We start from the raw sequence: 57,671 nt of genomic DNA, 5'->3' as shown, positions 1-57,671 counted from the left end.
ATGAACTAAAATGAATGAGTACTATGCAGACCGAATTAATAATTGTCAGTGAATACTGTCACAAATGTCATATTGAGCCTTCATTCATCGAAATGTTGGAAGAGGGCGGTTTGATTAACGTGCATACCGAAGGCGGTGAACATTATCTGCTTTTGTCGGAACTCCCGAACGTGGAACGTTATAGCAGAATGTACTATGACTTATCCATCAACATGGAAGGTATCGATGCCATTCATCATTTGCTGGAAAGGATGGAAGATATGAGGCACGAAATGCGTTCGCTTCGCAAACAACTTTTGCTGTACCGGGAACGGGAAATAGAAGATATGGACTGGTAAAAAAATAGAGCCTCTGTTTGATTCGAATAGAGGCTCTATTTATAGTAAACGGAGGCTCTGATTCATTCAATCAGAGCCTCCGTTTTTTCAGGATGTTTATGCCGTTATTTTATAATACAATATACGTGCAAATCTCTTCCAGATAGCGTGCGTCGATAGTGTCGAAGCTATCCAATGTATCACTGTCGATATCCAGCACCCCGACAACTTTCCCCTGCTTGAGGATTGGTACTACTATTTCCGATTTCGAGTCCGAACTACAGGCTATGTGTCCGGGAAACTGCTCTACATCAGGAACAATCAGTGTACGGGCTTCTTTCCAAGCGGTTCCGCAAACTCCTCTGCCAAAGCGGATGCGAGTGCAGGCAATGGGGCCTTGAAACGGACCCAGTACGAGTTCTTCCTCTTTCACAAGGTAAAAGCCTACCCAGAAGAAACCGAAAGTCTGCTTTAAGGCTGCTGCCATGTTGGCAAGATTGGCAATGAGATCTGCTTCCGTACTTACCAAAGCATGCAGTTGCGGAAGTAACTCCCGATACTTTTCTTCCTTGCTTCCTGTGTGGATGATTAAATTTTCTGCCATCTCTTTACTATTTGATTTGGTTCAGGATGCTCGGATCTTTTATCTTATCGTCTTCTGCAAAGAAGATAATCTTAGTCAGTATCTCGGCAGTCTTCGGATCTTCATCTACGAAAGGCAGGAACAGGCGTCCGCGATTTTGCGAATGTACCGGAAGAACGGCTATCTGTGCACCACCTTCCTGATGGATCACACCGCTGCCCAGATGAATATTGTACTTACCCAGCTTACCTTCGATATGAGCAAAACTTCCTTTTATTGTCACGTTCTTGAAATGAAACAACGGCATCGTCAGTTCCACCAGTACGCTGCGCATCTCGATGGTAGAGTGGCTGGTTTCCGGGTCAACGCTTCCGGCATGGGCTACGCTTACTGCCAGGTCTACGTCTCTCATTACTTCGGAGAAGATGACAGGAGGAATCTCCGAGATTTTCATCAACTTGTAGTCTTTGCGGCTATGGAAGCAGACATATTCCAATGTCGGAGCTTCGATATCGGCAGGAGAGAACCAGTCTGCCATGGCATAGATGGTGGCGATGATATTCTCTTTGTAATATATCTTTTGAAGGCCGTCTTCATAATCGGCTACCCAACGGCGCCCTTTCAGTACGGCAACCGTTTTCTGCGGTTGAATCTGATTGCCGGCATAGCGGCGGGATTGAGTGGCTTCTATTTCTTCCGGAGTCGGAACGTAAAGTTCGCGGAATACTTGTTTGAAAGGTTGGCGGATTGATTTATCGAACAGGAATTTTTGATAAGCATGCCAGTCTCCGCTTGTATACAGGTCTGTGGGGTGCGCGATGCGTAACTCGTCTTTCGGTTTTAACGGGAGGCAAACGGCATTCACTGTAATCAGCAATCCATCGGTGTAGAAGCCCGTCTGTCCGTTGCAGATGAAGACGAGATGTTTCAGTAATGGCCAGATAACAGGATTCTGCATCAGCTTGCGCAATTCGTTTTCTTCAAAATGGGTGCAGTCTTCCATCGCCTGTTCCAGCATGATGCGCGAACGGGTGTACTGGTCTTTCAGCTTTTTGTGTACTGCTTTCAGTTCTTCTATATACGGATGCTTTTTCAGCTTGGCAGGCATGCTGTTGAGCTCTTTGCCGTCTTTGATTTGCTTAATCTCCGATTTACCTTCCTCGTTGATTTGTACATACACTTCTACGCCGTCTATCTCTTTGGGGGACAGGTAGGGAAGAAGTTCTTTAATCAGTTCGGTTTCCATGCTCCAGGTCAGGCGGGTAACGTCTCCGTAACCGGAGTTGCGTGCCAGGTTTTGCAGAGCGATGTTTACCGCTTTCTTTTCGCTTTCCTGTCTTTGAGCACCGAATTCCTTGCTCTCTTTCAGGAACTTTTGCAGGTATTGATAACGATCCAGCAGTTCTTTATCCGGCTTCCGTCCCAATGGGATGAGGCCGTAGCTCATCAATAAGTCTTTGTTGCGCTTGGCTATTATTTCTTTCTTTATATCTGCCGCCTTCACTGCACCGTTGGTAGCATCGGCAAACTTACGGGCACGGGTATGGCTGTTGCTGCATGAAATATATTTGGCGGCATTGTAGACCACTTCGAAGCGTTGCTTGCCAATTGTCTTAAATGCATCTTTGAACCAGTCGATGTCAAAAGCACCTTCCCGCAGGTCATCTACGTCGATGGGGGTGTAGCGGGCGATAATCGCTTTCTTCTTGTCGTCACACGTTTCATTGGTGTGGGCGTGGAAATAATAGGCTGCACTTGTCAGTCCTTTCCAGCCTATTGCCTTTTCAGTCAGTTCAATCCATTGTGGGGCGAACATGGCGGCTTCTACCAGTCGCTCGTCGCTGATTTCGGCTTGTTTCGCCAGTTTCTTCAGATTCTCGCTAGTGTCCGTAGGCAGGGGATGGCAAGCATGGAGCAGACTGCTCAATACACCCCGTTTGGTGCTGCCCCAGTTGTAACTGTCACGTATGAAAGTATCTTTGCCGAATGCTTGCAGAATACGGATAAATGTTTCGGCTCCATAGACGTAGCTTAGTTCTTCTGCAAGGGAGGTGACTTGTGTCTCGGAGTCTCCACGTTTTAATTCAATTTCAAGAATCCGGTCTACCACCTTTTGGGCGAGGGAACGGAAGAGGGAGAAGTCGATGTTTTTGATATCGGCGTATCTTTCTTTTTCCTTGTTGAAACGAACGTTGTCGTTCAATACCATGGTGATTGCTTTGATCTGGCTGGGAGAGCTGATGCGTCCCATCATTTCATGGTATACTTCCTCTGTCGGGATGATTCCCAGCATCCAGGCACGGGCGAAGTCTGTGGCATGAAGATAAGAGTCTGTTTCCTCTAGTTCGGGGGTGTGCTCCATGTAGTTGGTGAGCTTATAAAGCTGATAGCGCACTGTGAAGTAACGGATAAATAGATCATCATTCATGGGCTTTTGAGGCATTTCGAGCCAGAAGTTCACGAATTTGTTGTTATGTATCGGATAAACGACCTGTTTTTCTCCGTATTCCAGTTTGTCCCGAAGCCATGCATGCTTACTGGTGTACTGGCGGAAGATGTTTTTGGTATTTAGCAAGGGCAATAGTTGGAGCAGCATATTGACGGCCAGTCGTTGATAGACGGCTTCATCTTTGTATTCGTATGCCAGTGCTTCGATGATGTCACTCATCTGTTCATAGTACGGCATCTTGCGGAGGTCTTTCTGCAATCCGCGGTAAGTGATGCCGGCATACATCCGGTTGACAAGCGGCTCAAAAGTATTATTTGATTTCTGGTCTGCCTTGATGTCTTCTTCATCTTCTTCGTCGGAGTCGTCTTCGTCTTTAGCGGTACCTGTCGATGCAAGCATGAAACTCATCATCAGCAATTTGTCGTAGCTTCCTATTTCTTCTTCGTAGAAGGCTTTCCACAATTCCGGGAATCCTAGTCCGCTCAATCCTCCGTAGTTGCTCCAGTTTATCAGGACACTGTTACCTACCAGACGTGCTTCTCCGTAACCATTTTTGAATTCTTCATTCTTGTAGGTTTCGATGTATTTGCTTAGTTTTTTGAAAACGAGTTTGGCCCTTCCAAAGCAGATGAATTCGAATGCTTTTTTAACGTTGAATCCTTTGTCCTGGGTAATTTCCGGCAGACTGACTTCAAGAGACGGATCGTACAGACCGAAACCGTTATCTTTGGTATAATGTTGTGTGACGCTCTCTTCTGTTCCATCGCCAATCAGAGATTCTATCAATACTTTTTCTTTCGGGTTCGGCTTCTGAATCTCTTTAACTGTCGGGATCAATTCCTGATAGATATCTTGCAGGAATTCTACATTGTGTATGGTCTTCATCATGTCCAATCCTGCCAGGCGGCGTTCGGCAACCTTGTCTGTTAGCAAGCGGCGGATGCTGTCGGCTAGCTGTTCTTTGGGCTGTTTCATCAGCAGATTGATAGCATGGATACGCATTTCGCTGTATTTGAAGCGCAGTAACTCTTCTACTTTCTGGTTTTGTTCGGGCGATAAGGTCATCTCGGACAATGCTTTATATGCTTCTTCACGCACATCTTGCGAACGGTCTCCCAGTGATTGCAGTACATATTCTTCCTGTAGCGGACTGGTCGGTGGAGCTAATACAACACCGATATAGCCTGCCCGCATATAAGTATCCAGAGAGGGCAGATAGCTGCAAAGATCGTCTTTCAATGCAGAATTATTAGTCATCCAGGTGATATATGCCATTTTGAGAACGATTTCCGAACGGGTGAGTTCTGTGCTTTCCCAAGGGAATACATAAGGAGAATAAATCTCTTTGGCAGAGATGGACTGATAGATTTGCTTCAGATATTCATAATGGCGGACCGCCTCTTCTTTGCTATCAAAATAGTCGTGGAGTGACGGGGCGTCTTTGTGCCCTCCGTACCGGCTAAGATAGAGACCGGACAGATACAACGGTAAGATAGCCGCCACCACCGATGGTTCCTTATACCATCTTTCAAAGGCATTTTTACTGATGCGGTGGTTCATGCCGGAGTATTGCGTACAGCGTAAGAAATAAAGTAATGTCTGTACCTGGTATTTAGCACCTTTCTTGATAATTTCCGGTACGAGCGTCTGAATCTCTTCCGTATTATAGAATCCGATGCTCCATAAAGCCAGATAGAGTTCGACTGTATCTTTGCTTTGAAGAGCACTGTGTGCTTGTTTCCGGTCGTTCAGAAAACGATGGATCAGTTCTACATATTTATTGGTGATACGTTCGCTGCTGTCTTGTTCTCCGATACCCGTACTGACTGCAATACCGCGTTTCACGGAAGCAAATCGTTGCAGGCCGTTGTCGCAGATGACCGAGAAAAGATGGAGATAACTTTCGGGACAACCTTCGTCCATCGTTTCCACGATAGCTTGGCGGAGACCCTCCTGTAACTTGGCTGCCAGAAGTAACTTCCCTTCCAGTTCCAGCAAGGGGCGGTATCCACTTACTGCGATAGCCTGGAGATGTCCCTGGTTGAGGCGGTTGGCGTTATTCTCACTGGTCAGCACATTGTTGAGGTATTCAATGACAGTCTGGTTGCCTTCTGCTATTTGGGCGGCCATCCAGTTTTGGCAGTTCATCGAATCCTTGTATGCTTCTATTTCTTCCGGAGTGTTTCCTCCGTTCAGTATGGCTTGAACCGTAAATCCGGTGGCGCGCAGTTTCAGAAACTGGGTCAGTGCATCTATAACGTGGCCGATATGCAGAAGAGGATTTGCCGACCGTTGTGACCGGCGCGAGTATCCGTGAGTGTACGGGCACCGTGCTTTGAGCTTCAGATAGGTGTGGAACAGGTGGGCGTACTCGTCTCCCAATAGATAGCGGAGTAGCTTGTTCAATTTACCATCGAAAAGATTGGCAACGCTTTTAATCTTCTCTTCTTGGATAATATAGATGATGCAAGGCTCTAATTTATCGCTGTATGCACCATACCGGGTATCCATGTTGAAGTATTGCATAAATACATCCAACAGTGCCATTGTCTCTTTGTCTAAACTGGTTCTCTTTTTCGTTAACCTTTCCAGGTACGGAGCAATCCGTTTATTTAATGCGTCATTGTAAATCAGTCTCATGATTCTTTTCGTTTTAAATGTGTTTTATAGGATAATGATTACCATAATCTTCCCGACAGCATAGCGAGCCGGATGAAGGTTAAGGTAGATTCTTCTTTAAGTTGGATGGGAGAGGATAGGTCTCCGGTTTCCGTATCATCCATGAAGATACGGAAAATTCCGTCCTCATAGGATTGCAAAGCATTGGTGATGGCTTCGACTTCTGCGGCAGGTTTGCCATTATAGTTTACTGCAAACCCTACTTTGCCGGAAGCTGTTTTATTTTCCACTTCTTCCTGTGTGAGGTATTTCAGCACTTCGCTCTGTTGCAAGCGTTCATTGTATTCGCAGACTTGCCAACTGACGATGGCTTCGATCAACCCCTGTACATTGACAGGCGGAACAGGAAAATCGATAGGAATCTTTTCGATACTGCACTTTCGCTTTCCTAACTGTTTGATTTGGATATATACTCTCATATTCTCTTTATTGGGTGATCTGGATACTTGATGTAATGGCATTCAGATCGGTTTCAGCTTCTTCGTCATAGACAAGCATGACAATAGCAAAAGATCGTTTCTTGCTCTCTTGAAAGTAATGCAACGCTATTTGTTTTACATCCTCTCCCGGTTCATCAGGAGCCCCGATGTGCAGGGGATTCGTGATCTTTGTCATGGGGAGTCCGTTGATGTTGACATTGCTTAGTTGGTAATCTTCTGACGGTTCCCCTTGTGCATTTCTTGGGAGAGTGAGTGATAACTCTTTCATGTGTTCAAACTCCTTCTGCGTGTCGTAGGTGAGGGCGGTAATCGTTAATTGATTCCCTCCGTTGACCAGCATGAGTAATGGAGGTTCCGCACCGTCAATAATTCCTTTTGCTCCTGCTATTTTTATCCAGTTGGTAGGATACTGGCAACTGAATTTGGTGGCTGCATCATAATAAGATAGCCACGTATCGTCATTGCCGACAGGCGTATATGCCGGAACTTTCCTGCTGGAAAGATTGTCCGTAGCATTCACAGCGGAATGATTACTGTTCTCGTTTTCCTCTTCCAGTTCACCATTCAGATAGGCTTCCACAATGCCGCTTTCCCATTCATTGCGTATCTCCGGGTAAAGAGGAGGAACGTTTTTGCACAGGATCATGAAGCTGAACAGGAATATACAGAATATACCAAGCTCCCCGATGATGGAGACAGTCCGCTGTGCATCGGGTTTCTCGAACTTGTAGCCGACCACGTATATAATTCCCAGAACAAACCCGCTTAACAACCCGCCAATATGGGCGGCATTATCAATGCCAGCTTTCATCCCGTAAACCAGATTATACCCCACAAAAATGAGGATGCTGGTTAACAATGCCTTTCGTTGTTCTTTGGCGATGCGATGAAAGAGGAGGAATGCAAGGAATATACCGTAAAGTCCGAAGATAGATCCGGAAGCTCCGGCGCTGATTGTCTCACCGTGCATATACAGGCTGAATGCAGCCGAACATAATCCGGTTAGCAGGTATGAAACGAACATACGGCGTCCTCCTATCAGTTCTTCTAACAGAAGTCCTACATACATGAAAGCATACATATTCATCAGGAGATGGAAAGCTCCGATATGTATGAAGTTGCAAGTCACTGTGCGCCACCAGTCACCGGTCAGAGTCAGCGGTCCGAAGTCGGCTCCCCATTTCAGTAGTGACAGAGTGGAAGGAGACATAATACCCACTCCGGAAGCAATCATTACAATGAATACAAGAATATTGATGTCTATCAGGATGGGAGTTGCTATAAATCCTTTGCGGGGAATGAAGAAAGACAGGAAAGAGTTCCTCTTCTTTTCTTCCTCTATGTAGGCTTTTTCTTCTTCTGTGAGCGGGCGGTTGAACTCTTCTTCGAAATCTTTGGCCCTTTGGGCTAGTTCTTCCGGAGTGAGTGAGGCTTTTATTTCTTCCATTGTTTCCCGTAACTTCTGGATATTTTTTCTGTTCTTTCCATAATCAACAAATTGTACGGAAGAAGACTGACTGCGAACGGATACTTCCCCGTCACTTCCCTTTTCTATGGTAAAGGTTATTGCCTCTCCATGGGAGCGTATACTGAACGGGACTTCAAACCGGATTCCTTCCGGAGTTACTTCCTCGATATTCCACTCAAGTTTTTGAGAGGCTTCGAGAGCCAATATAAGGATTTCCGTGTTTGATAAACCTGGCAAATACAGTTTGTCATTATATGAAGGTTTGAGTGCCATATTTCTATCTCTATCTACATTCATCAATTAAAAAATTACTTATCTCACTGACAAATGTATAGAATAATAATGGAAAATAATAGAATATGACAAATAAAAAAAGCATCCATTTCGTAAGAAAGGATGCTTTTATCAGATTTAGTCGATTATTTGTTACTTTTTGTAGAACGCCAAATCTTCTTTGTCGAAGTTTTCGATGAAATTTGTATGCTTTTCTACTTCCGCTTCTGCATAGTTCAAATATACGTGTGCAGATTTGGAGAACAGTTCAGAAGACTTGCTGGTATCTTGAATCAGTAAGTGACACATGATAATATCAGCAGCCATTTCCACCAGTTTGCGAGCGGTGAAGTCAAGCAATTCCTGATCCTGTACTTCTTTCACAGCGTTGGTACTTGCTTCAAATTTGTCAGCCATCTTCTTCAGGCGAGACATCAGCGGTTCCATTTCCGGTGAACAAGGAATGGCCTCAAACTCGCGGATAGTAGCGATGTAAGAACCATTAGTCACGTAACGGATAGCGGCTACAGTCTGTAACTGGGTAGTTCCTTCGTAGATGCTGGTGATACGTGCGTCGCGATAGATGCGTTGGCAAGCATATTCCATCATGAATCCTGAACCACCGTGAATCTGGATACAGTCATAAGCATTCTGGTTAGCATATTCAGAGTTCATACCCTTAGCCAGCGGAGTAAAGCTGTCTGCTAGTTTGGCGTATTTTTTCTGTTCCTGACGTTCTTCCGGAGTCAGTTTACGTTCGCGGGAAATATCATCCAATGCTTTGTAAATGTCTACGTAGCGAGCTGTTTGATACAGCAAAGCACGTCCGGCATCCAACTTACCTTTCATGATAGCCAGCATATCGTATACTGCCGGGAATTCGATGATTGCTTTACCGAATTGCTTACGGTCTTTAGCATAAGCCAATCCCTCATTGTAAGCAGCTTGGCTCAATCCTACGGACTGCGCAGCAATACCCAGACGGGCACCGTTCATTAAAGCCATAACGTATTTAATCAAACCGAGTTTGCGGTCACCGCAAAGTTCAGCTTTAGCATTCTTGTACACCAGTTCGCAAGTAGGAGAACCGTGGATACCGAGTTTGTTTTCGATACGACGTACGTTCACACCACCCTCATTCTTGTCATAGATGAACATAGAAAGACCACGACCGTCTCTTGTACCTTCTTCCGAACGAGCCAATACCAAGTGAAGATTAGCATCACCGTTTGTAATAAAACGTTTTACACCGTTCAGCAACCAGCAACCGTCTTTTTCGCTATAAGTTGCTTTCAGCATAACTGCCTGTAAGTCGGAACCTGCATCCGGTTCGGTCAAGTCCATAGACATCGTTTCACCTTGGCATACGCGAGGAATGAAACGGCTGTGTTGGTCAGCGTTACCGAATTCGTACAGTGTTTCAATACAGTCCTGCAAAGACCAGATATTTCCGAAACCGGCGTCGGCAGCAGCCACGATTTCTGCACACATGGTGTACGGAGTGATCGGGAAGTTCAAACCGCCGAATCTGCGTGGCATGGTCATACCGTTCAGGCCGGCTTTCACCATAGCGTCCAGGTTCTGTTTGGTTCCGGAAGCATATTCTACGCGACCGTTAGCACAGTGAGGACCTTCTTCGTCTACACCTTCTGCGTTAGCAGCAATGATTTCTCCTGTGATTTCTCCTGTAATCTCCAATACTTTGTCGTAAGAGTCTACAGCATCTTCGAAGTCCAGCGGAGCGTAGTCGAATTCATCTTTATCTCTGTAATTGCGTTCTTTGAGTTCGCAAATACGTTTCATCATCGGATTGTTCAAGTGAAACTTGAGTTCCGGTATGTCTGTATAATAATTAGCCATCTTTCCTTACTTGCTATTTTGTTTATAATACTTAATCATCTTCGGCACAACTTCTTCGATACTTCCGTTGATTACGTAATCGGCAATCGTATTGATCGGAGCATCCGGATCGTTGTTAATGGAGATGATGATACCACTTTCCTGCATACCGGCGATATGCTGAATCTGTCCGGAGATACCGCAAGCGATGTAGAGTTTTGGACGAACCGTAACACCAGTCTGACCGATCTGACGATCATGGTCTGCGAAACCAGCGTCAACAGCAGCACGGCTGGCACCTACTTCTGCGTGAAGTTCTTTAGCGAGGTCGAACAATAGGTTGAAGTTTTCTTTCGAACCTACACCGTAACCACCGGCTATGATGATCGGAGAACCTTTCAGGTTGTTCTTTGCCTTTTCTACATGGCGTTCGATGACTTTCACTACATAGTCCGTGTCGGCTACATACTTTTTCACGTCGTGACGGATTACTTCTCCCTGATAAGTCGGAGAGAGGATTTCTTTCTTCATCACACCTTCGCGAACGGTTGCCATCTGCGGGCGGTGTTCCGGGTTCACAATCGTAGCAACGATGTTACCACCGAATGCCGGACGGATTTGATATAACAGGTTCTTATAAGTCTTACCTTCTTTTTTGTCTTCGTGGTCACCGATTTCAAGTGAAGTACAGTCGGCAGTCAATCCGCTGGTCAGAGCAGAAGAAACGCGCGGACCGAGGTCACGACCGATAACGGTAGCACCCATCAAACAGATTTGCGGTTGCTCTTCTTTGAAGAGGTTCACCAGGATAGCTGTGTGAGGAAGTGATGTATAAGGGTAAAGGCCTTCACCGTCGAAAACGTGAAGTTTATCTACTCCGTAAGGAAGGATTTGTTTTTCAATATCTTTGAGGCCGCTTCCGGCAACTACAGCTTCGAGCTGACAGTTCAACTGGTTGGCTAACGAACGACCTTTGGTCAGAAGTTCGAGGCTAACGTCTGCAACGTTACCTTCTTCTATTTCGCAATATACAAATAAGTTATTCATGATTATCCGATGGTGTGGTTAGCTAATAGTTCAACAATCAGGTCTTCCACGTCACGGTCGCTACCGCTGATGGTTTTGCTCTCTTTAGCCTGGAACACGATGTTCTGGATGGCTTTCACTTTTGTCGGCGAACCGGACAGACCGCATTGTGCAAGGTCACCGTTTACGTCGGCTACACTCCATTCTACCAGATTCAAATAATCACGCTTGTCATACAAATCGGTATAATCAAGGTTACCTTGTTGTTTTTCGGTAACTGTTTTGGCGTGTTTGTATTTCTGAACCAGTTTCGCATTGCGCGGACGGCAAGGAGCGGCAGAACCGTTTACGGTAATCACGATAGGCAGCGGACCCTCTACAGTTTCTACACCACCGTCGATATGACGTTTCACCTTGATTTTACCATCGCCCACTTCCAGAATTTCTTCTGCGTATGTGATTTGCGTCAATCCTAGCTTCTCTGCTACCTGCGGACCTACTTGTGCCGTGTCACCGTCGATAGCCTGACGACCACCAATGATAATGTCGCAATCACCGATTTTGCGGATGGCAGTAGCCAATGCGTAAGACGTAGCCAGTGTATCTGCACCAGCGAAAGCACGGTCGGTCAGCAAGTAACCGTTATCTGCGCCACGGAAAAGTCCTTCACGAATAATGTCGGCTGCCCGTCCCGGTCCCATGGTCAGGATGGTTACGGTAGAGCCTGGATGAGCATCTTTCAGTCGAAGAGCTTGCTCGAGAGCATTCAGGTCTTCGGGGTTGAAGATAGCGGGAAGTGCCGCGCGGTTAATCGTCCCGTCGGCTTTCATGGCATCTTTCCCAACATTACGTGTGTCAGGAACTTGTTTTGCCAATACAACAATTTTCAAACTCATGCTATAAATTTTAGTATTAGTATTTCTACAAGTTAGCAGCCAGTAGTCAAGTAGTAATATCTTGCTATCCAAACTATCCGGTTAACTATCAGCGTGCAAATTTACTCAAACGCTTGGTTCTGACAAGAAATCCGAGTAAAAAATGCACAGGTTTAAGATTTTTGAGCAAAAGAGGAGGGTTTTTATAGATTTAATTCAGGGTTGACAAAGCGTTTATGGGCAGTCTGCCGGATTGTCCGGCAGACTGTTGATGAATTCCGGATTATTTGATAAGTTCGTAATAATGTGCATTCGTGAAATTATCATTCTTGAAAATAGCCTTTTGCATAATTCCTACTTTCGTGAATCCCACTTTCTCTAATACCCGCATGGATGGGGAGTTATGCTCAAATACGACTGCGAATACACGTACCTTATCAGTGTGTTCGAAATAATAGTTGATGGCTTCTTTCAGGGCGTCAGTAACGATTCCCTGGTTCCAGAAAGGTTCTCCAATCCAGTAGCCTACTTCTGTACTAAAACGTTCTACATCCGTAGCGGGTACAAAACCGATACTTCCGACTGCTTCTCCGTTTACCTCAATGCAGAAATCTTGAATGTTTTCTTTCGCTTGTACCATAGAGAGAAAAACGTTAGCATCTTCCTGACTATAAGGATAGGGGAGACCGTCACGACAGTTATCCCAAATATTCTTGTTATTGAGATATTGGGCTAATGATGCTACATCTTCGGTTTGCCAGGTACGGAGAGTATAGTTTTTCTTCTGCACAATAATTCCTGTTTTTTGTACCATATCATCTATTATTGTATCCCAATTTCAGCTAACCCCATCGGTTCACCGTCATGTATCATCCGTGTTGCTTTCAACTGAATGTAGCGAGCCTTGACCGGAGTAAAGTAAACCGATTGCAAAATCGGATTGCTCTTTATATTGGAAAATTCATCTTTGGCTACTACCTGGTTGACCGCATTACTGTCCGTACCTACAGATATTTCGTAGGCCGCGATCAACCCTTTATTATATTCACTTTGGTCGGGGAGATAGTGGAATGAGGTAATCGTGCGTTCTTCTCCCAAGTCAATCAATAGTGTATTTCCATTGATGAAACAGGTGGTCTGGTCGTTTTTATCCATGCCTTTCTGTGCTTCCTCTACATCTACTCCAACAAGAGTGAACGGGTAACTTTTCAGTTCTGCAGCTTTCGCTGTGTATGTATCCGAAGTCTCTCCTGCATAATATGCTTCAATGTTATTAATACAGAGACAAGCCCGTGAATCCGTGAAGCGGACACGAATCTTATCCGTAGTGATTGTTTCGAAACGAAGGAGCCGTTTATATCCGATAGTGGTAGTCTCCTCATTGAGCTTTACTGGGAGCCATTCGCCTGCCTGGTTATATTCTACAACGAATGATTTGACACGTTGTCCGAGAGGAATATATTCCTGCAACATCATACGGTTGATCTTTTCTGCCTGAGGTAAATCGAATTCGATAGTGGCTGAAGTGACATCATCATTGGTAGCCCAATAAGTATCATAATCACCGTCGGTCACAGCTTTGGCGGAGAATGTTCTTCCACGTTCGTCCGATGCTTTGGGAGAGAGTCCCGCCAGCAGATTGTGTGCCAGTTGTTTTTGTACATTCTGGTGGAAGTTTACGGCATTGGCAGAGTCAGTAGGGTGAATCAATCCGTCACGGTCTACCGGGAAGTTTAATAATAGCGTTGCGTTATGTCCTACGCTGCGGTAATATAAATCAGTCAGTTCGTCTACTGTTTTCACACGGTCGTCTTCTTCCGGATGATAAAACCATCCCGGACGGATGGAAACATCACACTCGGCAGCTACCCATTGGTTACCATCGGCATGACCATATTGCAGTTCACGATACTTGGGATAGCCCGGATAAACTTCTCCTGCACGAAGAAAAGACCAGTTAGTAGCTCCGGCAAATCCGTGTTCGTTGCCTACCCAACGACAGCCCGGACCTCCATCCGAGAAGATAACAGCTTGTGGCTGTAACTCATCAATCATCTTGTAAGCTCGTGGATAGTTATAATAAGTCTTGCGGTCGATTGTACGGCTGTCTTTTGCTCCGCCATACCAGCCGTCTCCACCGTTGGCACCATCAAACCAGATTTCAAATACGTCACCGTAGTTGGTCAGCAGTTCGTTGAGTTGTTTATAGAAGTATTCTACATATTCGGGAGAACCATAATTGGCCTGATGCCTGTCCCAGGGCGAGAGATAGACTGCGAATTTAATGCCATACTTTTTGCAGGCATCCGATAGTTCGCGGACAATGTCTCCTTTTCCGTCTTTGTACGGAGTGTTGCGGATACAGTACTCTGTCAGTTGCGTAGGCCACAAACAGAATCCATCGTGATGTTTCGCTGTCAGGATCACTCCTTTCATGCCGGATTTGACAAATGTCTGTACCCATTGCTCACAGTCCAGACGGGTAGGGTTGAATGTTTTAGGATCGGAGTCTCCATATCCCCATTCACGGTCGTTGAATGTGTTAAGTCCGAAGTGTACAAATGCATACGTTTCCATTTTTTGCCATTCCACCTGTTTGGCTTCGGGAATGGGTAAGATAGCTTCCGGTGCTTTTACCGAATTACAGGCACTTAGTAGAAAAAGACCTGTTGCAAAGATAAGAAAGTGTTTTTTCATGGGGGTGTTTATTAGTTAATAATTGAATGTAAGAATCATCTACAATGTAATTCCAACTACAAAATAAAGTTGCTCTTCATAAGGGTTGGCTATTAGCTTTCCGAAGATGGGTAAAGAGAAATTGGACGTTATTTTAATATCTTTTGTTGCAGATAATCCGATATTGACTACATTGAATTTGTCGGAGTACATACTTTCCCAAGGAGTGAAACCTGCTTCGATATTCATATTTACATCCTTCACGCTGAACGGGTAACTCAACTCGCAGTAACTGGACCAGGCACGTTTCCCGTTTTCCCGGTAATCGTTTCCGGCAAAGGTAGTGTACCAGCTTACTGACAATGGGAACTTTTCGCTAAGCATATAGCCGGCTCCTACCTCGAAAGTGTGCCCGGTAGAGTGCGAACTGTAATTGAAGTATTTAAAAGGTTCCTCTTCTGTCTGGGTAAAATAGTTATTGGCGTAAAGAGTCAGGTTTTTGTATTCGTACTCTAGTGATAAATCTATTTCATTGTTCTTTTCGCGAAATTCGGTAGAACCCCATGCGTAAACGGTCAGTCCTTTCCAGTTGAGGCCGAGTGAAGGCTGCACACTTGCATTGCCGCTATCCATACCGCGCCAAATATAACTGCTTACAAAATCAGCAGTTACAAAAACTTCTTGTGCCTGTGCAAAGGCCGTACAAAACAGGATGGCAATAAGTAGGATTTGTTTTTTCATTTTATCGGTTATTTCTTCTCGTTTTCGGGGGGTAAAGATACGCAATATATAGATAAATGATGACAGATGAGGAGAAAAAAGAAAACGGCTGCATTGAGCAGCCGTTTCTTAAGTAATTGTGAATCTTGAAAGTTAGTTAGAAAGTGACGTCCATTTTCAGTACGAAAGTACGTGGAGCAGCAACTGCCATTGGGCGGTAGCTGTATTCTTTATTCAACAGGTTATTCACCATAAACTGGAAAGCTACTTCTTTTGTGGCTTTTACTCCGAAGCGCACGTCAACAGTGGCATAGTCCGTATTATGTTTTTTCCAGTAAGTAGCCAGTGTCTCTCCTTTTGAATAACCGAAAAGGATGCCACGTACATAATCCATCAGGTCTTTCTGCTGTTTCTCGCGTTCGTCCAACATCAGATAGTCAACTGCCAGAACTTTGCTCTTCCATGCTACATTGGCACCGACATTGATACGTTTCCACTGGAAATCTACCGTAGCTTTAAAACTGTGCTTCGGGCGATATTTAAGGTACTTACCAGTGTTCGATTTCTCTTTCATCTGAAGAGGATCGGTATAAAGCCCCTCTACTGCATTACGTTCCTGATAGTCAGCATCGCGTGGCTCCGTGTATACATATCCCAAGTTATAGAACAATTTCGTGTTCTTATTGAAATTATACACGCCGTTCGTTGAGATTTCTACTCCGTAAATCTGGGCTTTCGATACATTGTGGAACTGGGCTCCGATACCGAACCCTTTGCCATCTGTCAGCATCTGGAATGCATCGCCTATGCTATTAATCATCGTGTAATTGGCATTGTTGAACAGCCCGAACTGGAATTCAACCATGTCTTTATATTGTGTATAGAATCCTGCAACATCCACAAAACCCTGGAAATTACCAACTTTATATCCTTGCTTAATTCCTAATTCCGCATTAAATCCTTTCTCCGGTTTGATGTCCAGATTAGGATAAACGCCAACTCCACCAATATCCTTGCGCAGGTATTTTTCATTGATAGACGGATTACGGTAACCCTGTCCGAAGCTGGCACGGATAAAACTGTAATCAGCCAACTGATAATTTAACCCTGCACGGAAGACCGGACGGAACGGGACTTTGGTTCCGAAGATTTTAGTTTCGGCTTCACGGTGATGATTATTCACCCGATAATATTCGGCACGTACACCGGCAGATACACTCAAACGATCCCAGAAGCGCTGATCGTATTGGAAGAAAGCAGCTATATTATCACTTTTGTATACCTCATCCATTACAGCGGAGTCATAGCGGATATGTTCCAGGGTTACTCCGGTAGTGATTTGTGCACCGCCTTCCCATTTCTTATTGAACTGGTAGTCGAGGTAGTAATCGAAGTTCTTATCAGTCTGTGTTTTTGGAGTGTTTCGTGACGGATTGATAACATTTGATAACCACGGAATCAGATCACTCGGTAACTGTCCGTTCGTAAGTCCCCCTAAGTCACTCGGCACTCCGTTGTCCATTACCCAAGAGATCAGATCGCAATAATCGGCAGTCGTCGCATTCGGGAAAATATTGCCTAATGAGGTGAACACTCCGTTCATGGCATCTTCCAGATTTCCGTTGATAAGTCCGGAACCTATACCTACCAATGCAGGATAAAGTGAACTGTAATCGCCACCGGCTATATTCTGTATCGTTTTGGCATCAGTTCCCATATTTCCCAGAATATCAGTGATGGAAGTTCCTTGGGTAGGGCGTACGATATTATCGGCACTGTAATAGAAACGTCCTTTAATCTTATGTGACGTACCGTTTTCCGGATTCACATAGTTGATGAACGGATCGATATGGAAATTATTCTCTTCACGTCCCATGTTGGTGAAAGGAGACGGTTTGTACACTTCCGTTGGTGAACGCCAGATAAAGAAGTCACCATATTGATTGGAAAGGAAATCGACATTGAAACCATAATTCAACAGTTTCATTCCCATATCAGGCTGATGATAAGTGAGGCTCCCTCCCATACGGAAACGTTTGTTGTATCCCTGTTGGCGGTATCCTTCGTCAGTGAAAAGATTGATTCCTCCGCTGACATCGAAATTGCCGATACGACGGGAGTGGGAGAGGTCGAATCCTTCGTAAATAGGATTCCGTATACCGCTAAGAAGACTTCCGCGCAAGATTGGTTTAACAGAATATTTATCATCTTTCCAGAAACTCTTGTCGCTCCATTGGTATTCGTCGTTTTCCGCATCACCATATACTCCCACATAAGCACTGAAACGTGTTTTCGGAGTCAGTCCCGGACGTGCAGTACGGATGTTGATAATGCCGTTCAAGGCTGATGACCCGTACAACACGGAGGAAGCTCCTTTAATAACTTCCACCTGTTCTACATTTTCTAAAGGTATGGTGTTCCAATTGATTTCACCGGTTTTTGGATTCAGGGTACTCATGCCGTCTATCAGAATCTGGCTGCGTGCACCTACACCGTAAGTCCATCCGCTGCCACCGCGCATAGAGGGCTGTTTGTCTACAATGTCTACACCGGGCAATGTACGGAGTGTGGAAGAAATATCTGTCGGTGCCTGACGGGCAATATCTCCGGCTTTCACCACATCCATGGAAACAGTAACGTCACTCAACTTCTGTTCAAAGCGTCCGGCACTAACCACCACTTCTTCCAGTAGCTTTGTGCTTTCTTTCATATAAACATCTTTCGTGATGATTTCACGCTTATTGATAACAATTGGCATCAATACATCTTCATAGCCTACATAACTGAATACAAGATCGACTCCTCCCTCGGGTAGTTTGATTTCATATTCTCCATTGATGTTGGACACTGCTCCCTGATTGCCATGGAGTTTGTATGTGACGGCTGCGCCTGCCAATGGCTCATTGGTTCTGGCGTCGTATATATGTCCTTTCAAGGTTTGGGCAAAGCTGCTTCCGAAACCGGTAAGGGATAAAAGGATTATCAGAGTATATAATTTCTTCATTGTTCTTATTCTTTAATAGTATATTAATTTTGAGGTACGAGATCGAGTCCCAAGTCAAAACTTTGAATTTGCAATGCACATTCCGGCCAAGTGATAAATAGCATATCTATTAGCGGTTCGAGAAATCCGGCAAGTCCGGCCATTTCCGGTGGTAATAAACTTGGCAGCATTTTTAATACTATGGGATGAAAATCTCCAAGAAGCTTTAATATCGGAGCTATTCCTTCTTTATCAAGGTAAATGTATGAGTGACCATTTTGTATCTTGATGTGCATAGGTATTCCGTTTGATAACCAATCAAAGAACGTTGCAAAAGATTGATCGTTCATGCTAACGATAAAACCTAGAATCTCATTTTGCAATTGACTGTTTACTGTTTTCAGAAGACTCTTAAGTTTTAAGGCATCCATGCTGAAGATGGCATCCGAGATGGAGCTTATGATGTTTTTGTCGATCACTTTTCCACTGCCGGAAGCAACCTGTGAAATGATTGCCGGCAGATCGAGCTTTATAACAATCTTGCCATCCCTTTGAAACCAGTATGCCAATCCTTTGGGAGAAGTCGTATATTGATAATCTTTAATGGCATCCGTAATCATATCCTGATCCTCTATATCCATATTTAAAAAGGCAGTCAGAACATTACCGATAAATAAATCCTTGTTTTCCTCGTTAAAAGCATCTCTCGAATAATTGGCAATGATATTTCCATCCGGTTCCAATGTTATATCTTTCAGGACGCAAGGCAACAAGTATCCTAATAATCCCTGCAGAACACTTCCCATGTTTTGACCGTTGTAGCTGGTTTCTGTGGCTTCTTCTGTTTCCGGAAATCTGAAGTAAATGGCACATGAAGTCATCTTGTCATCTTTTTCCTCCCATTGATATCCATTTCCCTCATCTGCAATAACCTTTCCTGTTCCATGCTCTACATCTGCGAAACGATAGTTCTTAGCCCATAAATTAGCATTTGCCATCGTTACGTCAGCCAGATTTAATATAAGTCTGCCTTTCACTACGCGTCCCTCATAATTAAAGGTGCTTTGGGTGGTAGTACCGATGCCTTTGCCTTGAAAAGAGTATCCCTCTGCATCTCCTGTGAGAGGTATATGAGTCAGCTTTAATGCCTTTTCTCCCGGAAGAATATCATAAAAAGTAAGATTAGCTGTCTCACCCTTTACTGTGCTGAAATCTACCGATTTCCCAGTCATATTTTCGCCGTTGTATACCAAAGTCAAGGTAGGATTCGGATTCGAAAATTTATTGGAATAATTGGCCGTTACGTCTACAGGATCGGGGCCTGGATAATCTTCACTACAAGAAGTCAGTATTCCTGTTACACTCGTGAATATAAGCGATATTATAAGTGAAATCTTTTTCATTATCATTCTCTTTTATAGTGATTGGTAATTATTTGGTCGATGGAACTAAGTCCAATCCTAAATTGAATAATTGCATGAGTTTCCATTGTTCAGCAATCATAGCCAAATCCAATGAAAGTCCTCCTAAATCGACTTTAATTCCGGATAGTATGTTGATGACAGGAGTTAATGTCTGATAGTCCAGGTATAGATAGGTATGTCCATCTTTGGTATGGGTTATATTCATGGGAATACCATTTTTGATGCAATTGAATAAAGCGGTAAAAGAGGCATCGTCCACCATTACCAAGTAACCTAATATATCATTATTCACAATTGCATTAAGAGTGGAAAGCAGACTTTTGAGGCGAATGGGGTCCGTTTTGAGAATGGCTTCAGTAATCCCGTTGATAAGCTCACCATCTATCTGTTGCTGGCTATTCTTAATGATTTCTGTAATGATTGCGGGAATATTTAGTTTTAATATTAACTTGTTATTGGCTTGTCCCCAATAAGCTAGTCCATTAGGAGATTTCTCATAAGTACGGTTTTCTATAACGGTTTGAATTTGTTTTTGAACAACTTCTGCTTCATCGCCATTCAAAGGTAAGAACAGTAACTCTTCATTTATTGGATCTGAAGAGTAATATGCTGTAATAGTACCATCCTTTTCCAGTTTGATATCTTTTATTAATTGAGGTATGAGCGTCTGAAGAATACCCGGGGCAAGGTTACCTAAGAGATACATTAATGAAGCTTCGTCAGTTCCTATCCCTTCTTTAGGTTTCATATCGAAATAACAGGCACCTTTGTACTGTACAGGATGAAATTCATTCGTAAGATCCTGAACCATTTCATAAAGAGCGAAGTCGTATTTGTTAACCAGCTTTTGGGGATCAGCCATTACCACATTCAAATCCAGCTTCATCGTTTTCGGAGTAATGCTACCGCTGTATTTCACCGTAGCTCCTCCCATCGTGATATTTGTTCCGCTGAAAGTGTAATACCCTTTCTCTTCATTCTCATACAGTTGGATATGACTGATAGGAGTTTCCTTTTCTCCGGGAATCACATCATTCAGTGTCAGTGTTCCCGTTTCACTATCTCCTGTCTTGAAACTGACAGTTTTTCCAACGAGTTTCTCTCCACTGTAGGTTAGGTCTAGCGTATATGGTTTAATATACGAGCCATATTCCTGACTGATTTCTCCCGGCCAAAATAGCTTGTCATTGTAAGTCTCTTCGCATGATGTAAAGAAAAATACCGCGCAAGCTACATAAAATAGTTTTCGTAAGTTTCTCATTTTGCTTTTTGTTTTTATTGCGTATTTAATAAAACTTTGCAAAGTTCGACTAACAATTCTTTATTGTCAAGGTCTGTTTTTTTATTTTAATGTTCTATTTTTAATTGTGTATGGCGAAAGTGCTTAAAATGAGAAAATAAATGTGTTCTATTTTTAATATTAATTGTTCTTCTTTTAAGAATGGCTGTAAAAAGAGAATGAAGAGAGCTCTAAAAAAGCAAACGGTTTCCCACCTGTTTTTCACAGGTGAGAAACCGTTCGTTTTTTTCTTCTCTATTTCCGACTCTTGCGGAAAGTTTAGAATGTAATATCCATCTTTACAACAAAAGTACGTGGAGCGGCAACTGCCATCGGGCGATAGCTATATTCCTTATTCAGCAAGTTGTTTACCATAAACTGGAAAGCAACCTCTTTCGTGGCTTTTACTCCAAGACGCATGTCAACGGTGGCATAGTCCGTATTGTGCTTTTTCCAGTAGCTCGCCAGACTTTCTCCTTTGGAATAGCCGAAAGCAACGCCACGAACATAATCCATCAGGTCAAGTTGTGTTTTCGGACGTTCATCCATCATCAGGTAGTCCACAGCGAGGATTTTGCTCTTCCAGGCAACGTTGGCACCCAGATTGATACGTTTCCACTGGAAATCTACCGTGGCTTTGAAGCTATGCTTCGGACGATATTTGAGATACTTACCTGTGTTCGATTTCTCTTTCATCTGAAGAGGATCGGTATAAAGTCCTTCTACCGCATTGCGCTCCTGATAATCAGCATCGCGTGGTTCAGTATATACATATCCTAAATTATAGAACAACTTCGTGTTCTTATTAAAGTTATAAACACCGTTTGTCGAGATTTCCACTCCGTAGATCTGGGCTTTCGATACGTTATGGAACTGTGCTCCAATACCGAAACCTTGACCGTCAGTTAACATTCGGACAGCATCGCCGATACTGTTAATCATCGTATAATCGGCATTATTGAAGAGGCCGAACCGGAATTCAACCATATCTTTATACTGTGTATAGAATCCGGCAACATCTACAAATCCCTGGAAATTACCGATTTTGTATCCTTGCTTAATCCCCAATTCCGCATTAAATCCTTTTTCCGGCTTAATGTCCAGATTCGGATAAACACCGACTCCACCGATATCCTTGCGCAGGTATTTTTCATTGATGGACGGATTACGGTAACCTTGACCGAAGCTGGCACGGATAAAGCTGTAATCGGCCAACTGATAATTTAATCCTGCACGGAACACCGGACGGAACGGAACCTTGGTTCCGAAGATCTTTGTTTCCGCTTCACGATGATGATTGTTCACCCGATAATATTCGGCACGTACACCGGCAGATACACTCAAGCGATCCCAGAAACGCTGGTCATACTGGAAGAAAGCGGCTATGTTATCACTTTTATAGACCTCGTCCATGATGGCGGAATCATAACGTACATGCTCATAAGTGGCTCCCGTAGTGATTTGCGCACCACTGTCCCATTTCTTGTTGAATTGATAGTCGAGATAGTAGTTCGTACTTTTGTCAGTCTGCGTTTTCGGAGTGTTTCGTGTTGGGTTGAGCATACCGGATATCCAGGGGATCAGATCACTCGGTAACTGTCCGTTCGCAAGTCCGCCCAAATCACCGGGTACCCCGTTGTCCATCACCCAAGAGATCAGATCGCAATAATCGGCAGTTGTTGCATTCGGGAAAATATTGCCCAATGAGGTAAATACTCCATTCATGGCATCTTCCAGATTTCCGTTGATAAGTCCCGAACCGATACCGATCAAGGCCGGATAGAGCGAACTGTAATCACCGCCTGCAATATTCTGAATAGTCTGGGCATCTGTTCCCATATTTCCCAGAATATCACCGATGGATGCTCCCTGGCTGGGGCGCACGATATTGTCGGCACTATAATAGAAACGGCCTTTAATCTTATGTGACGTACCATTCTCCGGATTTACGTAGTTGATAAACGGATCGATATGGAAGTTGTTGTCCTCCCGTCCCATATTGGTAAAAGGAGAGGGCTTGTACACTTCTGTCGGCGAACGCCAGATAAAGAAGTCTCCATATTGATTGGAAAGGAAATCAATATTGAAACCATAGTTCAACAGTTTCATTCCCATGTCCGGTTGATGATAGGTAAGGTTACCTCCCATACGGAAACGCTTGTTGTATCCCTGCTGACGGTATCCTTCATCGGTGAAAAGATTCATGCTCCCGCTGACATCAAAATTACCTATACGACGGGAGTGGGAGAGATCGAATCCTTCGTAAATTGGGTTTCGGACACCACTAAGAAGACTTCCGCGTAAAATAGGTTTGACCGAATATTTATCCTCTTTCCAGAAACTCTTGTCACTCCATTGGTATTCGTCATTTTCCGCATCACCATAGATACCTACGTATGCGCTGAAACGTGTTTTCGGAGTCAATCCCGGACGTGCGGTACGGATATTGATAATACCGTTCAGAGCCGACGAACCGTACAGTACGGAGGAAGCTCCTTTGATAACTTCAATCTGCTCGATATTCTCCAAAGGCACGGTGTTCCAGTTGATTTCTCCTGTTTTGGGATTTAGCGTACTCATTCCATCCACCAGAATCTGGCTGCGTGCACCCACTCCGTAAGTCCATCCGCTGCCGCCACGTATAGACGGTTGTTTGTCTACGATGTCTACGCCGGGCAATGTACGGAGTGTGGAAGAAATGTCCGTTGGTGCCTGACGGGCAATATCACCGGCTTTCACTACATCCATAGAAACGGTAACGTTACTGAGTTTCTGTTCAAAACGTCCGGCGCTGACCACTACTTCTTCCAGTAGTTTGGTGCTTTCTCTCATGTAAACGTCTTTGGTCACTACTTCACGTCTGTCGATCACAATAGGCATCAGCACATCTTCGTAGCCCACATAACTGAAGACCAGATCGACTCCGCCCTCGGGCAGTTTGATTTCATAAGCCCCGTTGATGTCCGACACGACTCCCTGATTACCTTGTAATTTGTACGTAACGGCTGCTCCTACTAATGGCTCATTGGTTTTAGCGTCATATATATGTCCTTTCAGCGTTTGAGCAAAACTGTTCCCAAAGCTGATGAAGCATAGTAGCAAAGTTAGAATATATATTTTCTTCATTGTTCTTGTATTTTCTTGTTTATAGAAAGGTGCTTCTTATTAGTTGTTGACTGTAAGGTCTATACCTATATGCAGTTTAGTGATGGTAGACCAACCCTTATAAAGCGGCATGATATAACTGTCGAACAGCATCGGACCAAAATTGGGAATACCTGCCATCAAAGGTTCCAGACTGGGGAGGAAAGGAATGAACGGAGTCAATGCATCTTTGGTTACGTACAGATAAGTGTGTCCGTCTTTCTTCTCCATTTGCATGGGGATTCCCTCTTTTATCCAGCCGAACAGCATTTGGAAAGTGGCGTTATCCAGACCTGCCAGCATGGATAATATGGAATTATCCAGTTGACCGCTGATAGTACTTAATATATTCTTGAGTTGAACCGGATCTGAATTCAGGATAGCGTCTGTCAATAAAGCCATCAGATTCTGATCGATACTTTTCCCCTGCGATTTCATGACTTGAATGATAATTGCCGGAAGATCCAGTTTCAGATAGAAATGATCGTTCTTCATATACCAGTAGGCCAGTCCTTTGGGAGATGGAGCATAAATCCGGTTTACCCCCTCCGTGGCATTGATAATATCCTGTTGCTGGAAACCTCCCATCGGATAAGGTAAGAATAACTTATACATAACGAATGTAGCGACTTTATTCATAGATTCGGGATCTTCCATGTTTATTTCACTGAACTTCTGCTCTCCCAGCATCATTTCATCCGTTGTATAATTGGCTGTGATGTATCCGTTAGGTTGTAAGGTGACGTTATCGAGAAGCTGTGCCAGAAGATAACCACCCATTCCTTTCACCAGCCCTGTCATGACCGCATAAAGGAAACTGCCATCACTGCTTAGTTCAATATCCATGTCTACATAAAGAGGTGCGGCAATCATTTTACCATCGGATTCCCCCCATTCGTACAGGCCGGTATCCGAATTGCGGATCATATCCTTTCCTCTGCCGTATATGATGTCGCTAAGTGCATAAGTGTTGGCCATTTGTGCGCTGTTCACCATCTTTATATTGGTCAGGTTCACTGTCAACTGGCCGTTTTCTACACGTCCGCTATAATTAAAGGTACTGCCGGTTAAATTTCCCGTGCCGTTGCCGGAAAAAGAGTAACCGTTAGCATCTCCGGAAATAGGTATATCAGTCAGTTTGAGTGTTTCTTCTCCGGGAAATACATTATAAAAAGTAACATTAGCCGTTTCTCCTTTCACTGTACTGAAGTCGACTGCTTTGCCAGTCATTTCATCCCCATCATAAGTTAATGTCAGGTTGGATTTGCTCAAGTATTTATTCGAGTAATTCGCTGTTACGTCCACCGGGTCCGGTCCTGGATAGTCTTCACTACATGAAGTCATCAAACCTGCCGTTCCGATGAGGCTGCTTATAAATAGTATAGATAATTTCTTCATATTCTTTATTTCTTTCATATTCGTGGTTGATGTTTATTTCGGGGGTAAAAGGCCTAGTCCCAAATCAATCGTATTGGCAGAATTCCATAGGTAAGGCAATCCATTCTCGTCATTTGCCATGAGGTATCCGAGTAGATTCTTGAAGGTCGCATTGCTCGCCATGCTTTCCGGAAGCAATCCTTCCACTATCGGCTGCAATCCGGGTAATAACTGAATGAAAGCCGTGGTCGATTCTTTGGCCAGATAAAGATTGGTATGCCCGTTCTCTTCTTCCATTATGTTAAAGACAATGCCCTCGGTCAGCAAGTAGAATACTTGCCGGAAACTAGCATCATCCATATTAGCAATGATGCCGAGGAACTGATTGTCGAGTATGGCATTTAAAGTTCCAAGCAACTTTTTCAATTGAATAGGGTTCGACTTGGCAAGAGCTTCCGTAATGCCTGAAATCAGTCCCGGATCTATGGGAGTCTCACCGTCCTGGGTAGCCAGACCGATGATGGCCGGCAGATTGAGGTTCATCTTAATCTGTCCGTTGTTTGCTGCCCAGGTAATCAGATTGATGGGGGAAGCCGCCCATGTGCGATCTGCCAGCACACTGGTAATGTCGCTCTCTTTTAATGTACCAAGCATGAACTTGATGACAAATAGGGCAATCGTCCCCGTATCTTTATCGGGATCTATGTTACTGATAGGGATACTGCCAATATATACCGGACTGGTAGTGTAATTGGCGATCACGTTACCGTCGGGTTGCAAGGTGACTGATTGAAGAAGTTGCGGGATGAAATAGCAAAGCGCATTCTGAACCAGTTTCATTCTCATGAACAGTGTGCTGCCCGATTTGGTTAATTCTACATCGTCCAGATGGACATAGAATGCTCCGGTCAATATTTCACTCGATGATTCTTTCCATACGTATTGTCCTCCACTGGTTCCGACAATCATCTTCTTGCCTTTCGTAAAGCCGGATAAACCGTAACTTTTTCCCCATTTACTTTGTGGCATTACTACATTCAAATCCAGTTTCATCGTTTTCGGAGTGAGGGTTCCGCTGTATGTCACCGTTGCCCCTTTCATTGTGATATTCTTTCCACTGAATGTATAGGAATCTCCCTGTTCGCATAAATCGATTTGGATAGGAGTTGTTTTCTCTCCCGGAATAATGTCGTTCAGTGTGATGGTTCCTTTTTCACTGTCGTCTGTTTTGAAATCGACAGTTTTTCCAACAAGTTTTTCTCCGCTGTAGGTCAGGTCTAAAGTGGCTGGTTTGATGTATGAGCCATACTTCTGGTTGAGCTCTCCCGGCCAGAATAGCTTGTCATTATAGGTTTCCTCGCAAGATGTAAGGAGGGAAGCTGTACAAGCTACATAAAGAAGTTTTTTCAAAGTTCTCATTCTCTTTTAGGTTTTATTTTAATGTATTATTTAAAACAGTGCAAAGTACGGTGAATAGGTGACTGCCGTCAAGCTCCATTCTTGGGATTCAATGTTCTATCTTTGTTATTTTCTAAAGAACACTCCTAATAAAGAAGAAAACAATGTTCTGTTTGTAAGATATAAGATACCATTTTTGAACTCTTTGTTTGGAATTCGGATGGAATGGATATTTTTGATAAACTAAAAAACTAGACGATGATAATAAACGACTCCTTTCCCAAATTTGACCTTCCGATTGATTTTATAGCAGATGATAGTATCACTGGGGATATTTTAAACTATTACAGTAATTTCCCATGCAAAATAAAAGCCGGTGTCTTTGTACTCTGTACCGAAGGGATGGTGAAAGCTACCATTAATTTGTTGGAGGTTGTCATTCGTAAGAATGATTTTGTAATTGTCCTTCCTAATTCGTTTATTCAGATACACGAAGTTTCGTCTGATACCCGCATTTCTTTTGCCGGTTTTTCATCCGATTTTATGCTTTCCGGCAACTATGTGGAAATCCTGCTAGACTCTATGCCTATGATCTTAAATAGCCCTGTCATTTCTCTGCAAGACGATATTGCCGGCTTGTATCGAAATGTATATCTTTTGCTGATTCGTGCTTATACACTTCCACATTCATTGGAAAATAAAGACATAATACGCTCCATACTGGCTATTTTCTTACAGGGAACGAAAGAACTGTATAAACGCTATGGCAGGAAGCTTGACGAACCTTTGAGAAGAGAGCAGGAGTTGTACAGGCAGTTTATACAGCTGCTGATGGCTCATTATACCAGTGAGCATGAAGTGGCATTTTATGCAGAAAAGTGTGGAGTTACTGCAGCGCATTTCTCTAGTGCAATTCGGAGAGCAAGCGGATACAGTCCGTTGGCAATCATCACGGAGATTATTATCATGAACGCGAAAGCACAACTGAAAACCACCCGGTTGCCGGTAAAAGAAATAGCATTCTCTTTGGGCTTTAACAATCATTCCTTTTTCAATAAATACTTCCGTAAACAGGTGAAGATGACTCCGTTGGAATATCGCGAGAAATAAATCTTTGTTTGCTTAAAATTGGGCTATACATAAAAACAGGATGTTTTATACATTTTCCCTGCTTTAATTAGAACCGGTGTGAGGGCAGTAATTCAAAAGGAGCTTAAATGTTTGTTTGAAGAATGTGAAAAGGTAGCACTTTGCTGATAAATCATTCTTTTTGCACTAATCTTACGTCAGAATCGGAATAAATGAATCTCTCTTTTTCTGATGTATAGCTATTTGCCAGATCAGCAATCAGCGAAGTTAGAAGTGAAATAGCTTGGAAACGACTCTTATTTCAATCTACAAATCCTTGCTCACCGATGAACGGTAGCTTGGTCGGTGAGCAAGGAGGCGTTCCTCACCGACCAAGGATACCTTTCATTAAAAGAACGGACGTTTTCATACAATGAAAAACGGTCTGTTTATCCTTTATTTATGCATAATAAGGGGTGTGATGTGCATATTCTTGCACTAAATTAGGCATTTTATTTTCTATTTGATTCGATTCATGGCCATTGCTGAATAATAGAATCTTAAAAATAGAACAGAACTGTTTATTGCTGTAATACAGTCGATTCACCGATAAGAATCCCCCGTTCATTGATTTTTTTTCCTTTTTCTGCTTCTCTGTCATACATTTGTTACAGTATTGTAACATTTGCTACTCTAATCCCCTATGAATATGAACGAGACATGTAATGTGACCACCGCACTTTCCGCTTTCTCCTCCATTTCTTTGGAAGAGATGAGTACCATCCGTTTGATGAACCGTACCGACACAAAGTATATCGTTTCACTCTCTGCCCTGATGGACGTATTGCAACGGGCAAGTAACTGTTATCGTGTGCAGGAGGTGCAGGGAGAACGGAATATAGTTTATCACACTACCTATCTCGACACTCCCGATTACGCCATGTATCTGGCTCATCAAAACGGAAGAGTGATCCGTGAGAAAATCCGTGTAAGGACGTATGTCTCTTCCGGTCTGACTTTCCTGGAAGTGAAAAATAAGAATAATAAAGGGAGGACAGATAAAAAGCGGATCCGGGTGCAAGGAGTAAACTCGTTGCGTCAGGATGGAGGAGAAGAGTTTCTTCGCAATTATGCCTGGTATGAGTTGTCTACCTTGAAACTTCTACTGGAAAATCATTTTCATCGTATTACATTGGTGAATAAGGCAATGACAGAACGGCTGACCATCGATACCGGTGTGCATTTCCATCATCTCATAACCGGAACAGAAGCAAGATTGGAAAATCTTGCCATCATAGAACTGAAGCGCGACGGGAGAACTTATTCACCCATCGGTGAAATACTGCGCGAACTGCATGTGCGGCCTTCGGGAATTAGTAAATATTGTGTGGGAACCGTACTCACAGCCGGCAACTTAAAATATAATCGGTTTAAACCCAAGTTGAGAATGGCACAGAAGATAGCAAAGAAGCAACTAATGAATATTTAATATAAAACCTGAATAATATGTTTGATGAACTAAGTGATATTACATTAATAGAAACACCATTGATGGATAGCGCAGGTTTCCTGGAATTGTTGTTGCGATTCTGCTTCAATTTACTGGTGGTATCCTGCATTATTCATCTGTTTTATTACCCCAAGAGCAAACGGCGTGATTATTATTTCACCTTTACGCTGATAAGCATCAGCATTTTCCTGATGATTTTCTTATTGGGAAGTGTCAAACTGAAAATAGGTTTTGCGCTCGGTTTATTTGCCATTTTCGGTATCATTCGCTATCGGACCGAGTCAATGCCCGTGCGTGAGATGACTTATCTTTTTGTTATCATTGCCATTTCGGTAATCAATGCTCTTGCCGTAGAAATCAGTTATGCCGAACTGGTATGTACCAACTTGCTTTTCATTGTCAGTATATGGCTTTGCGAAAGCAATCGCTGGCTGAAACATATCTCCTGTAAATTGATTCAATATGACAGGATAGAACTGATAAAACCCGAAAGAGAATTGGACTTATTGCGCGATCTCCGCGAACGGACAGGACTTGACATTGTTCGTGTGGAAGTGGGACATATCGATTTTTTACGGGATACAGCCATGCTGAAAATCTACTATGAACCGCTGAAAGATGAGATAAATACGATTGATACGTTGACCCGCTTACCTAAAGAAAATGAATAAGGAAATGGAAGATAAGTCAGGCAGAGAAAGTAAGAAGAGACTCTGGGATACAGGCAGATACCTGGTTGGTTGCCTGTTATTGTTGTGTATGGCAGGGAAGAGTTATGCACAGGGAGATGATTTCGGCGTGTGGACCAGTGCGGAAGTGAAGAAAAAGATATTCTCCGGTTTCGATGCTTCTCTGGAAGGTGAATTCCGTACAAGAGACGGATTGCAGACGGTGGAACGCTGGTCGGGTTCGGCAGGTGTTTCCTATAAGATATTTCGTTGGCTGAAAGCATCCGCAGGATATACGTTTATTCATTATTACCATCCGATGGAAGTCACTAAAAAAGGAAACTATATCCCCGAATATTGGCAGCCGAAACATCGTGTAAACTTGTCATTAACAGGAAAGGTGGACTGGCGCCGCTTCACGTTTTCCCTTCGTGAACGGTGGCAATATACTTATCGTCCCAGTCAGTCGGTCCCCAAATTCGATGGTGATGACGGGAGTGTGAAGAATGATGAATATATCAGTGGAAAAGGAAAAAATGTGCTTCGTTCCCGTCTTCAGGTGGAATATAATATACGTAAATGTGCTTTTACGCCTTATACTTCATGTGAACTTTCATATTCGTTGAATGAGATCGGTGCTTTTGAAAAGTTGCGATGGACATTGGGGACGGAATGGAAACTAAGTAAGAAACATGCTCTCGATTTTTATTATCTGTATCAGAATAAGGCAGACGACGATGAGGCAAACGGGCATGTGATCGGTGCAGGATATTCATTTAAGTTTTAATATATAAAACGAGAAATTATGAAAAGAATAGTGTTGTTTTGGATACCGCTTTTATTGCTGTTGTTGGTGAATTGTACGACGGAATCATTCGATTTCGGCGATCAGGAAGGAATATTGGTCGAAGGTTCGGGAGGTGGAGGAAGCAGTCAGCCCAACCCGACGATTCCCGAGGGATCGGAAGACTTATTGGGATTTACAATCGCTTTTGATGAAAGTGATAGGACGACGTATGGAAGCATGTCGGAAACGGTCACTTCCGATGATGATTTTATAGAGAACTCCCAATTTGCCTCCGTGGTGACGATTACCTATAATGGAACGACTGCCACGGTAGGTAATGGAGTTTCCGGAGTGGAAGTATCTTCCAATGGGGCGCATATTGTGGTCAATTCTACGGTCAGCGGAGTAGAGTATGTGTTGAACGGGACTACTACGAACGGCTCGTTCAAGGTATACAGCGAAAAGAAATTCAAATTATCACTGGCGGGGGTGTCTATACTCAATCCGGTAGGTGCTGCCATTAATATCCAGTCTTCCAAACGTGTGTTTGTGGTATGCGCGGATGAAACAACGAATGTGTTGACAGATGGGTCTTCTTATACGGCAACTACTGATGGAGAGGATATGAAAGCCTGTCTGTTCAGTGAGGGGCAGCTCATTTTCAGTGGAGGCGGTTCACTCACAGTTACCGGAAATTATAAACATGCCATCACAAGCGATGATTATGTGCGTTTCCGTAGCGGGTGTAATATTACGGTAGCTTCGGCCAAAAAAGACGGAATCCATACTAATGAATCTGTGATTATCGGCGGCGGAATACTGAATATATCTTCTGACGGCGATGCTATTCAGTGTGAAGAGGGAGGAATTACGATGACCGGAGGATTTGCCAAACTCTCTACAACGGACAATAAAGCGCATGGGTTGAAATCTTGTCTGGATGTGGTAATCAGTGGCGGTGCTATTCAGGCACAAGTGGCGGGAGCAGCCTCCAAAGGAATATCCTGTGATGGTAACCTGACCATCTCCGGAGGAAAGCTGACTGCATTCACTTCTCAAACCGCACTTTATGAAGACAATGATTTGAGTTCGTGTGCAGGAATTAAATGTGACGGAAATATCCTGATTACAGGAGGGGAGATCGCCATACAGAGTACAGGTGGAGCCGGTAAAGGTATCAACTGTGACGGTTCGATTACCATCAATGACGGCACGGTGAAAGTGATAACTACCGGTACGCAGTGTGTGTATGGCAAGCTCGACTCGTCGGCAAAAGGAATCAAAGCGAACGGTGCGTTGACAATCAATGGAGGAACGGTGCTTGTGAAGGCTACCGGTGGGGAAGGTAGTGAGGGTATCGAGAGTAAAAGTGTGTTGACTGTCAATGAGGGCACGGTTGCCGCGCTTTGTTACGATGACTGTATGAATGCAAGTAACAGCATTGTTCTTAATGGTGGCAATATTTATTGTTATAGTTCCGGAAATGACGGCATTGACTCTAATGGTACGTTGACCATTACGGGGGGAGTGATCGTATCGTCGGGTACTACTTCTCCCGAAGACGGATTCGATTGCGATCAGAATACCTTTAAGATTACCGGGGGGATTGTTCTGGGTATTGGAGGAGGAACAAGTACACCTACATCAAGTGTATGTACGCAACGCACTGTGATCTATGGCGGTTCGGGAAGTAACGGAGAAATACTGAATATCCAGTCGGCCGACGGAACCAGCGTACTGACCTATCAGATTCCCCGTGCTTATTCTCAAATGACGGTATTATTCAGTAGTCCGAATCTGACCTCGGGCGGTAGTTATACTATCTCAAAAGGAGGAACGGTTTCCGGTGGTTCCGAGTTCTTCGGGTTATATTCGGGAGCCACTTATTCCGGTGGCACACAGACGGCAACATTTACTGCCAGTTCGATGGTGACACAAATCGGCAGCACTTCCGGCGGTGGCCAGCCCGGTGGTGGAGGCGGTGGACATGGACCTGGTGGATGGGGATGGTAAACAGCAGTTTACCGTCGAAATCCGTTCTTTGGTCGATTCTATTTGTGATAAAACAGGTTCGGTTTTATCTTTGTTTCGATAATCAGAAGCAATGAGGCATGAAAAGACTGCGTAAACAACACGTGCTGGAGCAGAGTATTTACGGAGCTATCTGGATCGTAATATTTCTTCTTCCGCTGATAGGCGGATACTTTGCCATGAGTGGAGGACTTGAACGGGAGGAAACCCGTATGGTGATCCGCGAATCATGGTTGAGTATCCTTCCTTTTTTCGTGCTTTTCCTGTTGAATAATTATGGGCTGGTTCCCTATTTTCTTTTTAAGAAAAGGTACTGGCAATATACTGTTTCGTTGATTTTTGTAATAGGAATGATTTGTTGGCTTTCTCCGTTTCCTTCTGCCAATCATTTCCCCAAAGATTTCAAGCGAGGAGAGTTGCCTCTCCGTATGAAGGAGAACCGGAGGGACCAGATTATTAAGACGAGAGAAAAGGCGAGGGAGGAAGGGGATGTGCATTGGCATGAATCCAATCCCGAACAACGTCCTAGGGGAATGGGAGATCCAAATGGTCCCGGAAGATTTCCAAAACCGACTCCTTTTCCTTATCCTCCTTTTGTGCTCCGCTATCTTATTCATTTCATCATTGCCTTTTTGATGGTAGGGTTCAATATCGCCATCAAACTTTTCTTTAAATCTTTCCGTGATGAAGAAATGCTGAAGGAACTGGAACATCAACGTTTGCAGTCGGAACTGCAGTATTTGAAATATCAGATTAATCCTCATTTCTTCATGAATACGCTCAATAATATTCATGCGTTGGTGGATATTGATACGGGGAAAGCGAAAAGTACGATTGTGGAACTCTCTAAACTGATGCGTTATGTGCTTTATGAAGCGAGTAATAAAACGATTTTGCTTTCACGTGAGGTTCAGTTTCTTAAAAATTACATTGCCCTGATGAGTTTGCGCTATACCAACAAAGTATCTATTCAGATGGATTTTCCGGCCGAAGTGCCCGAAGTGCAGATTCCTCCTTTGCTTTTTGTCTCTTTTGTGGAAAATGCTTTTAAGCATGGAGTCAGTTATCGGAGCGAGTCTTTTATTCATGTCTTGATACAGTTGGATGAGGGCAACCGGCTTTCATTCCGTTGTTCCAACAGCAATAATGGTTCGGCTGACGAACAGCATCATGGCATCGGACTCGAGAATATCCGTAAGCGGTTGAGGCTTTTATTTGGCAATGATTATACGCTTTCCATTACCGAAGAGGAACATAAATTTGATGTCTTACTTATTATACCTTTATTAGAATGAAATGTATAGCAATAGATGATGAGCCGTTAGCATTGACGCAGTTGTCGGATTATATATCCCAGATACCTTTTTTGTCTTTGGTAAAGTCATGCCAGGATGCGTTCGAGGCAATGAAGATATTGTCCGAAGAGGAGGTTGATTTGATCTTTGTGGATATTAATATGCCCGATTTGAACGGATTGGATTTCATACGTTCTTTGGTGAACCGTCCGTTGGTGATTTTCACTACTGCTTATTCTGAATATGCGGTAGAGGGTTTCAAACTGGATGCCGTAGATTATCTGCTGAAACCGTTTGAGTTCCAGGATTTATTGAAAGCGGCGGATAAAGCCCGCAGGCAATTTGAATATCGTTTGTTGGAACAACAGGGTGAAATAGGAAATGCTTCGCAGATAAAAGGAGATTCATTATTCGTGAAGAGCGATTACAGAGTGGTTCGCATCGATGTGAAGAATATCCGCTATATTGAGGGGATGAGTGAGTATGTGCGTATCTTTGTGGAAGGAGAGGACAAGCCTGTAATAACGCTTGCCAGCCTCCAGAAAATGGAAGAACGGCTTCCCACGCATTTCATGCGGGTCCACCGTTCTTATATTGTCAATCTTCGCAAGATTACCGAAGTTTCCCGTCTTCGCATTATCTTTGATAAGAATACTTATATTCCTGTCGGTGATAATTATAAGGAGAAATTTACGGAATACATTGGGAAATTAAGCCTTTCTTAAATAATTATTTAATTCCCAGTTTTTTGGCAATTTCTTTAGGAAGTGCATCTTTATGCACCAGGATATTCATTGTCTTGTAGGCAACGAATGCTTTGGAAGCATACCAGATACCATCATATTTGCCTGATTTACCCCAAGAGTTTTTCACCATGAAGTATTCTTTTCCGTTCTGGTCTTTAGCGATGCCGTAGATTACCATTCCGTGGTCGTCTGTTGTTTCCCAGTTGTCAAAAGCAACTTGACGCATTTCCTGGGTAATATCCTTTTCAGGGAAAGGTTTGGTGAATAGTTCTCTGCGTTTGTCGGCGGCAGTCAATCCTGTCCAACGGGCCATGTCTGAACCGGACAGTTCAGATTCTTTGGCTGCATCTGGCATTACGGCGATACCGTCACGTGAGAATCCTTGTTCGCTGACATCGCTACCCCATGCAAAGGTATAGCCTTTCTTTACTGCATTGTCCATAACAGCCATCAGTTCTTCGATAGGCAGGTTGTAAGACAGACCATTACGCCAGTTATCCTGAATTTCGATGGCGAATTGAGAATAGAACGGATGGTGTGTATAAGAAGTCAGTGATACATAGTCGTTATAGTTCAATCCCAGTGATTCGGCAAAAGTCTTCGGAGTATATTCTTTGCCTTTGTAGGTGAACTTCTCCGGACATGCTCCTAGGTAAGTGTCATAAATGGCACTTAGTCCGTTTTTCCATACCGGAGTCAGTTTGCTTAATTTACCTTTTGCAATCGCATTGATATAACCGGAAGCAACAGCATCCAGCTCATTATGTACCGGCAGCGTATCACCATACATAATACCCGGCATCACTTCTTGCGGAACGATACCATAATTCTTGATGCAATACATTACATCATAAAAACTTCCACCCGGAGAGAAAGAACTGTCACCGTGATAACGTACATAGTTTACTCCGCGATCCTGCATCGTTTTGTGTACAACAAACATTTCAGACAGGTCGTATTCACCTTTACCTAAACGAAGTAGTTCTGATTCAACAAATCCGAGAGTTGAGAAACTCCAGCAAGTACTCGAACGATTTTGGTTCTTGATAGAAGTTATCGGATTTTCTTTCACTGTCGTGAAAACAAAACCTTCTTCAGGTTTTGCATCTTGTGCCATAACACTTAGGCTGAACAGGCCTAAAGCAGCAATAAGGATTGTCTTTTTCATTCCTATGAAATTAATATTAAATTGTTTTGGCTACAAATATAGGAAAGTTTCACCACAGAGTAACACAGAGTTTCACAAAGTTTTCTCTTTTTTCAAATGGACAGCTATCTTAATGACTTCCGTTTTATGACATTTTATTGTATCTTGGCGCGGTAAGTTCGCTCGGAGAAAGTAATATTCAGGAACAGGGAAAGGCTGTTTTCTTTTTGCATACCGTTAGGAATTTTCATCTGGCCTTTATATTTCAATCCGATAGAAAGGACGTTGTTATTGCGCAATCCGAAGTTAAGTCCGGTACTGACGTAATATTCGGTTGCCTTTTTCTTTTGAATGACGATATAGGAATTATTAATACCTGTTCCCAATAGGATGCTGACCGGATTACGATAGACATTGCCCAATGTATATCTTCCACCGACTGATAACCGGTGTTGATTCTCAAAACTGACATTGGATTGGGAAGATTGCATCCGGCTCCAGTCCACATATTTGTAGTCGATGGTTGCCATCCAACGTAGAGTGTTGTAGGAAGCTCCGAGCCCAAAGAATTGAGGAAGACATTGGCGATAGCGTTTCAGGCTTTTTTCAATATCATCTCCTCCCGAACTGCTACTAACGTATAAGTTATTATCCTGCTTAAAATCCTGCGAGTAACCATATACGGCACCGGCAACGAAAGAACGTTCGCGGTCTATAGCCCATTTATACTGTACACCGAAATCCGCATAAAAAGTATGTTTGTAGGAGCTGGTTTCTTCTGTGGCAGTACCTTGCGTCTCCGTTTGTGTGATGGTCCCCGTCACATAAGAAAGATTGGTGCCGACAGAAAATCTTTTTCCGAAAAGGTAAGCCGTGCTGATACCCATCTTGGAAAGTCCTCCTTCACCCTGAAAGAGAGAAGAGATAGTACCTCCATTGGTGCCTGCCACTTCTTCATCCAGCGTGATGGCATATCCCACACTGCTGACGGGAGCCATGAAAATTGCTCCATACCAGCGTGGCATAATCCGGCAGCCGATACTTAGGTTATTCAGATTTCCGGTGACGGAACGGTTACTTGCTCCTCGTTGCGAATAAATCTGGTATGCTCCCATGATACCGGCATCGATCTGGAAGCGTTGTTCGGTCAACTCTGTGAGTGAAGCCGGATTGGCATTGTTAAGGAAATTATTTCCTCGCAATGCAATGCCTGTGCCGCCCAGTCCGGCATATTGCCCGCCTTCCCCGGTAGAAAGTTCTCCCAGTCCGAACATGGAAGTAGGGGAGTTCGTTGTATTTTGTGCAATAACTATAGAGACAGGAGTATAGAATGCCAGAAGGCAAAACAAAATCTTTTTCATTGTTGATAAGTTTTGTAAAGTATGATAAGTTTGGTATTCTTTTTATTGGCGGTATGTTCTCCGTCGCCGAAAATAACGCCTTGAAGTGTGGTATAGAACAAGTTGTCCGGAAGAAATAATTGTAGTTTCTGACGATCATATCCGGTAGTTCCCAGGTTTGTTTGCAGGAAAGAGGTGATGTCAAAAGAGTAATAAGTCTCCTCATAAGACATCTCGTCGACTACTAGATTTCCGCTTTGTACGGAACTCCCGGTGAGGTCGGTGATTACACTTTGCGTCACATTTTCATTGTTGGCGGTGTAGAGAGCCAGGCTTTTGGGCAACGGGTACATGCCGTCATAAGTTCCTTTTACCGGATATAACTGTAACGTTGCGCTCTCGATAGTCACAAGCTCTCCTTTTTCGCAGAGATTATTTAAATGTGGGAAGTCGATGGTGACATACATACCTGTCATTCCCTGCAGGTAGACCTGATGCTCGCTTTTTCCGGAAGAGTATTCATTGCCGTCCCCACTTTGCAGGTTGGCTATCGGGGTGTTTGAGCGGTCCTGTTCTATTTTGTTGTAAGTCAGTGTGCTGCTTGTATTGAAAACCAGTGTTTTTTCGTTCAGTGTTTCCGTAATCTGGTGATAGTAGACCGTGATGCACATACTGGAGTCGTTGACTTGAAATCCGCTGATACAAGCGTCATTTGCATCGGGTATAAAAGCAATTCCTTTGAAATAATCATGGAAGAAATCCTGGGATTGTACCCATCGGCCATCATTCAGCATCAAGTTGAACCATTCTTCTCCCCATGCATCCGGCAATCGTATTTCCAGTTCTTCGCTCGGTGAGCCCGGAGTAGGACGAAAGTCGAAAGATGCCAGTGGAGTTTCGTTGTAATAGGCAGTAGTAGTGTTGTATAGGTACCCTCTATCGTCCAGTTCTATATTCTTTGTCAGTTCATGCAGATGAATGCGTTGGGTTTTTAGTGTATCTCCCAGGTAATTGCCCGAAGAATACAGGCGTATGGTGATCGAGTCGAACTCATATTGGATGTTTTCATCAAAAGAATAGGAAGGTACTTCATACTCTGCGTAAAAAGAGGCGGTAATTTTCCCCCATAAGTTGTCGTCACGGTATCCTATCTGGCAAACCGTATCTCCCGAAGTGGCTATGGAGTCGCTTAATACTGTACTAAGTAATACCGTACAAGTATCCATCTGTTCGTTGAGGAATGAACTTTGTACCCATTTCGCTCCTATGGACGATGAATCGTCTACACAAGCGAAAAAAGAAAGAGATATAAAGAATGAAAAAAGTAGTATGATTGACTTCATGTAGTAAAATGAAATTGGTTTTGTACCGGCAAAAGAAGAGGTTTTAAATAGTCCTCCAAAAAACTATCGACTAAATCTCTGTATTTGTCGACCTGAATTTTGTTGGTAGATAGAATGTCTTTATTTGTCGATAGTTTTTTTATGCGTGCCCGTTGCCGCCTACATTTGCGGTTGTAATCAACGACATATTTATGAATACGAAAATGAATAAATTACTTTGCATGATGGTGGTGCTGCTTTCATTGGCGGCATGTACGGATGATACTGAATATACGGCAGGTGTGTGGTATCGCCGTTCTGATTTTGATGGTGTGGCGCGTACGGACGCAGCTGGTTTTACGATTGGTAACATAGGGTACCTCTGCACCGGATACCGGGGGAGTACCAAAGACCGTTTGAAAGATTGCTGGGCGTATGACATCGAGGCTAATTCGTGGACACAGTGTACATCAATGCCCGATGCGGCTCCTGCCCGAAATGCGGCTACAGGTTTTGCAGTAGGTACCAAAGGATATATTGCTACCGGTTACGATGCGACAAAAAAGGATTATCTGAATGATTGCTGGCAGTATGATCCTGCCACGAATTCCTGGAAGGAGATGGCTTCTATTCCGGATGGAACTGATGGGACTAATATCTATGGTAAACGGTATTATGCGCTTTCTTTCGGCATTGGTCAGTATGGGTATCTGGGTACAGGTTACAACGATAATTATCAAAAGGATTTCTGGAAGTTCGACCCGTCGGTGGGAGATAAAGGAGAATGGACAGCCATGAGTGGATTTGGCGGACAGAAGAGAATGGGCGGTATGGCTTTCGTCATAGATGATATAGCTTATATCTGCGGCGGTGAAAATAATGGTTCGGATGTGACGGATTTCTGGTGTTTTAATCCGGCAACGGGTACTTGGAAAGAATTGCGCGAACTTTACGATAAGAGTGATGATGATTATGACGACGATTACACTTCTATCGTCCGTTCTTATGCTTGTGCTTTCGTGATCGATGGTAAAGGATATATTGCTGCGGGGCAGACTGCTGGTGGTAGTTATCGTTCCAATTATTGGATTTACGACCCTCTGACAGACCTCTGGGATGGGGAAGATTTGACAGATTTCGAAGGAAGTACACGCTCGAAAGCCGTATGCTTTTCTACTGGAAAACGGGGAATTATAGCTACGGGAGGAGCTTCTACTTATTATTACGATGATACTTGGGAGTTGAAGCCTTATGAATATGAAGAGAAATAAAAAAATAATAGGTATTAGTTGCTTTGTCTTGCTGCTTTTAGTGGGAATCATATATGGGTATATGCATTCGATAAACATATATCGGCTGGAAGTAACCCAGATTGAAGGTAGTGGATACGGTTATAAGATTTATGAGAGAGAGCGTTTGATAATCGTTCAGCCTTTTATCCCGGTTGTATCCGGGAAAAGGCCTTTTCAATCGGTGCAAGATGCCCAATGTATCGGAAATTTAGTGCTGGAACGAATTAAAGCCGGAAATGAATTTGCCATATCAAAGGCTGACCTGGATAACTTGGGAGTAGTGTATTAATGCCACCATGTTGGCACAGTCATGCCACCTCATTGGCACGATAGTGTCAACATGGTGGCACTGTTGTGCCAATACGATGGCACAAACTAAAGCATTAAGTACAGATTATTTCTTCTCTTCTTCTTTGGGTGCAACTACATAATCTTCTTTGATAAACTCATCATACACCCGCTTGGGATGATCGAATGGTGCGGTTCCATTCTTCTGCTCATTGAAGTTTTCCCGGCGGAATTGTTTCAGTTTCAAATTATCTTCTGCATACTCCCTCAATTTCTTATGCTCATTTCCATAAAGCGAACTTTCAGTTACGTCAGAATTGAGCAGGTTTTCTTTAGGAGTGATAGTAGGTAGGAGCACTTGTTCCAACAGACCACGATAGGCACCGTTATATTCGCACCATACGATATCGTTGGCTACAAATATACGATAGGAGTACTTAGACCAGGCAGTTTTGATTTCAATAGATGTAGCATAAATTTCAATGGTAGCTTCTGAACCATACGCTTGGTCACGGATCACAACGGTCGTCCGACCGCTAAGTTCTTCCTTCACGGAAGTTTGCCATTTATCAGAGTGTAAGATTTCTTCGATAATTTCCGGCAAATTTTCTTTAATCTCAAACTGTATTCTCATGGTGCTTGCCTGCGGGCAGGACTTTTTAATTTTTTTCCTCCTTAAACAATTAAGTTAGCCTAAAGTTACATAGATTGAAGCAAAAAAACAAGATTTTGTTGAAATATTTACTATTTTTGCTGAATGAACTACCTTTTCCGTTTGTTTTTGTTATAAATATGCATGAATAGTAAATACAGAGAGAGCATGTATAAAAGAGAATGGAAATTAGAAGATAGGAGAAAAAATGAAGAACTTACAGATAGATGGATCTACCGGTTTAGTGTTGGAAGGCGGGGGAATGCGTGGAGTATTCACCTGCGGCGTACTTGATTATTTTATGGATCATGATATCCGGTTTCCCTATGCGATAGGAGTGTCTGCCGGTGCGTGCAACGGATTGTCGTATGCATCACGGCAACGGGGACGTGCCAAGTACAGCAATATCGACTTGTTGGAGAAGTACAATTATATCGGTCTGAAATATTTGCTCAAAAAGCGTAATATTTTGGATTTCGATCTATTGTTCAATGAGTTCCCCGAACACATTCTTCCTTATGATTATGAAACATATTTTGCTTCACCGGAACGTTTCGTGATGGTGACTACTAATTGCATTACGGGAGAAGCCAATTATTTCGAAGAGAAAAAAGACAGGCGCAGGGTGATCGATATTGTCCGTGCATCCAGCAGTCTCCCTTTTGTGTGTCCTATCACTTATGTGGATGAGATTCCTATGCTTGATGGGGGAATCGTAGATTCCATACCTCTGCAAAGAGCTATTGCGGATGGCTGTACGAGAAATGTCGTGATACTTACCCGTAACCGGGGATATCGGAAAGATTCGAAAGATATTCGTATCCCTTCGTTTGTATACCGGAAATATCCGAAGTTGCGTGAAGCGTTAAGTTGCCGGTGTGCTGTTTATAATGAACAGCTGGAAATGGTGGAACGCATGGAGGATGAGGGAAAGATTGTCGTTATCCGTCCTTTGAAACCTGTAGCTGTAGACCGTATAGAGAAAGATGTGCAAAAGCTGACAGAGTTTTATAAGGAAGGGTACGAATGTGCGAAAGCTTTATTTTCATTTTGACTTTGTATATTGCTTGGCAGCCTTTTCCAATTTCCGACTCATTAATTCTACCAATGTCTTGGGATAAAGAATTTCTATTCCGTCAACATATCCGAAGAATACCCGTTCTAACTCATGGTTGATTACGACTTCAATTTCCAGTATGACGCTTCCGTCGGGTAGCCTTTCCACCAGTTGTTGACTGCGATGTATAGGCTTGGTTATGATGTAAGGTGCTTCGGCTACCGCTACTTTGAAACCAACTTTCTCTGCTACGCTTCCGGAGTTTTTGGTGACACCTACCAAGTCGTCGAAGAACGTATTCGGATCGAAGAATGTATTTTTGATATAGTGTTCTTGTGGCAGAACTTCCAATGATTGTATTCTGTCCAAAGCTAAATTTTGCAATATTCGTCCGTTTCCTCTGACTCCATAAACGAACCACCGGTTGCGATATTCTTTTAATAGATAAGGATAAAAAATAAAGCTGTTGGCGGAACGTGCCTTGAACGAACGATATTTGAGCTGTATCGGATGCTCGTTTACAATCGCGTGATAGATCGTATCCAGATAATCCAGTCCTTTCAATGATTCATTCTTTTCAAAGTCAATGACAGGAGTGGTTTTCATCCGGGCAGAAGCGACATGGTCTTCCAGGCGGTTGATAATATCGCTCATTTCCGTGAAATAGGAGAAACCCTTAAATTGCCGTAACACTTCCACTGCTTCCGACATCGTTTTCAGGTCTTGTTCATTCAGCGGGGTTTGTGTAATGCTGTATTCCGGATCTTCGTATTTATAGTATTTATTTTCGTACACCACAATCGGAGCGTTATAACCCAGCTTCTCGCTACGCATCATCTGTATATCCATTTGTACCGTACGTTTGCTTATGCCTTTATCAATGCCTTCGTATTCATAAAGAGCATCCGAGCAAGCATCTACCAAATCTTCCAACGTCCAGCGTCGATAAGGATTACGCAGACAGTTATCAATTGTTTTATAACGGATTAAGGCATTTCTATTTGCTGGCATAAGTAGAAGAATAAAGATTTGCTTCAAAAGTAGAAAAATAAATTCAGGAAAACAAAGAGGTTACAGGTCTTTATTTCCATAATATTTTCCTAATTAGGTATCTATTTCTACTACTTTATCTTTTTTTTCCTCGATTAATTCGATTTTAAGTCATTATTAATTCACTTTTGTGGAATTTATTAAGGGATGCCTCTTTACTTTGCTGAAAATAGTTTTAAGGACTTAATGGTATAACATGAAAAACAAAGAAATAACATGGTAAAAAGGTTGAATTGGTTATTGGTCTATTTATTGTTTTCAATAGGGATAATGGCACAGTCCGGCGGCAGGAAACAGTACAATTCTTACAAAGGATTGGTTATGGCTGGTTATCAGGGGTGGTTCAACACCCCTGGTGACGGTTCCGGCCGTGGCTGGCATCATTACAATGGTCGTGAAGGATTTCGTCCGGGATCGTGTTCCGTAGATCTTTGGCCGGAGGTATCGGAGTATAAGAAGCTCTATAAAACGGATTTTACTTTTGCGGATGGTAAGCCTGCATCCGTCTTTTCTTCTTATGACGAGTCGACTGTCAATGTTCATTTCAGATGGATGAAAGAGTATGGACTGGATGGAGTGTTCATGCAGCGTTTTATCGCAGAAATCCGGAATGAAAGCGGATTGAAGCATTTTAATAAAGTATTGAACTCGGCAATGAAAGCTGCTAATAAATATGAACGGGCTATTTGTGTGATGTATGACTTGAGCGGGATGCAGCCTGGAGAAGAAAAACTGTTGCTCAAAGACATTGCGGAAATAGCGCAACGCCATTCTTTAAAAAATCATGCGAAAAACCCTTCTTATCTGTATCACAATGGCAAACCGCTGGTAACTGTATGGGGTGTGGGATTTAATGATAATCGCCGTTATGGATTGAAAGAAGCTGCACATATTATCGACGGCTTAAAATCACAGGGATTTAGTGTGATGCTTGGAGTACCTACTCAATGGCGGGAGCTGAAAGGGGATACGGAATCAGATCCCAGGTTGCATGAGCTTATCAGAAAATGCGATATTGTGATGCCTTGGTTCGTGGGACGTTACAATGAAACCACTTATCCGAAATATCAGAAGTTGGTGGAAGAAGATATCCAGTGGGCGAAAAAGAATCAGGTTGATTATGTACCGTTGGTTTTTCCGGGTTTCTCCTGGGGGAATATGAAAGGTAAAGATCATAATTCATTTATCCCCCGCAATAAAGGCTCTTTTCTTTGGAAACAGATGATGGGAGCTATCCGGGCGGGTGCCGAAATGATTTATGTAGCTATGTTTGACGAAATTGATGAGGGGACGGCTATCTTTAAATGTGCAAAGGAAGTTCCGACAGGAAAAAGTACATTCGTTCCTATCGAGGAGGGAGTAGAAAGTGACCATTATCTGAAACTGGTTGGTGAAGCCGCTAAGGTTCTGCGCAAAGAAAAGGCGATAGCTTTTAATACCAGCCTGAATCCGGCAACTCCGAATCCTTTCATCCGGCATATGTACACAGCAGACCCTTCGGCTCATGTTTGGGAAGACGGACGTTTGTACGTATATGCTTCCCATGATATAGCACCTCCGCGAGGTTGTGATTTGATGGATCGTTATCATGTGTTTTCAACCGGTGATATGGTGACATGGACGGATCATGGAGAAATATTAAGCTCCGATCAGGTGCCATGGGGACGCAAAGAAGGAGGATTTATGTGGGCTCCGGATTGTGCTTATAAAAACGGCACTTACTATTTTTATTTTCCTCATCCCAGTGAAACAGACTGGAACGACAGTTGGAAGATCGGAGTGGCTACTAGCAATAAACCGGCGGAAGGATTCAAAGTGCAGGGATATGTTGAAGGGATGGATCCGATGATTGACCCTTGTGTCTTTGTAGATGACGACGGGCAGGCGTATATCTATAATGGCGGTGGCGGCACCTGTAAAGGAGGTAAGTTGAAAGATAATATGATGGAGTTGGATGGTCCGATGCAACTCATGAAAGGACTGGAAGATTTCCATGAGGCAGCCTGGATTCACAAATATAATGGAAAGTATTATCTCTCTTATTCCGACAATCACGATGAAAACTGGAACGATGGAGTGAAGGGGGACAACCGGATGCGCTATGCGATCAGTGACTCTCCGTTGGGACCTTGGGAATCGAAAGGTATTTATATGGAACCGACTGACAGCTATACCAATCATGGATCTATTGTCAAGTTCAAAGGACAATGGTATGCCTTTTACCATAACAGTGCGTTGTCCGGGCACGACTGGCTTCGTTCTATCTGTGTAGATAAACTGTATTACAACCCTGATGGTACAATCAAGCTGGTAAGGCAAACAAAATGAGTGATTGACTAAAGAAAAACGAATATAACATGAAAAACAAAATGAAATGGATGTTGGCAATAGGATTATTGTCATGTTCAATGGCAATGGCGCAGCAACAAAGTGATATACTGTCGGTATCGGCTTCTGCCAATGCGGAAAATGCTGCTTTAGCTTTTGATAAAAATGTAAAGACGATGTGGACATTACCTTCGCAGGCACTAAAGACCGAGCAATGGCTGATGTTTACCATCCAGCAACCGGGTGATGTTTGCGAACTGGATCTTCAGATGCAGGGAGTCAACAGAAACGAACTGAAAGAGGTATTGGATATCTTTGTCACTTACGATCCGATGAATCTGGGAACTCCCGTAAACTACCGGATAGAAGGCAATGACAAACAGATGAAAGTGAGATTCACTCCTAAATATGGCGCTCATGTCAAGTTGAATTTCAAGCCGGGAAAGTTGGATAAACCTTTCTCTCTAAAGGAGATTTCAGTATTGGTAGCAGAGAAAGTACTGACAGATAGTAAAGGGAAAGTGACTGACCGTCGTTATATGGATGCATCGCTTCCGGTAGAAGAACGGGTGGAAAGTCTGCTGGCAGTGATGACACCTGAAGATAAAATGGAATTGATTCGTGAAGGATGGGGGATTCCCGGTATTCCTCATTTATATGTACCGCCTATCACAAAAGTAGAAGCCGTACATGGTTTCTCGTATGGAAGCGGAGCGACTATTTTCCCGCAGGCTTTAGCAATGGGAGCCACTTGGAACCGGAAGCTGACGGAAGAAGTGGCGATGGTAATCGGAGACGAAACGGTAGCCGCCAATACAAAGCAGGCATGGTCACCGGTGCTGGACGTTGCGCAGGATGCACGTTGGGGACGTTGTGAAGAGACTTTTGGAGAAGATCCGGTATTGGTATCACAAATAGGTGGTGCATGGATCAAAGGATATCAGTCCAGAGGATTATTTACCACTCCCAAGCATTTTGGCGGACATGGTGCTCCATTGGGTGGGCGTGACTCGCATGACATCGGTTTGTCTGAACGTGAAATGCGTGAAGTTCACCTGGTTCCGTTCCGTCATGCTATCCGAAACTATGACTGTCAGTCTTTGATGATGGCTTACTCCGATTATATGGGTATTCCGGTTGCCAAGAGTACGGAACTGCTGCAACAGATTTTGCGGCAGGAATGGGGATTCAACGGATTTATTGTCAGTGACTGTGGTGCTATCGGTAATCTGACTGCCCGTAAACATTATACGGCACAAGATAAGATTGAAGCTGCTAACCAGGCATTGGCTGCCGGTATTGCCACTAATTGCGGTGATACTTATAACAATAAAGAAGTGATTCAGGCCGCCAAAGACGGCCGCATCAACATGGAAAATCTGGACAACGTATGTCGTACCATGCTTTCTACCATGTTCCGTAATGAACTCTTTGAAAAGAATCCCTGCAAACCGTTGGATTGGAAGAAGATTTATCCGGGATGGAACTCTGACAGCCATAAAGAGATGGCACGTCAGGCAGCCCGTGAATCTATCGTAATGTTGGAGAATAAAGAGAACCTTTTGCCTTTGACCAAGAACCTGCGTACAATAGCTGTACTGGGTCCCGGAGCAGACGATCTCCAACCGGGTGATTACACTCCGAAATTACTACCCGGACAGTTGAAGTCCGTATTGACGGGCATTAAAGAGGCTGTTGGTAAGCAAACGAAAGTTCTTTATGAGCAGGGTTGTGACTTTACAAATCCGGATGAAACGAATATTCCCAAAGCAGTAAAAGCCGCTTCTCAATCCGATGTTGTAGTAATGGTATTGGGGGATTGTTCTACCAGCGAAGCCACCAATGATGTTCGCAAGACATGCGGTGAGAATAATGACTGGGCTACTCTGATTCTGCCGGGTAAACAACAGGAATTGCTGGAAGCGGTTTGTGCGACAGGTAAACCGGTGATTCTGATTCTTCAGGCAGGACGTCCTTATGATATTCTGAAAGCATCGGAAATGTGTAAAGCTATTCTCGTAAACTGGTTACCGGGACAGGAAGGCGGTCCGGCAATGGCAGATGTACTGTTTGGTGATTATAATCCCGGTGGTCGCTTGCCGATGACTTTCCCACGTCACGTAGGACAACTTCCTTTATATTATAATTTCAAAACATCGGGACGTCGTTACGAATATGTAGATATGGAATATTATCCTCTTTACCGTTTTGGATTCGGTCTTAGCTATACCTCTTTTGAATATTCGGATTTGAAGATACAGGAAAAAACCAATGGAAATGTGACGGTTCAGGCTACAGTGAAGAATATAGGAAGCCGTGCCGGTGATGAAGTAGCACAATTGTATGTGACGGATATGTATGCCAGCGTCAAGACCCGTGTTATGGAGTTAAAGGATTTCGATCGTATTTATTTGCAACCGGGAGAATCGAAAACCGTCTCTTTTGAACTGACGCCATACGACATTTCATTGCTCAATGACCACATGGACAGGGTAGTGGAAAAAGGAGAATTCAAAATATGTGTCGGTGGTATGAGTCCTGACTATGTGGCCAAGAATGAGATTAAACATAGTGTGGGTTACAGCGATAAGAAAAAAGGGGTGACCGGTATGCTTAACTATACGCACGAATTCGGTGCCGACTTTATCCTTTCTGTATCCAAAGTAGAAGAGAATCTGACGAAGAATCAAAAGACTGTATGGGTCAGCGTGAAGAATAATGGCACGCTGATGGATATTGGCAAAGTGGAAATGTTTGTTGACGGCAAAAAAGCAGGGGATGCCATTCATTATGAACTGGGAGCCGGAGAAGAAAAACTGATTCCGTTCAAACTGGATAAAGACAACAAGCAACCTGTTGCTTTTACTACTAAATATAAGATGGTGGCTCTGTAGAGCCATCACCTTCATCTAATTCCTGATAAAATGAAACAATTACTTTTGGTTTCGTGGTTGCTGTCACTGTCCGCTATCTTGGGATTGCCGGAAGTGAAAGCAGATGTAGGGATGCCTTTGATTTTCGGTAACCACATGGTTTTGCAACAAGATACCCGGATTACGATTTGGGGATGGGCTGATGCCGGAGAAAACATTGAAGTACTCTTTGCCGGACAAAAAGTGAGAACCACTGCCAATGCCGATGGGACATGGCAGGTAAAACTGAAGCCGGTAAAAACGAAGAAAAAAGGAGAGACGCTGACTATTACCGGAAAAAACAAACTGGTTTATTCGGATGTGCTGGTAGGTGATGTATGGGTTGCTTCCGGACAATCAAATATGGAGTGGGGGATCAAGGTCAGAAAAGAATATGCTGATGATATAGCTCATTCGGAAGATTCATTGTTACGTTTATTCTTTGTTCCTAAAAATACGTCATTACAGCCATTGTCGGAGATTGAAATTCCTCAAGGAACAGCCAGTCCCGAACGGGCTGCCAGGTGGGTGCTTTGTACTCCGGAGATGCTGGCAAAAATAAATGGGCAGGGTTTCTCTGCCACTGCCTATTACTTTGCACGTGATATGCGTGCTGCAAACGGACGTCCGTTAGGAGTGATACAGTCCGCCTGGGGTGGTACACGTGCAGAAGCTTGGACAAGCCTTTCCGGGCTAAAGCAGGAGCCTGCATTGGCTCATTATGTAGCTGCTTACGAGAAAAATGTGAAAGATAATCCGGAAATACTGGCTACTTATCCGCAAAAGCAGAAAGAGTTTGATACAGCAGTCAGAGAATGGGATCAAACAATAGGTAAAGAGTGGAATCAGGCACAGAAAGAATGGGCGGTAGCCGTACGCGCTGCACAAGCCGATGGGAAACCGGCGCCCGCCAAACCGGAACCCAGAGTACCTCGTCCACCCAATCCACGCAAACCGGATGGTGGAAATAACGGCCCGGCTAATCTGTTTAACGCCATGATTTCTCCTTTAATTCCGTTAAGTATCAAAGGAGTAATCTGGTATCAGGGTGAATTTAATTCCGGTGGCTCGGCAAAAGAATATGCGACACTTTTTTCCCGGATGATTACAGATTGGAGGGAGAAATGGGGAATAGGAGATTTTCCTTTTGTATATGTACAGCTTCCTAATTTCGAGCCTGTAGATCAGGAACCTTCTGTTGAGGGGAACGGTTGGCGTTGGGTGCGCGAAGGTCAGTTGAAAGCACTGAACCTGCCTAATACTGCGATGGCGGTAACGATTGATGTTGGCGACCCGTTCGATTTGCATCCGGTTGATAAATACGATGTAGGACATAGGTTAGCCCTTGCTGCCCGTAAATTGGCATATGGAGAGAAAATTGTTGGTATGGGACCTCTTTATAAGAAAATGTCAGTGAAGGGCAATAAAATTATCTTGGAGTTTACCAATCAGGGTAAGAAGTTGATGATAGGGACTTCTCCCTATATTCCTGAAGGAGAACTGGTTCGTCCAAAGTCGACAAAGCTCACGGGATTTGGCATTGCCGGGGCCGACCGTAAATTTGTTTGGGCGGATGCCGTCATAGAAGGTAATAAGGTCATTGTATCGAGTCATGAAGTTGCCGAACCTGTAGCTGTGCGCTACGGATTTTCCAATAGCCCGCGTTGTAATCTGTATAATGAGGAAGGGTTGCCGGCATCACCTTTCCGTACAGATCACTGGGAATGACACAAATACCGGAATAAATAAAAAGAAAAACACCATGAAGAAATCTACTCATCTATTAATTGCAAGCATATTGGCAGGATGTATCACTTCCTGTTCATCAGGAAAGCGAATCGCCCAACATCGGATAGTAACTAATCCGATGAATCTGAACTATCGGTTTCAACCGAAAGACGAATCGCGTCGGGAAGCTGCCGATCCGGTATTGGAGTATTTTAAAGGCTATTATTATTTATTTGCGTCCAAGTCCGGTGGATATTGGCGCTCTGAAGATCTGGCCGACTGGGAATATATTCCTTGTACGACTATCCCCACATTGGAAGATTATGCTCCTACCATTCTTCCGATAGGAGATACGCTCTATTTTACGACTTCCAGCGGGAAAACACAGATTTTCAAAAATGCCCATCCGGAAAAAGATACTTGGGAGGCTGTGGACACCAAACTGACCTACCGGCTTCACGACCCGGCTTTTTATAGTGATGAGGACGGTAAGGTGTATATGTATTGGGGATGTTCGGATAAGGACCCGATTATGGGGGTGGAAGTAGATCCGAAAGACGGTTTTCGCGCGTTGGGTGAAGCCAAAGCACTGATCGCGCATCATGGAGACAAGTATGGCTGGGAAGTTCCCGGAAAGAATAATGAAGAACCGCGTCAGGGATGGAACGAAGGACCTTGTATGCTGAAATATGAAGGACGTTACTATTTGCAATATGCGGCTCCGGGTACTCAATATCGTATTTATGGCGATGGAATCTATGTAGGAGATACTCCTTTGGGTCCTTTTGAATATGTGGAAGACAATCCGTTCTCATTTAAACCGGGAGGCTTTATCGGTGGGGCAGGACACGGACATACTTTTCGGGATAAGTATGGAAACTACTGGCACGTAGCTTCCATGATCATTTCCGTTCGTCATATGTTTGAACGGCGGTTGGGACTTTTCCCGGTTGCTGTATCCAGTCGCAACGGTATATATGCTCACACAGTCTGGTCGGATTATCCTTTCTATATTCCTAACCGGAAAGTTGATTTTGATAAAACAGATTTGAGTATGGGATGGAATCTGCTTTCATACCGGAAACCGGTACAGGCTTCTTCGTCTCTTGCCGGCTATGAACCGGGCAATGCAAATGATGAACAGATTGAAACATGGTGGGCTGCTCAAACCGGAAAAAAGGGCGAATGGTTGCAGGTTGATTTGGAGACTCCAATGTTGGTAAATAGTATACACGTGAATTTTGCCGACCATCACTTCAAGGTTTTCGCACCACACCCTCCCGTTGTTTATCAATTTTTTATCGAAGGTTCGGCAGATGGGAAAAAATGGATGAATTTGTTTGATGAAAGAGAGAATGGAAAAGATGAGCCTCATCGCCTGTTTACGTTGGATAAACCCGTGAAGGTCCGTTATTTGAGAATTTGTAACGCTAAAGAGATGGATGGGTGCTTCTCTTTATCCGGTTTCCGTGTATTTGGTAAAGGAGAAGGTGCTGCTCCTTCTAAGGTGACAGGCTTCCGGGCAATCCGGGATTCGGAGGATAAACGAATGTTTCGTTTCACTTGGGATGCACAAAAAGGGGCTACCGGATACGTGTTACGGTGGGGAACACAGAAAGATAAGTTAACGCACGCAGTGACGGTATTTGACAATCAATATGAAGCCCGTTACTTTAACAGAGACTCGGAATATTATTTCTCGATAACGGCATTTAATGAGAATGATAATTAGTGAAATGAAAGGTCGATAAACATGCAAGATAAAAGGAACAGTGGGATAATGACTTTGCAAGTATTCAAATGCTGCGTCTGTATTTGGATCGGAGTCTTTTCGGAAACAATGCTTGCGCAGACACAGAAAGTGGTGTTCTCCCGTGATTTTTCTCCGGCAGAAGGGTTGGTCACTCCCCAGGAAAAGCCTTATCGGGATGAAGTTTGTCTGAACGGACTTTGGGATTTACAATACGTCGCTGTTTCTTCTTCGTGGAAAAAAGGTTCCGGGATAGTCTTCTGGAATTCCATGTTGCGTGTAATGGGAATTGCAACATACGGAGCCGACTTCAATTCTTATGATGCAAAGAACAAGAAACATGATTTGTTGATGGACGGTCCTGTAGATTAGAAAGTGGGAAAGTGATTCCGGAGCAAGTGCTACGAACAATTATAAAAGAAAATATGATAGAAAAATGGTGATAATGAACAGGTGTAAAAAGATTTTGTTGGCAGGTACTTTATCTGTGATGTCTTGCTCATTGATACATGCGCAAGAGTTGTATAAGGATGAAAACGCTCCTGTGCACGAACGGGTGGCAGATTTACTTTCCCGCCTGACAGTGGAGGAAAAGATTAGTTTGCTGCGTGCTACTTCTCCCGGTATTCCCCGTTTGGGTATTGATAAATACTATCATGGCAATGAGGCATTGCATGGAGTAGTCCGTCCGGGACGTTTCACTGTATTTCCGCAAGCTATCGGATTGGCAGCTACCTGGAACCCGGAGTTACAAAAACGGGTGGCTACTGTGATTTCGGATGAGGCGCGTGCCCGTTGGAATGAACTCGATCAGGGGAGAGAGCAAAAAGAGCAGTTTAGTGATGTACTGACCTTTTGGTCGCCTACGGTGAATATGGCACGTGATCCCCGTTGGGGACGTACCCCGGAAACGTATGGGGAAGATCCTTTTCTAAGCGGAGTGATGGGAACGGCTTTTGTGAAAGGTTTGCAAGGAGATGATCCGCGTTATTTGAAGATTGTTTCCACTCCCAAGCATTTTGCCGCCAATAACGAAGAACATAACCGTTTTGTCTGTAATCCGCAAATCTCGGAAAAGCAACTGCGCGAATATTATTTCCCGGCTTTCGAAATGTGTGTGAAGGAAGGAAAGGCTGCTTCTATCATGACTGCTTACAACGCGTTGAACGATGTGCCTTGTACACTGAATGCCTGGCTGCTGAAAAAGGTGTTACGTCAGGACTGGGGATTTCAGGGATATGTCGTTTCCGATTGTGGGGGACCTTCTTTATTGGTAAATGCCCATAAGTATGTAAAGACGAAAGAGGCGGCTGCCACTCTATCCATTCAGGCTGGATTGGATTTGGAATGTGGAGATGATGTCTATGACGAATATCTGTTGAATGCTTACAAACAATACATGGTATCGGATGCCGATATCGATTCGGCTGCCTGCCATGTGTTGACAGCGCGTATGAAACTGGGACTTTTTGATGGAACCGAACGAAATCCGTATACCAGAATCTCTCCGTCGGTGATCGGCTCGAAAGAGCATCAACAGATTGCTTTGGATGCAGCCCGGGAGTGCATTGTTTTATTGAAGAATAAGAATAATATGCTTCCATTGAATGTTAATAAGGTGAAATCAATAGCCGTGGTAGGTATCAATGCCGGAAAATGTGAGTTTGGCGATTATAGCGGTGCGCCGGTAGTAGATCCGGTTTCCATTTTGCAAGGTATAAAAGACAGGGCAGGCGATCAAGTGAAAGTAGTGTATGCACCCTGGAAATCTGCTGCCGACGGCTTAGAACTGATTCAAGGAGAAAACTTTCCGGAAGGATTGAAAGCGGAATATTTTGAAAACACTGCATTGGAGGGTACGCCTAAAGTACGTAAAGAAGGTTGGATTAATTTTGAGCCTGCCAATCAGGCACCCGATCCTTTTCTTCCTAAATCTCCGCTTTCCGTTCGTTGGACGGGAAAGTTGAGACCGACTATCTCCGGTCGTTATACTTTTAGTTTTACTTCCGACGATGGTTGTCGTTTGAGTATTGACAACCAGTTGTTGATTGATGCCTGGTCGGCTCATGCGGTATCTACCGACTCTGCTTCCATCTATCTTGAAGCGGGGAAAGATTATCAGTTAAAAGCGGAGTACTATGACAACCGGGATTATGCTATCGCAAAATTACAATGGAAAGTTCCGCAGGTAGGAAAAGCTACCCGTCTCGATTTGTATGGGGAGGCCGGAAAAGCAGTCCGCGAATGTGAAACGGTCGTTGCTGTGATGGGAATCAATAAGTCAATAGAACGTGAAGGACAGGACCGGTACGATATTCAGCTTCCGGCAGACCAAAGAGAGTTCTTACAGGAAATCTATAAAGTAAATCCGAATATAATCGTTGTATTGGTAGCAGGAAGCTCACTGGCTGTCAACTGGATGGACGAACATATTCCTGCCATCGTAAATGCCTGGTATCCGGGTGAACAGGGGGGAACAGCCGTTGCCGACGTATTGTTTGGTGACTACAATCCAGCCGGGCGTTTGCCGCTCACTTATTATAAATCTCTGGATGAATTGCCTGCTTTCGATGATTACGATATAACCAAAGGGCGTACTTACAAATATTTTAAAGGAGACGTTCTTTATCCTTTTGGTTACGGACTTAGTTATTCTTCTTTCAAATACAGCGATTTGAAAGTAAAAGACGGTGCAAATACCGTCAGCGTTTCTTTCCGCTTGAAGAATACCGGCAAGAGGAAAGGGGATGAAGTGGCACAGGTCTATGTGCGGATTCCGGAAACCGGAGGTGTCGTTCCGATTAAAGAGTTGAAAGGTTTCCGGCGTATTCCTTTAAAATCAGGAGAGAGCCGTGTGGTAGAAATCGAACTCGATAAAGAGCAACTTCGTTATTGGGATGCAGGATTGGGACGATTCATCGTTCCCCAAGGTGCGTTCGACATTATGGTCGGTGCTTCCTCTAAAGATATTCGTCTGCAAACTGTCATTAATTTATAGATTGTATCATAGTTGTTGAGGCTGTGTAAAGGGTAATCGATGTATTAACTGTACCTTTTACACAGCCCGACTTTTAATTTATTGTAGTATGAAAAACAAGTATTTGCGGTGTATAAACGCACTATTCTTATGCTGTCTGATGGCGGAAACAACAATGGCCGCCCGTTTCCAACAGCCGTCCCTGAAAGCTACTTACAACAAACCCGCAAAAGTGTGGGAAAGCGAAGCATTGCCTATTGGTAACGGTTATATGGGCGCTATGATCTTCGGAGGTGTGGAAGTAGATGTTATTCAGACAAATGAACATACTTTGTGGTCAGGAGGTCCTGGCGAAGATCCGTCTTATAACGGAGGGCATTTGGGAACCCCGGAAACGAATAAAAGTTATCTTCATAAAACCCGTGTGCTGTTACAGCAGAAGATGAATGATTTTACTGTAAATCATTCCGCTTATATTGACGCAGACGGAAAATTGATTACCCATAATTATGAGGGGGACGGTAACGGTACGGAACTACGAAACCTCATAGATAAACTGGCGGGAACTAAAGAGCATTTCGGCTCTTTTCAAACATTGAGCAATATCATTGTAGAGGTTGTAAATCCGGCTACCTCCGAACCTGCCTATTCTGACTATACTCGGACGCTGGATATCGACAATGCCATTCATCGGGTAACTTATAAAGAGGGAGGAATAACCTTCAAACGGGAGTATTTTATGAGTTATCCGGACAATATCATGGTGATGCGTCTGACATCGGATTCGAAGAAGGGAAAGATTTCACGTATGATATCTTTGGAGTCATTGCATACCGACAAGGTCATCCGGGCTTCGGACAATACGATTACCCTGACAGGATATCCTACTCCGACGAGTGGTGACAAGCGCGTAGGAGATCATTGGAAGAATGGATTGAAATACGCGCAGCAACTATTAGTGAAACATACAGGCGGAAAGATTACGGTAGTAGACGGGAAGAAATTGAAGATAGAAGAGGCCAAAGAAATCATCGTATTGATGTCGGCTGCAACAAACTATGTGCAATGCATGGACGATTCTTATCATTATTTCTCTGGAGAAGAACCGCTGGATAAAGTGAAGGCTACGCTGAAAAAGGCGGCCAATAAAAAATATACCGCTTTATTGGCTACCCATGAGAAAGATTTCCATTCGTTGTATGACAGAATGAAACTGAATCTGGGCAACCTGACGGAAATGCCCGTTGTAACTACGGATAGTTTGCTGAAGGGTATGGATGCTCATACCAACTCGGAATCCGAGAATCAATATCTGGAAATGTTGTATTTCCAATTTGGTCGCTATCTATTGATTTCTTCTTCGAGAGAAGGTTCTCTGCCTGCCAATTTGCAAGGAGTATGGGGAGAAAGACTTTCCAATCCCTGGAATTCCGACTATCACACCAATATCAATGTGCAGATGAATTATTGGCCTACGCAGCCTACTAATCTATCCCGTTGCCACCTGCCTATGGTAGAATATGTAAAGAGCCTTGTACCACGCGGAAAATATACGGCGCAACAATATTATTGCAAACCCGATGGCGGAAATGTACGTGGATGGGTGACGCATCATGAAAATAATATTTGGGGTAATACGGCTCCGGCCAAGAAAGACACTCCCCATCATTTTCCGGCAGGAGCTATTTGGATGTGCCAGGATATTTGGGAATATTACCAGTTTAATCTTGACAAGGACTTTTTAGAAGCGTATTATGATGTCATGCTCCAAGCGGCTCTTTTCTGGGTGGATAACCTTTGGACGGACGAGCGGGACGGTACTTTGGTGGCAAACCCCTCACATTCTCCCGAGCATGGTGAGTTTTCATTAGGTTGCTCCACCTCACAAGCCATGATAGCAGAGATGTTCGATATGATGATAAAAGCCAGCAAGGTGTTAGGTAAGGACAAAGAACCGGAGATTGCAGAAATAGAGACTGCAATGAACAAACTTTCCGGTCCGAAAATAGGATTGGGCGGACAATTGATGGAGTGGAAGGACGAAGTGACGAAAGACGTTACCGGAGACGGTGGACACAGACATACGAACCATCTTTTCTGGCTGCATCCGGGCTCGCAGATTGTGATCGGAAGGAGCGAAGAAGATGATAAATATGCAAATGCCATGAAAGTGACACTGAATACCCGTGGAGACGAGGGCACAGGCTGGAGTAAAGCATGGAAACTAAATTTCTGGGCCCGTTTGCATGATGGTAACCGCTCTCATGCATTATTGCGGAGTGCAATGAAACTGACTGTTCCCCAAGGCCGTTTCGGTGGTGTATATACCAACCTTTTTGACGCGCATCCGCCTTTTCAGATTGATGGAAACTTTGGTTGTACAGCCGGAATTGCGGAAATGTTGATGCAGAGTCAGGGGGGATATATCGAGTTGCTTCCCGCTTTGCCCGATGCATGGAAAGACGGTGCGTTCAAAGGGATGAAAGCCAGAGGAAACTTTGAAGTGGATGTAACCTGGAAAGAAGGGCAAATCACTTCGATTGAAATACTTTCTAATGCAGGTGCAGAGTGTATGCTTAAATATCCGGATGCAAAGAGTCTGAAAGTTTCCGGTGCTAAGGTAAGAGTACTCGCTGACGACCGGATAGCTTTTGATACTGTTAAAGGTAAGAGATATACGATCAGATGAATATTGCACAATGCGATATTCGTTTTACAACGAAGAGGTTGTGTCAAAACGTTGGCACAACCTCTTTTATATTTTACAGTTCTG

40 protein-coding genes (1 of these 40 running past the window's edge) are annotated in these 57,671 nt (G+C 43.6%); 19 read left to right on the top strand and 21 right to left on the bottom strand.

The window, feature by feature from the left end; translation table 11 throughout:
* Together DWZ47_RS21360 and DWZ47_RS21355 are read left to right on the top strand one after the other, a co-directional pair.
* On the top strand, positions 1–9 hold the final stretch of the coding sequence (locus DWZ47_RS21360) for a DnaJ C-terminal domain-containing protein (protein WP_004327076.1). Its footprint begins 957 nt before the window's first position; the window shows 9 of its 966 coding nt (coding positions 958–966); its start codon lies off the left edge, out of view; the stop codon is at positions 7–9.
* Between the two features lie 14 nt (positions 10–23).
* The gene (locus DWZ47_RS21355; RefSeq protein ID WP_004307142.1) at positions 24–338 is read left to right on the top strand and encodes a chaperone modulator CbpM; all 315 of its coding nucleotides are present in this window, start codon (positions 24–26) and stop codon (positions 336–338) included.
* A 109-nt stretch (positions 339–447) separates the two neighbouring features.
* On the opposite strand, the gene DWZ47_RS21350 is transcribed toward DWZ47_RS21355, so the two are convergent.
* The 16 genes from DWZ47_RS21350 to DWZ47_RS21275 all read right to left on the bottom strand — a co-directional run bounded on the left by DWZ47_RS21350 (position 448) and on the right by DWZ47_RS21275 (position 26,971).
* On the bottom strand, positions 448–921 hold the full coding sequence (locus DWZ47_RS21350) for a GAF domain-containing protein (protein ID WP_004327073.1): 474 nt from the start codon (positions 919–921) through the stop codon (positions 448–450).
* Positions 922–928: 7 nt separating this feature from the next.
* A complete protein-coding gene (locus DWZ47_RS21345; protein ID WP_117514600.1) occupies positions 929–5,989 on the bottom strand; it encodes a DUF4132 domain-containing protein in 5,061 nt (1,686 codons plus the stop codon).
* 38 nt (positions 5,990–6,027) lie between these two features.
* Entirely contained in the window at positions 6,028–6,447 is a 420-nt protein-coding gene (locus tag DWZ47_RS21340) for a hypothetical protein (protein WP_004301032.1), read from the bottom strand.
* Between the two features lie 7 nt (positions 6,448–6,454).
* Positions 6,455–8,209: a rhomboid family intramembrane serine protease gene (locus tag DWZ47_RS21335; protein ID WP_117514598.1), complete on the bottom strand. Its 1,755-nt coding sequence runs from the start codon at positions 8,207–8,209 to the stop codon at positions 6,455–6,457.
* 153 nt (positions 8,210–8,362) lie between these two features.
* Complete coding sequence (locus DWZ47_RS21330) at positions 8,363–10,069, bottom strand: acyl-CoA dehydrogenase family protein (protein ID WP_117514596.1); 1,707 nt, start codon at positions 10,067–10,069, stop codon at positions 8,363–8,365.
* 6 nt (positions 10,070–10,075) lie between these two features.
* Positions 10,076–11,095 (bottom strand): electron transfer flavoprotein subunit alpha/FixB family protein, encoded by a 1,020-nt coding sequence (locus DWZ47_RS21325; RefSeq protein ID WP_004301029.1) that lies wholly within the window; start codon positions 11,093–11,095, stop codon positions 10,076–10,078.
* A 2-nt stretch (positions 11,096–11,097) separates the two neighbouring features.
* Positions 11,098–11,970 carry an electron transfer flavoprotein subunit beta/FixA family protein gene (locus DWZ47_RS21320; RefSeq protein ID WP_004301028.1) on the bottom strand — a complete coding sequence of 291 codons (873 nt, stop codon included), beginning with the start codon at positions 11,968–11,970 and terminating at the stop codon, positions 11,098–11,100.
* Positions 11,971–12,232: 262 nt separating this feature from the next.
* Entirely contained in the window at positions 12,233–12,763 is a 531-nt protein-coding gene (locus DWZ47_RS21315; RefSeq protein WP_004301027.1) for a GNAT family N-acetyltransferase, read from the bottom strand.
* A gap of 8 nt (positions 12,764–12,771) precedes the next feature.
* Positions 12,772–14,646, bottom strand: coding sequence for an alpha-L-fucosidase (locus DWZ47_RS21310; protein ID WP_115484939.1), 1,875 nt, complete (start codon positions 14,644–14,646; stop codon positions 12,772–12,774).
* 39 nt (positions 14,647–14,685) lie between these two features.
* Positions 14,686–15,366: a hypothetical protein gene (locus tag DWZ47_RS21305; protein ID WP_004307137.1), complete on the bottom strand. Its 681-nt coding sequence runs from the start codon at positions 15,364–15,366 to the stop codon at positions 14,686–14,688.
* Between the two features lie 136 nt (positions 15,367–15,502).
* Positions 15,503–18,349, bottom strand: coding sequence for a TonB-dependent receptor (locus DWZ47_RS21300; RefSeq protein ID WP_117514594.1), 2,847 nt, complete (start codon positions 18,347–18,349; stop codon positions 15,503–15,505).
* 23 nt (positions 18,350–18,372) lie between these two features.
* Positions 18,373–19,731, bottom strand: a complete 1,359-nt coding sequence (locus tag DWZ47_RS21295) for a DUF4925 domain-containing protein (protein ID WP_117514592.1) — start codon at positions 19,729–19,731, stop codon at positions 18,373–18,375.
* Positions 19,732–19,759: 28 nt separating this feature from the next.
* Positions 19,760–21,013 carry a DUF4925 domain-containing protein gene (locus tag DWZ47_RS21290; RefSeq protein ID WP_004307134.1) on the bottom strand — a complete coding sequence of 418 codons (1,254 nt, stop codon included), beginning with the start codon at positions 21,011–21,013 and terminating at the stop codon, positions 19,760–19,762.
* Positions 21,014–21,310: 297 nt separating this feature from the next.
* Positions 21,311–24,157 carry a TonB-dependent receptor gene (locus DWZ47_RS21285; protein ID WP_117514590.1) on the bottom strand — a complete coding sequence of 949 codons (2,847 nt, stop codon included), beginning with the start codon at positions 24,155–24,157 and terminating at the stop codon, positions 21,311–21,313.
* A gap of 39 nt (positions 24,158–24,196) precedes the next feature.
* Complete coding sequence (locus DWZ47_RS21280) at positions 24,197–25,573, bottom strand: DUF4925 domain-containing protein (protein WP_224440854.1); 1,377 nt, start codon at positions 25,571–25,573, stop codon at positions 24,197–24,199.
* A 33-nt stretch (positions 25,574–25,606) separates the two neighbouring features.
* Entirely contained in the window at positions 25,607–26,971 is a 1,365-nt protein-coding gene (locus DWZ47_RS21275; RefSeq protein ID WP_117514586.1) for a DUF4925 domain-containing protein, read from the bottom strand.
* Between the two features lie 237 nt (positions 26,972–27,208).
* Between DWZ47_RS21275 and DWZ47_RS21270 the strand changes: the two genes are divergently transcribed.
* The 7 genes from DWZ47_RS21270 (at position 27,209) to DWZ47_RS21235 (ending at position 35,034) form a co-directional block, all read left to right on the top strand.
* Positions 27,209–28,060, top strand: a complete 852-nt coding sequence (locus tag DWZ47_RS21270; RefSeq protein ID WP_004301017.1) for a helix-turn-helix domain-containing protein — start codon at positions 27,209–27,211, stop codon at positions 28,058–28,060.
* Between the two features lie 667 nt (positions 28,061–28,727).
* Positions 28,728–29,507: a polyphosphate polymerase domain-containing protein gene (locus DWZ47_RS21260; RefSeq protein ID WP_004307130.1), complete on the top strand. Its 780-nt coding sequence runs from the start codon at positions 28,728–28,730 to the stop codon at positions 29,505–29,507.
* A 17-nt stretch (positions 29,508–29,524) separates the two neighbouring features.
* The gene (locus DWZ47_RS21255; protein ID WP_004301013.1) at positions 29,525–30,199 is read left to right on the top strand and encodes a DUF4956 domain-containing protein; all 675 of its coding nucleotides are present in this window, start codon (positions 29,525–29,527) and stop codon (positions 30,197–30,199) included.
* 4 nt (positions 30,200–30,203) lie between these two features.
* Positions 30,204–30,983, top strand: a complete 780-nt coding sequence (locus tag DWZ47_RS21250; protein WP_117514616.1) for a DUF2490 domain-containing protein — start codon at positions 30,204–30,206, stop codon at positions 30,981–30,983.
* An 18-nt stretch (positions 30,984–31,001) separates the two neighbouring features.
* Positions 31,002–32,996, top strand: a complete 1,995-nt coding sequence (locus DWZ47_RS21245; protein WP_117514582.1) for a carbohydrate-binding domain-containing protein — start codon at positions 31,002–31,004, stop codon at positions 32,994–32,996.
* A gap of 98 nt (positions 32,997–33,094) precedes the next feature.
* Entirely contained in the window at positions 33,095–34,309 is a 1,215-nt protein-coding gene (locus DWZ47_RS21240) for a sensor histidine kinase (RefSeq protein WP_004311753.1), read from the top strand.
* Positions 34,306–35,034 (top strand): LytR/AlgR family response regulator transcription factor, encoded by a 729-nt coding sequence (locus tag DWZ47_RS21235; RefSeq protein ID WP_004311752.1) that lies wholly within the window; start codon positions 34,306–34,308, stop codon positions 35,032–35,034. The genes DWZ47_RS21240 and DWZ47_RS21235 overlap by 4 nt, the downstream gene beginning before the upstream one ends.
* A 4-nt stretch (positions 35,035–35,038) precedes the next feature.
* On the opposite strand, the gene DWZ47_RS21230 is transcribed toward DWZ47_RS21235, so the two are convergent.
* The 3 genes from DWZ47_RS21230 to DWZ47_RS21220 form a co-directional block, all read right to left on the bottom strand.
* A complete protein-coding gene (locus DWZ47_RS21230; protein WP_004301007.1) occupies positions 35,039–36,223 on the bottom strand; it encodes an aminopeptidase C in 1,185 nt (394 codons plus the stop codon).
* Between the two features lie 134 nt (positions 36,224–36,357).
* Entirely contained in the window at positions 36,358–37,563 is a 1,206-nt protein-coding gene (locus DWZ47_RS21225) for a hypothetical protein (protein WP_004307127.1), read from the bottom strand.
* Positions 37,560–38,885: a DUF4270 family protein gene (locus tag DWZ47_RS21220; protein WP_022199807.1), complete on the bottom strand. Its 1,326-nt coding sequence runs from the start codon at positions 38,883–38,885 to the stop codon at positions 37,560–37,562. The genes DWZ47_RS21225 and DWZ47_RS21220 overlap by 4 nt, the downstream gene beginning before the upstream one ends.
* A gap of 191 nt (positions 38,886–39,076) precedes the next feature.
* Between DWZ47_RS21220 and DWZ47_RS21215 the strand changes: the two genes are divergently transcribed.
* Both DWZ47_RS21215 and DWZ47_RS21210 read left to right on the top strand, forming a co-directional pair.
* Positions 39,077–40,135, top strand: coding sequence for a Kelch repeat-containing protein (locus DWZ47_RS21215; protein ID WP_008651935.1), 1,059 nt, complete (start codon positions 39,077–39,079; stop codon positions 40,133–40,135).
* Positions 40,116–40,445 (top strand): DUF4907 domain-containing protein, encoded by a 330-nt coding sequence (locus tag DWZ47_RS21210; RefSeq protein WP_004321609.1) that lies wholly within the window; start codon positions 40,116–40,118, stop codon positions 40,443–40,445. The genes DWZ47_RS21215 and DWZ47_RS21210 overlap by 20 nt, the downstream gene beginning before the upstream one ends.
* A gap of 105 nt (positions 40,446–40,550) precedes the next feature.
* Here DWZ47_RS21210 and DWZ47_RS21205 read toward each other — a convergent pair whose 3' ends face one another.
* Positions 40,551–41,078 (bottom strand): hypothetical protein, encoded by a 528-nt coding sequence (locus DWZ47_RS21205; protein ID WP_004307123.1) that lies wholly within the window; start codon positions 41,076–41,078, stop codon positions 40,551–40,553.
* Between the two features lie 226 nt (positions 41,079–41,304).
* Here DWZ47_RS21205 and DWZ47_RS21200 point away from each other — a divergent pair, with 226 nt between their 5' ends.
* The gene (locus DWZ47_RS21200) at positions 41,305–42,150 is read left to right on the top strand and encodes a patatin family protein (protein ID WP_008999745.1); all 846 of its coding nucleotides are present in this window, start codon (positions 41,305–41,307) and stop codon (positions 42,148–42,150) included.
* Here DWZ47_RS21200 and DWZ47_RS21195 read toward each other — a convergent pair.
* Entirely contained in the window at positions 42,142–43,164 is a 1,023-nt protein-coding gene (locus DWZ47_RS21195) for a helix-turn-helix transcriptional regulator (RefSeq protein WP_117514580.1), read from the bottom strand. The two genes, DWZ47_RS21200 and DWZ47_RS21195, sit on opposite strands and share 9 nt — an antisense overlap.
* Before the next feature lie 1,446 nt (positions 43,165–44,610).
* Between DWZ47_RS21195 and DWZ47_RS31405 the strand changes: the two genes are divergently transcribed.
* From DWZ47_RS31405 to DWZ47_RS21160, 7 genes are all read left to right on the top strand, one after another.
* Positions 44,611–45,531: a family 43 glycosylhydrolase gene (locus DWZ47_RS31405; RefSeq protein WP_374938665.1), complete on the top strand. Its 921-nt coding sequence runs from the start codon at positions 44,611–44,613 to the stop codon at positions 45,529–45,531.
* Between the two features lie 29 nt (positions 45,532–45,560).
* Positions 45,561–48,425 (top strand): glycoside hydrolase family 3 C-terminal domain-containing protein, encoded by a 2,865-nt coding sequence (locus DWZ47_RS21185; protein ID WP_182281643.1) that lies wholly within the window; start codon positions 45,561–45,563, stop codon positions 48,423–48,425.
* A gap of 30 nt (positions 48,426–48,455) precedes the next feature.
* Positions 48,456–50,171, top strand: coding sequence for a sialate O-acetylesterase (locus DWZ47_RS21180; protein WP_117514578.1), 1,716 nt, complete (start codon positions 48,456–48,458; stop codon positions 50,169–50,171).
* Between the two features lie 34 nt (positions 50,172–50,205).
* A complete protein-coding gene (locus DWZ47_RS21175; protein ID WP_117514576.1) occupies positions 50,206–51,903 on the top strand; it encodes a family 43 glycosylhydrolase in 1,698 nt (565 codons plus the stop codon).
* A gap of 21 nt (positions 51,904–51,924) precedes the next feature.
* Positions 51,925–52,293, top strand: coding sequence for a hypothetical protein (locus DWZ47_RS21170; protein WP_233525083.1), 369 nt, complete (start codon positions 51,925–51,927; stop codon positions 52,291–52,293).
* A 64-nt stretch (positions 52,294–52,357) separates the two neighbouring features.
* Positions 52,358–54,919 carry a glycoside hydrolase family 3 C-terminal domain-containing protein gene (locus DWZ47_RS21165; RefSeq protein WP_117514572.1) on the top strand — a complete coding sequence of 854 codons (2,562 nt, stop codon included), beginning with the start codon at positions 52,358–52,360 and terminating at the stop codon, positions 54,917–54,919.
* Between the two features lie 88 nt (positions 54,920–55,007).
* Entirely contained in the window at positions 55,008–57,587 is a 2,580-nt protein-coding gene (locus DWZ47_RS21160; protein WP_117514570.1) for a glycosyl hydrolase family 95 catalytic domain-containing protein, read from the top strand.
* Positions 57,588–57,671 lie beyond the last annotated feature (84 nt).

It is taken from the genome of Bacteroides sp. AF32-8BH (assembly GCF_003435205.1).
In the GTDB taxonomy this organism is placed as follows: Bacteria; Bacteroidota; Bacteroidia; order Bacteroidales; family Bacteroidaceae; genus Bacteroides; species Bacteroides ovatus.
This window is presented reverse-complemented; position numbering and strand designations above follow the sequence as displayed.

Bases quoted from the DNA above. Each gene is read 5' to 3' on its own strand.
- DWZ47_RS21355 (WP_004307142.1), top strand. From the start codon at position 24: ATGCAGACCGAATTAATAATTGTCAGTGAATACTGTCACAAATGTCAT.
- DWZ47_RS21350 (WP_004327073.1), bottom strand. From the start codon at position 921: ATGGCAGAAAATTTAATCATCCACACAGGAAGCAAGGAAGAAAAGTAT.
- DWZ47_RS21345 (WP_117514600.1), bottom strand. From the start codon at position 5,989: ATGAGACTGATTTACAATGACGCATTAAATAAACGGATTGCTCCGTAC.
- DWZ47_RS21340 (WP_004301032.1), bottom strand. From the start codon at position 6,447: ATGAGAGTATATATCCAAATCAAACAGTTAGGAAAGCGAAAGTGCAGT.
- DWZ47_RS21335 (WP_117514598.1), bottom strand. From the start codon at position 8,209: ATGGCACTCAAACCTTCATATAATGACAAACTGTATTTGCCAGGTTTA.
- DWZ47_RS21330 (WP_117514596.1), bottom strand. From the start codon at position 10,069: ATGGCTAATTATTATACAGACATACCGGAACTCAAGTTTCACTTGAAC.
- DWZ47_RS21325 (WP_004301029.1), bottom strand. From the start codon at position 11,095: ATGAATAACTTATTTGTATATTGCGAAATAGAAGAAGGTAACGTTGCA.
- DWZ47_RS21320 (WP_004301028.1), bottom strand. From the start codon at position 11,970: ATGAGTTTGAAAATTGTTGTATTGGCAAAACAAGTTCCTGACACACGT.
- DWZ47_RS21315 (WP_004301027.1), bottom strand. From the start codon at position 12,763: ATGGTACAAAAAACAGGAATTATTGTGCAGAAGAAAAACTATACTCTC.
- DWZ47_RS21310 (WP_115484939.1), bottom strand. From the start codon at position 14,646: ATGAAAAAACACTTTCTTATCTTTGCAACAGGTCTTTTTCTACTAAGT.
- DWZ47_RS21305 (WP_004307137.1), bottom strand. From the start codon at position 15,366: ATGAAAAAACAAATCCTACTTATTGCCATCCTGTTTTGTACGGCCTTT.
- DWZ47_RS21300 (WP_117514594.1), bottom strand. From the start codon at position 18,349: ATGAAGAAATTATATACTCTGATAATCCTTTTATCCCTTACCGGTTTC.
- DWZ47_RS21295 (WP_117514592.1), bottom strand. From the start codon at position 19,731: ATGAAAAAGATTTCACTTATAATATCGCTTATATTCACGAGTGTAACA.
- DWZ47_RS21290 (WP_004307134.1), bottom strand. From the start codon at position 21,013: ATGAGAAACTTACGAAAACTATTTTATGTAGCTTGCGCGGTATTTTTC.
- DWZ47_RS21285 (WP_117514590.1), bottom strand. From the start codon at position 24,157: ATGAAGAAAATATATATTCTAACTTTGCTACTATGCTTCATCAGCTTT.
- DWZ47_RS21280 (WP_224440854.1), bottom strand. From the start codon at position 25,573: ATGAAGAAATTATCTATACTATTTATAAGCAGCCTCATCGGAACGGCA.
- DWZ47_RS21275 (WP_117514586.1), bottom strand. From the start codon at position 26,971: ATGAGAACTTTGAAAAAACTTCTTTATGTAGCTTGTACAGCTTCCCTC.
- DWZ47_RS21270 (WP_004301017.1), top strand. From the start codon at position 27,209: ATGATAATAAACGACTCCTTTCCCAAATTTGACCTTCCGATTGATTTT.
- DWZ47_RS21260 (WP_004307130.1), top strand. From the start codon at position 28,728: ATGAACGAGACATGTAATGTGACCACCGCACTTTCCGCTTTCTCCTCC.
- DWZ47_RS21255 (WP_004301013.1), top strand. From the start codon at position 29,525: ATGTTTGATGAACTAAGTGATATTACATTAATAGAAACACCATTGATG.
- DWZ47_RS21250 (WP_117514616.1), top strand. From the start codon at position 30,204: ATGGAAGATAAGTCAGGCAGAGAAAGTAAGAAGAGACTCTGGGATACA.
- DWZ47_RS21245 (WP_117514582.1), top strand. From the start codon at position 31,002: ATGAAAAGAATAGTGTTGTTTTGGATACCGCTTTTATTGCTGTTGTTG.
- DWZ47_RS21240 (WP_004311753.1), top strand. From the start codon at position 33,095: ATGAAAAGACTGCGTAAACAACACGTGCTGGAGCAGAGTATTTACGGA.
- DWZ47_RS21235 (WP_004311752.1), top strand. From the start codon at position 34,306: ATGAAATGTATAGCAATAGATGATGAGCCGTTAGCATTGACGCAGTTG.
- DWZ47_RS21230 (WP_004301007.1), bottom strand. From the start codon at position 36,223: ATGAAAAAGACAATCCTTATTGCTGCTTTAGGCCTGTTCAGCCTAAGT.
- DWZ47_RS21225 (WP_004307127.1), bottom strand. From the start codon at position 37,563: ATGAAAAAGATTTTGTTTTGCCTTCTGGCATTCTATACTCCTGTCTCT.
- DWZ47_RS21220 (WP_022199807.1), bottom strand. From the start codon at position 38,885: ATGAAGTCAATCATACTACTTTTTTCATTCTTTATATCTCTTTCTTTT.
- DWZ47_RS21215 (WP_008651935.1), top strand. From the start codon at position 39,077: ATGAATACGAAAATGAATAAATTACTTTGCATGATGGTGGTGCTGCTT.
- DWZ47_RS21210 (WP_004321609.1), top strand. From the start codon at position 40,116: ATGAATATGAAGAGAAATAAAAAAATAATAGGTATTAGTTGCTTTGTC.
- DWZ47_RS21205 (WP_004307123.1), bottom strand. From the start codon at position 41,078: ATGAGAATACAGTTTGAGATTAAAGAAAATTTGCCGGAAATTATCGAA.
- DWZ47_RS21200 (WP_008999745.1), top strand. From the start codon at position 41,305: ATGAAGAACTTACAGATAGATGGATCTACCGGTTTAGTGTTGGAAGGC.
- DWZ47_RS21195 (WP_117514580.1), bottom strand. From the start codon at position 43,164: ATGCCAGCAAATAGAAATGCCTTAATCCGTTATAAAACAATTGATAAC.
- DWZ47_RS21185 (WP_182281643.1), top strand. From the start codon at position 45,561: ATGAAAAACAAAATGAAATGGATGTTGGCAATAGGATTATTGTCATGT.
- DWZ47_RS21180 (WP_117514578.1), top strand. From the start codon at position 48,456: ATGAAACAATTACTTTTGGTTTCGTGGTTGCTGTCACTGTCCGCTATC.
- DWZ47_RS21175 (WP_117514576.1), top strand. From the start codon at position 50,206: ATGAAGAAATCTACTCATCTATTAATTGCAAGCATATTGGCAGGATGT.
- DWZ47_RS21170 (WP_233525083.1), top strand. From the start codon at position 51,925: ATGCAAGATAAAAGGAACAGTGGGATAATGACTTTGCAAGTATTCAAA.
- DWZ47_RS21165 (WP_117514572.1), top strand. From the start codon at position 52,358: ATGGTGATAATGAACAGGTGTAAAAAGATTTTGTTGGCAGGTACTTTA.
- DWZ47_RS21160 (WP_117514570.1), top strand. From the start codon at position 55,008: ATGAAAAACAAGTATTTGCGGTGTATAAACGCACTATTCTTATGCTGT.